Here is a 43,708-nt window from a genome sequence, read left to right as displayed (position 1 = left end):
TTTTTTTTGGTTAATAATGTTTTACTCGTCGATGTCGCCTCCTGTAAATTCGTCAATATCTCCGCCTGTATCGTTTACTTCCGTTTGGTCTCCTGCTAATAAGCTGTCATCGTTTAAATCTTGCTCTGTGCATGATGTGAATACTGCTACTAATAATGCTAATAAGAATGTGATTTTTAATGCTTTCATTTTATATATGTTTTTAATGTGATTTTTTTATTTGTTAATAATGTTTTACTCGTCGATGTCGCCTCCAGTGAATTCATCAATATCTCCGCCTGTATCGTTTACTTCCGTTTGGTCTCCTGCTAATAAGCTGTCATCGTTTAAATCTTGCTCTGTGCATGATGTGAATACTGTTACTAATAATGCTAATAAGAATGTAATTTTTAATGCTTTCATTTTATATATGTTTTTAAGGTGAATTTTTATTGTTAATAACGTTCTACTCGTCGATGTCGCCTCCTGTAAATTCATCAATATCTCCGCCTGTATCGTTTACTTCCGTTTGGTCTCCTGCTAATAAGCTGTCATCGTTTAAATCTTGCTCTGTGCATGATGTGAATACGGTTACTAATAATGCTAATAAGAATGTGATTTTTAATGCTTTCATTTTCTTCGTGTTTTTGAGGTTATTTTAAATTTTGGCAAATGGAATTCTGGCCCTATAATTTGTACGAATTAAAGGGTAAAAAACTGGTAATTATCTTAAGATCAGTGAAACAAAAGTACAGAAGAAAACTTTTAAATTTTTAGTAAAAAAAGGATTTCCCGTAAAAAACACGCAAAAAAAGGCTTAACCTTACTGAAAAAATAAGGTTATTCTTGCGCAAAATGCATTACATCGATAATCGGCCGCGACGAAGACCTAAAAAAAATTGAAATTGAAAGTAAAACTCTACAGAAAAAGCTAAAATTAGCTATAAAGTTGATTTATTTTTAACAATACTCGTCTTTACAATCTTAGTTTTTACATCTGCACTGGCAGGTAAATTTTGCATTCGAGCAATTAACATTTGCGCAGCACTTACTCCAATCTCTTTTGCGTGCTGACGAATAGTTGTTAATTTGGGGATGGTGTGGTTAGAATCCGATTTACTTGCAAAAGCAATTACCGAAAATTCTTTTGGTACTTTTAAACCTAGATTTATTGCTGTATTTAGTGCAATAACTCCAGACGAACTATCGGCTGCTATAACAGCATCAACCGTTCTATTCTTTTTTAGGAAAGATTTTATTTTTTTCTGATGATCGTCTTTTTTCCTTTTTATCTTTAAAACTAATGGCTCTTGTACGCCATGTTCTAAAATAGCCTTATTGTAGCCACGCTCACGTAACTTACCCACACTAAGGTCGTTAATATTACTAATAAAGACAATGTTTTTTCTTTTTTCTTTTAATAAACTCTTAGTTGCATTGTACATCGCATCAAAGTCATCAACTATAACCTTGTCGCACATGACATCGTGAGCAACGCGATCGAACATAACAATTGGTAAGCCCTGACTAATGGTTTTTTTAAAGTGTTCAATTTCATTATTAATTTGTGTTTCTTCAGCAACCGATAAAATAAAACCATCTACACTCCCATTGGCAAGTAATTGTAAACTTTGTTTTTCTTTCTCTAGCGATTCATTTGATATACACGTAATGATATTGTAACCATGTTTTGCGGCTTCAGTTTCGATACCAAAAAGGACTTTGGCCAAAATTCTGTTTAAAATGTTTGGGATAATAACACCTATAGTTTTGGTTTTATTATTTTTTAAACTTAATGCTACTTTGTTCGGTTTGTAATTGTACAGTTCTGCAAGTTCTTTTACACGTCTCACAGTATCCTCTCCAATTTCTTCGCTATTATTTAAAGCTTTTGAAACTGTAGAAATTGAAACGCCTAATTCTTTCGCTAATTGTTTTAATGTAACCATACAAGTTTTGAGATATAAAGAAGTGCAATTTACAAAAATACTATTTTCAAATTACCTTACTAAAAATAAGTTATAATTATTTTATACCAGCAGTTCTTATTGTTTAAATTATATTTTTTCAATTTACCGATATTCTGAGTAATTATTAAAAATAGAGATCCTTTTGTAATTTTTTCTTAAACAGCATTTACTTTTATTAAATAAGTATAATTTTGTTGCAAACAATATAGCCAACTCAAACTAATCCAATTAAAATGAAAACAAAAATTTCAATTGTATTTTCTTTTCTATTTTTCTCAACCCAACTCATTTTCAGTCAAATAAACGGAAAAATCATTGACAAAGATATTAACGCACCTTTAGAGTATGCTACAGCGGCACTTTACAAAATAAACACAGAACTTGTGACAGGTGTTGTAACTAACACAGAAGGTGAGTTTTCATTAGAAAACATAAAACCCGGAAACTATTATTTAGAAGCTTCTTTTATGGGATACACATCTTATAAATCGGCAACTATTTCGGTTAACAAAAAGGGACAAGCTATTAACTTAGGTGTTATAAAATTAACTTTAGGCAGTCAGCTAAACGAAGTATTGCTTAAAGCAGAACGCTCTGCCGTAGTACACAAAATTGACCGCCAAGTATTCGACACAAAAAAATATCAAAATGCCGAAGGTGGAAATGCTGTAGATGTTATAAAAAACTTACCATCGGTAACTGTAGATGGCCAAGGAGAAATTAGTGTTCGTGGCAGCAAAGGTTTTACAGTTTTAGTAAACGGAAAACCAACACAAGGCGACGCCGCTTCTATTTTAGCTCAATTACCTGCAAATGCTTTAGAAACCGTGGAACTAATTACAGCGCCATCTGCAAAGTACGATCCAGAAGGTAAAGGTGGGATTTTAAATATTAAAACAAAAAAAGGAGCTACTAACGGTACCTTTGCTCAAATAAATGCTCGAGGTGGCTTTCCGTCAATCGAACCTTACGATACTAAAGTTCCTGCAAAACGTTACGGCCTTGATGCTACTGTAAATAAACGTAGCGACAAATGGAACCTCTCTCTTGGTGCCAGTTACCAACGTAATGATAAAACAGGCCGAAGAGAAGGCGATATGTTTATTGTAAACCAAGCTGAAGATAAAACAACCGTTTTACCTTCGGATGGTGAACGTAGTTTTGACGACATTAGCTATAACGGACGTTTTAACGTCGATTTCACACCAAACCCGAACGATGAGTTCTCACTAGGTTTTTTCGCCGGAAAACATACTAAAGAAAGGTTAGCAGATATTGTTTATTACGATAATCATGCGGTATCTCCAATTGGAACAGAAAATAGATTGTACTCCTTTGAATATTACAACCACAATTTAAGAATTAGAAAAGGAGATTTTGCCTTAGGAAGTTTTGATTACGCGCATAAGTTTAACGATAAATCTAAACTTTCGACTTCTTTTTTATATGAATACACTTTTTTAGGAGGTCCAACAGTTAATGATAATTTAGGCCACCCGGATAACTCGATTATCTATCAACAAGAATACAACACCAATGATAATCCGCTTTACGGAACCCGTTTTAACTTAGATTATACTTGGAAACCGTTTTCTTTCGGAACTATAGAAACGGGCTATCAATACAGAGACATCGATCACAAAGGAGAATTTGTTTATGAGCGTGATGGTAATTTAGTACCAGAATTCTCTAGTGATATTCAATTAAAACGTGCCATCCATTCGGGTTATGCGCAATTAACAGGTAAAAAAGATAAATGGGATTATGCTGCTGGTGTTCGCTTAGAGTCTATGGATAGAACCTATACTGAAGCTTTAAAAAGCGAAACCACAACCAATTTATACGAGTATGATTTTGTGAAATTATTCCCTTCAGCTTCTGTACAATTTGCTGCAAACGATAAAACAAATATTAAAGCCGCCTACAGTAAACGTGTTGAACGCACCACCACTTTAAAAATGAATAGTTTTGCCGAGCGCGAACATTCTGAAGTTTTTGAGCAAGGTGATAATACACTATTACCAGAATTTATAGATTTAGTTGAATTGGGTATTACTAAAAAATTAAAAGGCGGAAACTCGGTATACGCAACGGCTTATTTTAGACATACCGACAATGTAATAAACCGAGTAAACACACTAGCATACGAAACAAATGGCGCCGTAATCGACAGTGTTATAAACCGTGTATATTCTAACGTTGGAAAAAGTAACGCAATCGGTTTAGAGTTTGGAGCAACCATTAAACCAACTAAAAACTGGAGTAATGTTTTTGGTGCCAATGTGTACAATTATGCTATTGATGGCGTTTTAAATTTTAACCATAGAGATGGTGTTTCTCGTAGTTATGATATCGATACAGAATCTACAATATATTCTTTCAACCTAAATTCTACTTACTCGTTTTGGGAAAACGCATCACTTCAATTTACATTCAATTATCTATCTGCTAGAAACACAGCTATGGGAGAAGATTCTCGTTTTTACTCACCTAATTTAGCCTTTAGAAAAACGTTTCTCGATAATCGTTTAACTGCAACGCTACAGTGGCAAAACATAGATATGGGTCTATTAAATACAAACGAGCAACGTATTACAACCTCTAGACCAAACCAATTTTACACCACAACTAATTATGTTTACGAAGTAGATATGATATCTCTAAACCTATCATACACATTTAATACGGTAAAAAATAAATCTAAATTTATTGATAGTGAGTTTGGTAAAAAAGAGTTTTAATACCCTTTAATAAATTACATATGAGATCCTGTAAGACCATTAAGTTTTGCAGGATTTTTTATTTTAATATTTAACTAACATCGCTCTCAGTTCTAGTTTGTATTTTTGTTTTTTTTAAAAAAATTATATGAATTTATCTGAAGTTAAACTTGTTGTCACTGATATGGATGGCACTCTATTAAACAACAATAGTGAAGTAAGCGATCGTTTTTTTAATCAATTTGAAGAATTAAAGAAACGAAACATTCATTTTGTTGCTGCAAGCGGAAGGCAATATCAAAGTATTACACAAAAACTTGACACCATTAAAAGTGATATTTCGATAATTGCTGAAAATGGCGGATTAATGCAACATAACAACGAAACTAATGTTTTATTGAAATTAACTCCAGAAGATGTTTTAAAATCTATTGAAATTCTTCGAGAAGTTCCGGGGTGCTATATTGTTTTATGCGGAAGAAAAGCGGCTTATATTGAAACGAACGATTCTAAATTTATTTCAAAATTCAATGAGTATTACGCAGCTTATAAAATTGTTGACGACCTAACTAAAGTAACCAACGATGATTTTATGAAAATAGCTGTTTATCATTTTGAATCTTCCGAAGCTAATATTCTGCCTCATATTTCAAACATTGAAAAAGACTATCAAGTCACGGTTTCTGGTTTAAACTGGCTAGATATTTCTCATAAAGACGCGAACAAAGGCTACGCATTAAGCATGCTTCAAAAGGAAATGGGAATTCATAAAAATGAAACTATGGTTTTTGGAGATTATAACAACGATTTACAAATGCTAGAATTAGCTCATTTTAGCTACGCCATGAAAAATGCCCACCCAAACGTAAAAAAAGTAGCCAATTTTGAAACTAAAAGCAATATGGAACAAGGTGTAGAAAGTGTTTTAGAAACCTTAATACAGAGCGTTAAAATAGATTAGATATTACGAAACTCAAACATCTTAACTTATGCTGAGGTTTTCACTATGAGGCATAAAAAAAAGCCTTTGATTTTTCATCTAAGAAAAAGAAAGGCTTTTTAATTTTTAAAGCGGTATTCCGCTTATTTTCTAACAGCTTCAATAATAGCTAATGCATTTTTTACATCTTGCTCTAATTTAGCGTAATCTTTATTCGCTATAATATCTTTAGAAATTAATTGAGATCCCATTCCAACGCAAGTTACACCTGCATCGAACCATCCCGATAAATTTTCTTTAGTTGGCGAAACACCACCAGTTGGCATAATGCTTGTCCAAGGTTGTGGTCCTTTAATTCCTTTTACAAATTTTGGCCCGTATAAATCACCAGGGAAAAGTTTCACGATTTCGCAACCTAACTCTTCAGCTCTTGCAATTTCAGTTAAACTTCCGCATCCAGGAGACCATAAAACTTTTTTACGGTTACATGCAATTGCAATATCTTCTCTTAAAACAGGAGTTACAATAAAGTTTGCTCCTAAAGCCATATAAAGAGATGCTGCAGCACCATCGGTAACAGAGCCTACACCCATAATCATACCTGGTAATTCTGCAATAGCATACTTAGTTAATTCTCCAAAAACTTCGTGAGCGAAATCGCCACGAGCTGTAAATTCCATTAACCTTGCACCACCATCGTAACACGCTTTTAGTACTTTTTTACTTAGTTCAATATCGTTATTGAAAAATAAAGGAATCATTCCTGTATCTTTCATGGCTTGAGCCACTTCTAATCTTGAAAATTGTGCCATTTTTTTATATTTATTCGTTAAGTTAAATAAGCTGTTAAGCTGTTGACTCGCAAATAACAACTCAACAGCTTAACAAATAAACTTATATATTATCTTGCAACACGTCCTGAAGCATCTCCACCCATAAGTTTTTCAACTTCGGCAACAGTTACTAAGTTCGCATCACCTTTAATAGTGTGTTTTAAACAAGATGCAGCAACTGCAAAGTCTAATGCATTTTGATCATCTTCTGGGTATTTTAATAATCCGTAGATTAAACCTCCCATGAACGAATCTCCACCACCTACTCTATCTACGATATCAGTTATTTGGTATTGACGTGTTTGTAACATTTGTTTTCCATCATATAAAACACCTGCCCATGTGTTATGAGATGCAGAGATAGAACCTCTTAATGTTGTAATTACTTTTTTAGCTCTTGGGAATTTCTCCGTCATTTGCTTACAAACTGATAAAAAAGCTTCAGCTTTAACATCATGTCCTGCTGTTTGAACAGCTGCTCCATCTGGTTTAATACCAAAATGCATTTCTGCATCTTCTTCGTTTCCTAAAACGATATCACAGTAAGATGTTAACTCAGTCATTACAGCTTCTCTATGAGCATCATCACAGTAGTTCCATAATTTAGCACGGTAGTTTAAATCTGTAGAAATAGTAATTCCTTTTGCACTAGCAGCTTTTACAGCTTCTAAACATACATCTGCAGAACCTTGAGAAATTGCAGGTGTAATTCCTGTCCAATGGAACCATTCGCATCCTTCAAAAACATCATCCCAGTTAATCATTCCCGATTCAATTTCAGCAATTGCAGAGTGTGCACGATCATAAACCACTTTAGATCCTCTTGATACAGCACCAGTTTCTAAAAAGTAAATACCTAAACGATCTCCACCGTAAACAATTTTGTCTACACCAACACCTCTTTTACGCATTTCCATCATAGCACATTCGCCAATATCATTCTTTGGTAAACGTGTTACAAAATCAACATCTACACCGTAGTTTGCTAAAGAAACTGCTACGTTAGATTCTCCTCCACCATAAACAGCGTCGAAATTATTTGCTTGTGAAAATCTTAAAAATCCTTGAGGAGCTAATCTTAACATGATTTCTCCGAATGTTACTACTTTACCCATTTTTTTAAATACTTATTTGTTTTTATTAAAGCTGCTTAAACGTTTAACCAAAAAAATTAAAAATAAATCAAAACCTTATATTTTAAATACCGTGCTTTGATTCTAAATACTAACTCTGTATATTTGCTTAAACGTTTAAGCAAATATATAAAAAATTTCATTGTGAAAAAGAAAACAACCATAAAAGATATTGCAAACGTTTTAAATATATCTGCTGCCGCAGTTTCAAAAGCACTTCACGACGACTCTAGAATTAGTGATAAAACAAAAAAAGCGGTAAAACAAGTTGCGAAAAACTTAAACTACCAGCCTAACCATTTAGCGAGTGCTTTAAGAAGCGGCAAAAGTAATCTGGTTGGTGTTATTGTACCGCGTACAAATAGCAACTTTTTTTCTTCGGTAATCCAGAATATGGAAGAGGTTTTAAACAAAGCGGGCTACAACATTATTATAACACAATCTAATGAGTCTTACAAAAAAGAATGCGCTAATATTGACACCTTATTGTTTACACAAGTAGACGGCATTATAGCCTCGATGGCCAATGAAACTGTAGACTTAAGTTATTATGAGAAAGTTAAATCTAAAGGTATTCCTTTAATTCTATTTGATCGTGGTGAAAACGATTTAAATGTAGATTATATAGGAATTAACGATTACAATAGCAGCCACATGATTGTAGAACATTTAGTAAAACAAGGCTGTAAACGCATTGCCCATATTGGAGGTTTTAAGAGAACCCGGATTTTTAACAATAGAATTCGCGGTTATGTTGATGCTTTAGAAAAATACAATTTACCACAAGATCCAGAACTATTAATTGAGAGTAGCTTAACTACTGAAGATGGTAGAGAAAAGATGATCGAACTATTGGCCTTAAAAAATAGACCAGATGCTGTGTATGTGGCTGGAGATTATGCTGCCTTAGGTGCTTTTCAAGTTTTAAATGAACAAAACATTAGAATGCCTGAAGATATTGCCTTAGTTGGTTTTGGAAATGAAGCTTTTACAGCTATGGTTTCTCCAACAATTACTAGTATTGAACAACACAGCTCCGAAATAGGTCAGCAAGCCGCTAAAACGTTTTTAAAGCACGTTAAAAAAGAATCATTTACTCAAACACTAAACAAGATTATTTTAAACGCGGAACTGATTATTAGAGACTCTTCTAAAAAACAATAAAGCGCCTTTGTAGTTAAACAAAGACGCTTTATAATTTTGACTAAATCTGTAATTACTTAGATACCTAAAGCTTGTCCTCCACCAATTTGGATAGTTTCAGCTGTAATGAAAGAAGCATCTTTACTAGCTAAGAAAGAAACAACACCAGCAACTTCTTCTGGCTCACCTAATCTACCTAATAAAACACTGTTTGCCCAAGAAGCAAAAACTTCTGGTTTAGTAGCTTTAATTTGTGCATGGAAAGGCGTATCGATAGTACCAGGAGATACTGCATTTACTCTAATTCCATATTCAGCTAAATCTTTAGCTAAAGCTCTAGTGATAGATTGTACTCCACCTTTAGATACTGAATAGATTCCAGCTCCAGGTCCTGCACCATTCCATGCTGCATTAGAAGTATAGTTAATTATGCTAGGGTTTTCACTTTTCTTAAGGAAAGGAATTGCTGCTCTTGATGCAAAGAATACTGAATCTAGGTTTAAAGCCATAACAAATCTGTATTGTTCAGTTGTCATTTCTTCAAATCTAGCTCTAACACCAATACCACCCGTGTTGTTTACAAGAACATCAATTTTCCCGTATTTTTCACCAATTTTAGTAATGTTTTCAGTTACTGCTTCGTCTTTTGTCATATCAAATCCGAAATATTCAGCAGTAATTCCTTCAGCAGTAAGTTCTTCTATACGTTTTGCACCTACTTCATCTTCAATACCGTTTAATACTACAGTATATCCGTCTTTCCCTAACCTTTTTGCTACTTCGAAACCAATACCACCTGTAGCTCCTGTTATTACTGCTACTTTTACTTTTGAATTACTCATATCGTTTAATTTTAATATTTAATATACTTGTTTGATGTTAATTTATTTTTTCTACTTGTTCTATCTTTCTTATTAAGATAAATATGGACAATACTGCCATTGGAGCTAAAACCGCAATTACAACGAAGGCTGGTGTATATGAAACCTCGGCTATCAATGGAATTAAAGTATTCATGATAATTACTGAAAATGCGGCTACCGTACCTGCTAAACCAGCTAATGTACCAACCGATGGTCCTCTTAATAAATCACTAGATATTGTTTGGATATTCCCGATTGCAAATTGGAATCCGAAAAGCACAACACTAACGATATAAATAAAAGTCATTGGGTTTTTCTCGGTTACTAAGAAAATAATACCTAATAAGCCTAAGAAAATTAATGAACATCCAATTGTAATTGTAATTTTTCTAGCGGCATCAACGGTTTTAGTTTCCATTAATTTACCAGAGTACCAACCACCAATTAGACTACCTGCCATTCCACCTAAGTAAGAAATCCATATTGTTGATCCAATTTCAGCAATACTAAATCCAAATTTAGAGTGTAAGTATAAAGGCATCCAGCCGACAAACAACCACCAAATTGGTTCTATAAAAAATCGAGATGCTAGTACACCCCAAGATTCTTTGTAACTTAATATTTGAAGAACACTTAATCCTTTTTCTTTCTCTTTTTTCACTTCTACAGAAGCAATAGCTTCTGTTCTACTATTCATAATCAAGTTTCTCTCTTCATCTGTAATCCAAGGATGCGTTTCTGGAGTTGTTTTATTAATAAACAACCATGGAATTACCCATAATAAACCAATTGCACCAATGATGATAAATGTTGTTCTCCAACCAAAATGACCATATAAATAAGCAATTAACACTGGAGCAATAACACTCCCTAAAGAGGCTCCTGCATTAAAAATACCCTGCGCAATAGCGCGCTGTTTCACAGGAAACCACTCCCCATTACTCTTTACGGCTCCTGGCCAGTTACCTGCTTCACCTAAGCCTAAAAGAGCTCTAAACAATGTTAAAGACACCAAACCTCTTGCAAATGCATGAAATATAGAAGCTACAGACCATACTACTATAGATACTGTAAACCCCATTCGTGTACCAATGATATCATATAACTTACCCGATAAAAACTTACCTAAAGCATAAGTTATCATGAACACATTAAGCATAATAGCATAATCTGATTCGTCCATGCCCAAATCCTTTCCCATTTCTGGCCACATTACACCAAAAGCGGTTCTATCAATATAATTAATAACTGTAGCAAGACAGATTAATGATATTATCCACCAACGTAAACCTTTTACTTTCATAAGTTTATTATAATTAAGTTTAATTTAAATATTCGCTTATCCACGAACACGTTATTTTTCAAATGAGATTCAATTTATTCAACCTTATAACAATATTGATATAGAATTTTAAAATGATCTTTCATTTTTTGCTTGGCTAATACAGGATCTTGCTTTTTTATGGCATCGTAAATATCATTATGCTCTTGAATTCCAACAACTGCCTGATCGATATTACAAACATGATATTTACCGAAATCGATAATTATTTGCGGCGTAATAGTTAACATAAACATGTTTATGGTACTATTTCCGCTTGCCTTTGCGATTGCTAAATGAAAAAGTAAATCTTCTTGCACAGCATCTTCACCAGACAAGGCTTTTTCTTTATAAGCATCTAAAGCCTCCTTTATATTTTCTAAATCTTCTTCTGTTCTTCTTAAAGACGCTAGCCTTACTGTTTTTAACTCCAACAAAATTCTTGTTTCTACTAACGATTTAAAATCTGAAGATTCTAATCTTAAAATATCATCAATCATTCCATTCATTGCAATTACACCAATGTTTGCCACAAAAGTTCCGCTTTGAGGAATAGATTTTAATAAGCCATAGAATTCTAATTTCTGAATAGCATCACGAACATTAGAGCGTGTTACTTCAAACTTTTCAGATAAGGTTCGCTCTGCAGGTAATTTATCTCCAGGCTCCAAATTTTTATAATTGATAAGATCTCGAATTTTACCAATTATATCGTTTTGCACTCTCTGACTCTCGCTTATTGTAACTACTTCTAACTTCATATGTTTTTCAATTTAATGACTACCAACTGGTTAACACTTGTTTATAATTAACCAAATAAAGGTGCTAAACTTAAACAAAACAGTTAAGTTATTAATCCTGTTTTATCTAGTATCTTTTTTCTAATCTCATCAAAATAGATTCCTTCTTCTTATTTTTTAATGAGTTACTTCTAACTCGTAATATTTAATTTTAGAATAAGAGCCTTCATCTCTTGATTGAAAATAATTTCCGGCCTTAAAATAGTTTTCGAAAACACCCCATTTTCTCATATGAATACCTTCGTAAACCTTATACTCATTATTGTTTAGCACAATAACCATTTTACCTTCGGATACTTTAACCTCTAAAGTGAACTTTCTAAAACCGACTTCTTGTTCAAAATTGAATCCATCATCATCATCCCAAGCGTCTTCATGCAATAAAGCTTCACCAGTTGCACTTAAATCTTTAAGTACTTTAGTTTTTACTCTAATTTTACCTTTATCCCAATATATTTTCAAAATTGGAGGTGCATTATTATCTTTTTGGCCAATTAAATCTCTTTGTTCATTTGTTAAACGTCCATGGATTTGCATGATAATAGTTCTATGATATTTCCCTTCTGAATCTTTGGTGGTTTCTCCCATGGCAAGTTTCCCTTTCATGTTAGCTCCGTCTGCAAAGGTCCAGTTTGTGTTATTATCACCAGGAACCATTTGCTCTCTTAATTCAGACCTTGTGTACTTTGTATTTGCCGTTGTGGCATTACTAGGAAAAGAATAAAACACTAATGCTCCACTGGTAGAATCGTTGTACATATAAGGTATTAATCTCTCATCTGTAGCGTAATTCAAAATTTCAGGTGGCTCAATATTCATTGCTCTTCCTTTTTTATTTAGCTCTGGGGTAGTAACACTCCAATGACTTAAATCAATATTTGGAAGCTTTATCTTTTTCTTTTTTTTCTTCTTCTTCTTTTTATTTTCAACTTTAATATCCGAATCTGAAACGTTGCTTTTCTGTGCATGACAAGCAACGTTTCCAGATAGAATTATTGATAATAATAGTACTAATAGTTCTTTTCGGATGTTTTTCATTTTATACTGAATTATTCTGCTGGATAAACTTTAACGTTATCAATATATAATTCGTCATTTGTAATACCGTACATTAATATTGCAATTTCACCAGATGCGTTTGAAGAAAACACTTGTTTCACAACTTCAAAGTTACCTTTACCATTAGCTTTACTTCCTTCAAGAGTTACTAATGGCGTACTAGAAGCCGCATCTGCCGCGTCATCATACCAACCGTCTACAATTGAAATAACAGCTCTATCTCCACCTTCAATGTCATCTTTATCAGTTTTGATAGCATATTCATATTCTAAAATATAATTAGTATTAGGCGTTACCACTATTGCTTGGTAACCATATCGTGTGCTACTGCTTAATGAAGGTCCTGCAGATGTAGAACCGGTATATTTCGCTCCAGGTGTTTTACTTGATCCTGAATCAGACCCATCATAATTAAGAGGTGACCCATCAGAACTTGCGTTGAACGCATTTGTTGAACAATCTGTACAACCTGAAGGTTTCCATCCACTTGTTCCACTTTCAAAATCACCATTAACAATCTCTGGATTAATAGCCGGAGGCGTTTCTGGTTCAACAACCTCAACATCTAATGAAAACGTACTTGATTTACCAAGCTTATCTGTAGCTGTTAACGTTACAGTATAGGTTCCTTCATCTGGAAAAGTATTAAGACCATCTACATCTGTAGATGAGTTTCCATCTCCATAATCCCACACATATGTTGTAGCACTTGATGATGTATTCGAAAAATCATATGTCAAAAAATCTGACGATACTGTAGCTGAGAAACTTGCCGATGGTGGTGTCTCATCCTCCTTAGAATTAGCTTCTGGTAAATCAAATTCCAAAGCACTAATAGAAGGGTCGCACGATGTAAATGAAACACATACCATAAGTATTAATGCACTTATAGACCTTCCAAATACCTGTTTTTTTAAATTAATAATTGTTTTCATATCTTTTAATTTTAAATAATTAATTTATCCTAATTGTAACCTGGGTTTTGATTCATAACACCTTGACTTAAGTTTATTTCATTCTGAGGAATCGGCAATAACAAATCCGTAGAAGTAAAGGTAAAGCCATTAGCAGTAGCAAACGCAGAAAGTATAGATTGCGCTTCATTGAAACGAATTAAGTCGAATAATCTTTGATTCTCAAAAGCTAACTCCACACGTCTTTCAGCCAATAATTCTAGCTTAGTTAATGTTGAAGGTCTATCTGTAAATCCAGCTCTTTCTCTTACTTCCATATAAGAATCTATAGCGTTACCATTTGTTGTTTCTGTACCTCCGGCTAAAATAGCCTCTGTATGCATTAACAAAACATCAGCATAACGCAAAACAATCCAATCATTACCTGCAAGTTGTGGTAAACCTGTAAAAGTTTGCCCATCACTACCTCCCGATTCTCCGTCAGGAAAGTATTTTGCTACTTGATATCTAATTGTTCCTCCAAAAAGTGTAAGAGGATCTTCTCTATAAGAGTTTTGTGTTCTTGTACCTCCTCGAGCATCTATTGCCGCTACAACATCTGTAGTAGCATAATTAACACCACTTGTATGTCCTTGAGCATTCATCCATTCTGCAGAAAATATTTGACTATTATCTTGTATACCACTATTGTACCCTATTGCAAAAATAACCTCGTCATTCAATTCAGAATAAAATACATCTGCAAAATCTTCTAACTTGTAATTACCACTATTAATAATTTCTTCACAAAGCAATTGTGCTTTTGTGTACGATTCTGATGTTCCTATAGTTAAGTGTACTTTCGCCAGTAACGCTTTTGCAGCATCTTTTGATGCTCTTGTTTTATAACCATGATCTGCAATACTAGCTGCTGCTGCTTCTAAATCAGAAACTATTAAATCATATATTAAATCAGTATCTACTCGAGTAAATTGTGTTTCAACTTCTGAAGGCGTAACAACACGATCAATTAAAGGTAAATCTCCAAATAATCGTACCAAATTAAAATAAGAATATGCTCTTAAAAACTTAGCCTCTCCTTCTATAGCTGCAGCTGCTTCAGCATCTTCAACAACATCTAAATTACTTAAGATAACATTAGCTCTATAAATAACCTCAAATGAACTTGTATAGTAATTTAATACAAAGTTATTTGTTGGAAGTACAGCAAAACTTTCCATTTGACCTGCATCTGATGCATCTTCTGAATCTGGACTTTTAGTACTTGTGTTATCCGAACGCATTTCTGTAACGTAAAACTCCCACTGCACACCATGGCTATCATCTTTACTGCTACTATTAACACCTTTTATTCCTGCGTAAACACCAATTAAACCATTCTCCAACTCATCTACATTTTTATAATAACTATCGGTAGTTATAGCAGAGTTTAATTCGGCATCTAAAAAATCACTACAAGAAACAGTGATACTCACCATCAATATTAAAGCGATATATTTAAAATATTTCATAATATTATTTATTAAACGTTAAAAATTTTATTAAAAATCTAAATTCAAACCAAGAGATATAGTCCTGTAAATTGGTGACCCACCTCTTTGGTAACCATATTGTGTAGGACTTGTTTTATCTACAGCCTCTGGATTCCATCCTGTGTAATTATCAGCGGTTTTATAAATTAGATTTTGACCAGTTGCATAAACCCTTAATCCTGAAATTTTAAGTCTTTCTAAAGCCGCGCTTGGGAAGTTATATCCAATATTCACGTTTCTTAAAGCGATGTAAGATGCATCTTGAACAATACTATTTGTAAAATATTTATCTACCAAGAACTCTTGATCTGGAGTATCAGCTAATATTGTTCTGTTGTTATTATTACTAAATAAGTAATGATCAGCAATGTTTCTTACTTCCGCTCCATGAGATCCTTGGAACATAAAAGAGAAGTCAAAATCTCCAATATTAAATTCATTCGTAAAACTCCAGATTAACTCTGGGTAAGGGTTTCCTAATTCTGTTTTGTCTTCTTCATCTAAAACACCGTCACCATTTAAATCTTTAACATATACTAAACCAGATTCAGCACCTACGTGTCTATATGGCCTATCTCTATATTCAACAGGAATTTCTTTATCTACAACATATCCGTAATATTGAGATATCGGTTGGCCTTCTAAGTTAATCCATTCAGCAGGTCTGCTTGGATCTAAACTTGTAATTTGACCATCTGAATCTGCAAAATCTACTAATTCATTTTTATTTGTAGTTGCTATAAGTGTAGAACTCCAACGGAACTTCTCTGAAGTAATATTTTTTGTTCTTAACTCTAGTTCCCATCCTTCATTCTTAACTTCTCCTAAGTTAACTAAAGCGCCTTCAAAACCTGTTGTTACAGAAATTGGGTTGTTAAGTAGTAATTGATCACTTGTTCTTTGGTACCAATCTACAGAACCCGTTATTCTATTATTTAAAAATCCAAAATCAATACCTGGATTAACCTCAACTAAACGTTCCCATTTTAATTCTGGATTTGCAATATTTACAGGAGAAAAACCTGCAGTAATAGTACCGTCCACAGAATAACTATTTCCTGATGCTCCTAATAGAGCTAAATGTGGATAATAATCAACTAGAATATTATCTGTATTTAATGTTGTAGAACTTCCGTTTGAATCTTGATCTACAGCTCCTGTATTTAACCTATCGTTTCCAGTAACACCATAACTTAATCTAAACTTAAGGTTACTTACCACATTACTCTCTAATAAGAAATCTTCTTTAGCAATATTCCAACCTACAGATGCAGCAGGGAAATTACCGTATTGAAAATCAGAACCAAAAATAGAACTACCATCACGTCTCATACTAACTGATGCTAAATATTTATTATCATAAGCATAAGTTAACCTTGACACATAAGAAATACCACGCTTTTGCCATTCAAAACCGTCAAATTCTGATATAGCTGTTGCATTAGTAATTTGTTGTACCTCATCATTAGTAAAACCTGTACCTTTAAATCCTGAATAGAAAAAGTTTCTACTCTCAATAGATACACCAGCAACAAGACCTAAATCATGCTTACCAAATGATTTATCATAATTGAAAAAGTTATCAAAAATAATGTAGTTTTCTTTTTGAGAAATCTCCTCCATATAAGCATCAGTAATATTTTCTCTAGCCTGAGTTCCCATATAATCTATACGTTTAGTATCATTATACGAAGCAGATAGTGAAGACTTGAAGTTCAAATCATCTGTTACCTTATATTGCCCATATAAGTTACCATACATTTGAAACTTTTTATCCGTTCTATTACGCTCAATAATTCTTGCATAAGGGTTCGCATTATTACTATTACCGATATTAGTAAGAATATCATTTATTTCACCATCTCCATCTAAATCAAATATGGTAAAATGATCTTGTCTGGCATAATCACCTACCTTTAAATCTGGATAAGCCCCATTTGGATCTACATATTGCAGTGATTGTTCTGTATGATAAATAGGTAACCAAGGTTGATGCCTTGCTACGTTATGAATGTTTTCTGAAAACCTTCTTCTGTTTGTAAAAGATGGACTTATAGTAGCTCCAACACTAAACTTATCATTTAATTTACTATCAACTTTTATTCTAGTACCAATTTTCTTGTAATTATCAACTAACATTACACCTTCATCTTCAGAGTAATTCATACTCACAGTAAATTTGGTGTTATCATTTCCTCCTCTTAACGATAAAGAGTGGTTTTTAATAACTCCAGATTCAAAGAACACATCTTGCCAAGAACGATCTGTTCCTATTTGCAATTGCGCTTGAGTATATTGAGATAACACACCATTTTCTTGCAACTGCATATCTGCCCATCCTTGTGTTGTAAAGCCGTAAGCATCACTTTTTCTAGCCGTTTTCATACCTGTAAACGTGCTATAATTAACTCTTGTTTTCCCTGCAACACCAGATTTCATGGTAATCATAATAATACCATTAGACCCCTTAGAACCATAAATAGAAGAAGAAGCCGCATCTTTTAATATTTCAAAAGACTCTACATCATTCATATTTAGCGACCCTAAAAAACTTGAGCTCACTATAATCCCATCAACAACTATTAACGGAGTAGAGTCACCAGCCATAGAACCAACACCTCTAATTGTGATAGTTGGCGCAGCACCGGCTTCACCATCCGTAGCTTGAATATTTACACCTGAAACCTGCCCGATTAAAGCATCATCAACCCTTGACACAGCAATTTGATCAAGACTTTCATTTACTACCTTAGATACAGCACCAGTTACGTGTGATTTTTTTTGAGTTCCATACCCAATAACTACAACCTCATCTAATTTCGCTAAATCTTCTTCTAGAGCTATATTTAGTATTGTTTGGTTTGTTATAATAATTGTTTGAGAAACAAATCCTACGTATGATACTTGAAGAACATCATTTTCTTTTACTTCTATTTGAAAAGCACCATCAAAATCGGTTGAAGCACCTTTTGATGTATTTTTAACAATAACATTTACTCCAGGAATTGGAATATTATCTGCTGCTGAGACGATGACACCTTTTAGCTGTCTGCTGCCTTGGGCAAATAAAGTAATATTGAATACCAACATTACTACTAAAATTAGTTTAGACTTTAAATTCATAATCAATTTAGTTTAATTTTTATTTGGTTTGGAATTTTTGCTCCAAAATTAATTGAACCCTATAATGCTCAAAAAACTCGATTATTTTAAGAGACATTTAACTCTTAAAGCAATCCTAAAAACAATATGAACTAACTATAATCTTAGTAATTTTGTAGAACACATGTTTTTATTACTGTAATGGCATGTTTTAATTTACTTCCCTCCTAAAAAAAGTAAATCAATTAAAAAAGGATGGGCGTGGACCCTTCCTTTTTTTTTGTTTGCTATATTATTAGAAAGCTATCATTTTAATATTTAGTATGAGATTTAACTTATTTTACTAAGCTCAAACAACTGGTTGACCAGATTGGTTTACCAAATATATACAAAATTTTGTTAATTCTAGCCTTTTGATATATTTTAACTAAAAAAAAGTTAAAATTATATCGAAGTAATTCTATAAAACCTAAAAAGATAAATTTAAAAGACTTTTGTTTTCAAACTTTTTAAACTTACCCTAATGGTTTTAAATTACCTAATTATGCTTTATCTCCAAAATAAGACACCTCGCCACCACTTAAGAAATCTTCTCTCACAGGACTAAATGTATCAATTAGCTCACCTGCTTCCAAACAAACAGCACTATGCATTAAATTAGGCTCAATATATACACCATCTCCAGCTTCTACAATTTGCTTTACTCCATCAATTTCAAATTCAAATTTACCCGAAGCACAAAAAGTAGCTTGCGTATGAAAATGTTGATGTGGAGAACCTAATGCCCCCTTCTCAAATTTCACTCTTACCATCATAATTTGATTATCGTAACCTAAGAATTTTCTTGATACTCCTCCACCAAGTTCTTCCCATTGCATGTCTTTTGTAATGACGTACTTTTCACTAAATCGCTTCATTTTTTTTTGTTTTTTATAATTTATTTAATCGCACTAAAACAAGAACATATCAAAATATAATTCTTGTTGTTTATTATTATTTTAATTCTTTCAAGGTAAAAGCTCCTGTCCATGAAACAACTTCACCTTCAATAGTTACTTTATGGTCCGAACCTGCTTTATTATCCAAGTTAGAGATTACAAATAGCTTTGTTTTATTATTATCTGTTTCAACCTTTACAGCCGTGTATTCCGCAACATCATGAACAACTTCAACATGCTTTACATGGCTATATGCATTTTCGGCAAACTCAGACCTAGCAGTATATGTTCCATGAGATTCTACAACCGATGCAAAAACAGTATTTTTAGTGTTTGTTTTACGAAGAATAAAAGCAGGTTCATTACGTAAATTATAATCTGGATCGTTAGCACCTATTTTTGCTAATATCATTTTATCACCTTTAGCAGTTGCAGATGTTATAGAATAAAATTTACCATTCGATAACCAGGTTAATTTAGCATTATCCCCAAAAGAAACACCTTCAGCCTCTTTATACAAATGTTGGTAACCGTTATCCTTACCAAAAACCGTTGGGGTATTTAACTTATTATATTCAAAATTGGTTTGCATTAATTGTCCTAAATAGTAAAATGGAAAATCGTATTTATTAGATGTATTAGATACTACTTTCATGAAGTCTAAAAGGTACGGCTTAGCATAACTTTCATCATTTATAAACACCACTGTACGTTGCATTTCTGTACCAGGGTATGCATTGCTTTCTTTAGCACTTGCAACTTGTAGGTTTTTATTAGAAACATCAAACACATACTTATTTGAATGATGTATACTTCCAATTTCATATTTACCCATAAAATGAGACGTTTCATTTTGAACCAACGTATTATGAGCTATGGACTGCTTAGCCCATGTTTTATTTTCTTTTAAGTAGTTTCCGCCACCTTTTTGTTCAATATTTACATAACGCGCTAAACCATAATCCTGAAGCACCTCATCACCATCTTCATAAAGCGAGTATGATAATTTATCGTAATGCCCATGGCTTAACCCTTGTGCTGCATATTTAAAAACAAGTTCTAAATCTTCGCTTCTTAATATACCAACAGCACCCTCATCTCCGTTTTGCCCATCACTTAGTTCAATAGATTTTTTATCAAAAGACTTACCTAAACCTTCTTTAATACCTAAAGCAATACTTAAACCCGTATCATCTAAAACAACACGATCTTGCTTTTCAGCAATACTTAACAATTCTGGATTTTTACCTCCAAAATGATAAGCGATATCCACAGCAGTTACCACAGCACTCGTATAATAACTCATTCCTTTTTGCCCATCGTTTAGTGGAAAAAAGTCACCATCTGCATCACTCAAATTAATAAGCGCATCGACTGCTTTAATTAGTACACCATTTTTATATTCAAAAATATTTAACTCAGGTTTTACATTCTGAAGCGCTTCAGCAAATATTAAAAAAGGGTACATAGCATAACGTTGGTAGTATGGTCCTTCGGTATAATATCCATCTGGAGAAAATGGCTCATCTAAATTACCATAGAATCCTAATTTCTGTCCTTCTACTTTTATAAATCCACCATCATTATCTTTCATTCCAACTTTTAAATTGTCGGTTTTTAAACCATTTAAAGCATCTTCTAATAAAGCATCATTATCCATAACCAAGGCTATCATCCCAACAGCAACATTACCCCATGTACTATGGTTGTGCACACGATTAAAAAACTGTGGATTTCCTTCGGAAATAAACTTTGCGAAAGGAATAAACAAATTATTTTCTAAAACATCACGATCTTCTGGGCTCAACCAATCATAAACACAGTCGTAAGCTTGCGCCGAATAGACCAACCAGTTAGCATCGTTTAAGCATTGCCAAAACAACTTCCCTCTTGCATAAGACCGAGTTTGTGGATGCACTGGCAATGTTGGATACAGCTTAGCATAAGCCATTAACATATCTTTTACGTACGTAGCATATTTTTCATCGTCTAAAATTTGATACAAAACCCCTGCCTTTTGCATCATATAGAAGTTCTGCTTATGACGTTGGTGCGTATATCCTCCAGAAAAATCTTTAGGAACTGGAACTAGGATTCCAACCTCAATTTCTGCGTCGACCTCAGCTTTCGTTTCAGCCAAACTCTTATCAAAAATTGGAATATTCCCTAAATTTGCACGTATATCCCTTACTCCTTTTTTGGTTAAAACCAAACTTGGATGTCCACTTTCCGCTTCAGTAGTAGCGACTTCTACACTAGTATCCGAGACTTGCTCTTTACAAGAAAAAACTAACATTAAAACAAGCATGATACTGAGCAAATTGACTCCTAAATTCTTCATATTTTTTTGGAAATAGTTTAATTGGTTTACCAAATTGGTTTACCAAATATAAGTATAATTATCACTTGCACAAAAGATTGCCTAACAAAATCTAGATTTTAACAAACCCCAAAGACCCATTTGCTCAAAAAAAGCACACACATATAAAACTAAGGAACAATAAGTTAAACAAAAAAAACACTCAACAAAAACACATAAACCCCTATCCTAATTAAACCTAAATTATATAATCTCTATTTCAAGCAATAAAATCACAACATACAATCTAAAAACAACTTATTCGATAATAATTTTTTATATATATTTTCTTACCTTAGTTGCATATCATTTTCAATATGCAAAACAACAACTCCAGCTAACTACTAAACTCTTAAAACTAAGAACTATCTAAAACAAGTAACGTTTTATTAAAAACCAACATCTACCTCAATGAGACAATAAACTAACCAACAAAACCAATAAACTAAACACGCAAATCAAGATAACGACAAAGGCTTTTATTTAATCAAAAAACCAAAAAAGACTACGTAATTATTTCAATTTCATAAAAAATTAACACATATTTTATCATGTACACAAAACCTTCAAATCCCACGAGTAATCTAGCTTTCTTAACAATTTCGTAACATTCGACATGTAAAACAAAACCAACCACTCTTGTTTTTATGAAATATTTAACTATATTTGGTAAACCAAAGTGGTAAACCAAAGTGGTTTGGCAGTTTAAATTCAGGTTTTTTTGACCAAAAAAAAGATTTCAAACTAATCCTTAAAATCTACGAGAGATAAAAATGAAAAACTAAAAAAGAAACTACAAAAAGAAAACGAAAAAGCAATCCGAGATATAGCCTGAATCACCACTAGAAACAGTTCATATCTGGAAAATTATTCCAAACTAATCTAATTTATTAAACTAATGAAAAAACACAAAAGATTTAAAAAGGTTTACCTTTTATTATTATCCTTTTGTTTTGCATTTACCTTAAGTGCACAACAAAAAACAATAACAGGTACAGTAACCTCAGCAACGGATAACCAACCTCTACCGGGCGTTAACGTTATTGCAAAAGGCACAAACACTGGTGCTTCTACCGATTTTGATGGTAATTACTCTATAACAGTTGAAGGTAGCAACACCATTCTTAGCTTTAGCTATGTAGGTTTTGTACAAAAAACAGTTACTGTTGGAAACCAATCGAAAATTAACGTAGCTCTAGATGAAGATGTTAGTGCTTTAGAAGAAGTTGTCGTTGTTGGATATGGCGCTCGAAAAAAGAGTGATGTAACAGGCTCTGTCTCTTCAGTGAAAACTGCAGAGTTAACAGCATTTCCAGTTCTAGATGCAACACAAGCGTTACAAGGTCGTGCTGCCGGTGTAAACGTTCAATCTAACAATGGTGGAGAGCCAGGAGCACCTATTAGCATCTCTATTAGGGGTAATACTTCAATTAATGCGAGTAGTAACCCACTAATTGTTGTAGATGGCTTCGTTGGCGCCAATATGCCACAAGCAGGAGATATTGAATCTATGCAAATATTAAAAGATGCTTCTGCAACCGCTATTTACGGTTCACAAGGTTCAAATGGTGTTGTTTTAGTAACAACTAAAAAAGGTAGATCTGGCAGATTAAATATTGAATTAAATTCTACTTACTCCGTACAGTCTACAGCAAATGAACTAAACTTATTAAACGCTAATGATTTTACCGATTACCAAAACCAAGTTAGACAAAATGTTGCTATTACAAACTCTACAACAGCAAGTCCATACATACAAGGTGACTTCGATACAGACTGGCAAGATTTAATTTACAGATCAGGAAGTGTTCAAAACCACCAACTATCTGTTTCTGGAGGCTCAGACAAAGTAAACTATTATGCATCGGGTACTTATTTTAACCAAGACGGTGTATTAGTTAATTCTGGTTACGAAAGAGCTTCTTTCTTATCTAATTTAGATGCCCAAGTAACTGATAAATTAAAACTTGGAGTTAACTTAACAGGAGGTATAAGCACTAAAAATGGTGTTTCTACTCAATCTGATGGTTCTGTTACTGTTGGTGGAGATGATGTTGTTTCATTAGCAATGCGTTTTGCTCCAGATAAAGGTATATACAATGCAGACGGTTCGTTCACTACAAACGATCAAGTAGGTGACGAAGTTGATAACCCATGGGCTGTTGCAACTCAAAGAGATGACGATACTGAAATAGAAGATTTTAGAGCAAATTTTTATGCTAATTACGATATCGTAGAAGGGCTAGCTTTTAAAACAACTTTCGGTATAAGCACAAAAAATACATTTAGAGGTATTTATATGCCAAGAACATTAGAAGTTACTGCAGGTGGTAGCACTCAAGGTAGAGCTATTATGTCTGAAGATAAAACTAAAAATGTATTAACTGAGAACTACTTAACCTATAATAAAGAAATAGGAAAAGGAAATTTAACTTTATTAGCTGGTCTTTCTTACCAAAAAACTACGAGTAAAGGTTTTTCTAATGAAGGTACAGGAACAATTTCAGATTCTTTCTCATACTACGGTTTATGGACCGCTACAAACTTAATCCAACAAGGATCAGGAGATATATATGTTACAGAAAAAGAAATCCAGTCTCAATTTGGAAGGATAAACTTTGATTATGACGATAAATATTTAATTACAGCTACTATAAGACGTGATGGAGCTTCAAATTTTGCTACCAACGAAAAGTATGCTATTTTCCCTTCTGGTGCATTAGGATGGAAAGTATCTAATGAAGATTTCTTAAAAGATAACGAAACTATTTCTAACTTAAAATTAAGAGCTAGTTACGGTGTAACTGGAAACCCTTCTATTGGTGCTTATGAATCTTTAGCTAGTTTAGAAAATATTTACGCATCTAGTAATGGAACAACAGTACAAGCTGTTACACCTTACCAACCAGCAAATCCTGATTTAAAATGGGAGTCTTCTTACCAATTTAATGCTGGTGTAGATTTAGCTTTATTAAACAATAAAATCTCACTTTCTGTAGATTATTACAACATCGACACGAAAGATTTAATTATGAGAGATAATGGATTACCTTGGTATTTAGGTTTCTATAACGACCAGATTTTAAAGAATGTTGGTGAAATTAATAACACTGGTATTGAAGTCTTTTTAAGTACTAAAAACATTACTAATGATAACTTTAGCTGGAGTACAGACTTTGTATTCTCTAAAAACAAAAACACAGTTACTACGTTAATTAACGGAGATGATTGGTTTGGAAATGGGGCACCAAGTTACTTTAGCGTTAACAATACTTACATCCTTAGAGAAGGTGAAGAAGTAGGCTTATTCTACGGGTTAGATTACGCAGGAGTATACCAAGGAGGTACTGCACCAGCAGGAACAGCTACATTACCTGGAGGCGTAGAAGGAGATCCTTTATTTTATGATATAGCTGATGAAGACGGTGTTTCTGACGGTGTTATTGATGACGGTGACAGAACAGTAATTGGTAACCCTAATCCAGATTTTACTTGGGGTATTACAAATGATTTCAGGTATAAAAACTGGGATTTAAACTTATTTTTCCAAGGATCTCAAGGAGGTGAAATTTTTAACATGACGAACGTTCAGTTAAATAATGGTGATGCAAACACAACATATGCTTATTTCAATAACGCATGGACACCTTCAAATACAGATACCGACCAACCACGTGTTGGAAACAACAGTAACAGAGAAATTTCTTCACGATTTGTAGAAGACGGAAGCTATGTTAGATTAAAAAACCTTGCAGTAGGTTACAACTTACCTTCAGATGTTCTTAAAACTATAGGTGTAGAAAAATTAAGACTATCAGTTAGTGCACAAAACTTATTAACAATCACTAATTATTCTGGTCTAGATCCAGAGGTTAATTATGCTGGAGCTCAAGGTGGCCAAAATGGAAATAACACCGCAAGCAACACTGTTAGAGGATTCGACTTTGGAAATTACCCAACAGTACAGTCTTTTAGTTTCAGCCTTAATTTAACATTTTAAGAATTTTAAAAAGCATATAAAATGAAAAAAACTAAATATATATTTTTAATGATGATAGGACTAGGTTTAGGACTATCTGCAGTAGGGTGTTCCGATTTAGAGGAAGAACCTGTAGGATTGTTATCTCCAGATGGATTTTACCAAACAACAGATGATATACAATTAGCCGTAAACGCTTCTTTAACTCATGCAATTAATGAAGAGATTTGGGGTAGAAAATTATCAATTGCGTTATTATTACGTTCTGACATGGTCGATCTTGCATCAACTGAAACCCGAAGAGTAGAAATGAATACTCACACTATTTCTGGTAATAACGAAATGGTTTTTGACCCATGGACAAGAATTTACCTAGGTATTGCAGCAGCTAATGATGCAATTGCTGGCGGTGAAAAAGTTGAGGTTGCCGATGAGTTTAAAAATCCTGTTATCGCACAAGCTTACTTTGCAAGAGCTTTTTATTACTTTCATTTAGTAAGATTATTTGGAGATGTACCTTATATCACAGAACCTGTAACAGACATAAATGCATCTAGTTCTTTAAGTTCTACTCCAGAAGCCCAAGTTTATGAAAACATCATATCAGATTTACAGTACGCTGAACAATGGTTACCAAACACAGTTACTTCTAGAGCGACACCTTCTAAAGCCGCTGCAAAATCTTACCTAGCTTTAGTTTACTTAACTTTAGCAGGAACTAATGACAATGCATATTTTCAATTAGCTTACAACAAAGCGAAAGAGGTTATTACTAATAAAGCGACATATGATGTAGATTTAGACCCTGATTTTCAGACTCTATTTAACGCTAACAAAATTGATGCTTCTAAAGAACCAATATTTGCATTAGATTATAATAATGTTGAAGCTTCTGATAACTCTTATGATCAGACTGCTCCAATGACAGGAGTTAGAGGTGATGACGATGATCAAGGATGGTCTGTTGCTGTTCCAGCTATGGCTGTTTATGACTCTTTTGACGAGGACGACTACAGAAAACGTGTTAGCTTCCAAACAAGAGCAACTATTGGCGGTACAGATGTTGACTATACAAATTTCACTCTAAGTGGTCATAGTAACGCTAAAAACAGACCTTACATTGCGAAATACACACGTTATCCTGGCCCATATGCTCGTGGTAATAAAAGAGCAACAAGCCATAACTATTCGATGATACGCTATGCTGAAGTATTATTAATTGCTGCTGAAGCAGGAGTTGAAATTGGAGCTGCTGATGCTGTTGATCTTCTTAATGAAGTAAGAAGCAGAGCAAGAAACGGTGGTGATTCTACAAACGGTGCATATGTAGAAGAAACAATTGCAGCGAGTACAGTTCCTGCAGATCTTACAAGTATAACAGTTGCTGATGTACTTGAAGAACGTAGAATAGAACTTGCTTTTGAAGGTAAAAGATGGTATGACATTAAGAGAAGACAATTAGGTGATCAAGTTTTTAGCGCGTCTGGATATGAAGGAGCAAAACCTGACTGGAACTCAGCAGAGGATTATGATACACCAATCCCTCAAGATGAATTAGATAGAAACCCAAATTTATAATAGAACTATTTATTTATAGATTTAATATTTGTAACCTTTTGAAGTTTTCTATATTGGTCTAAACCAAATAAGCAGAAAACTAAAGATTATAAATAACTAAAACAGATTCTAATAATATTCAACAACATCTTGAATATTATTTTGAATCTGTTTTTTTTTACTTTAATTTCTAGATTTACCTCACTCAATAACAAAAAAAAAGACAAGGTAATGATAAACAAATATCACAGACACCTACAAACAACCTTCTGTATAAACTAAACTTCTCTAAACTACCACTTGAAGACACCTACCCCAATTCCCTACTAAAATCTCTTCTTAATGAGCATAAACAGTTTTCATCTTCAAACAAACTTGCCACAGTAGCTCGAGTAAACTAAGAATAAAGATTATCCTTAAAGCTTTATATTCCCGTCTAACTAATATATTTTCTACACACAATAGAAAAGCGATAACTAAACAACACAGAAAGCGTTTAAAAGCGCATAGCCTATCGCCTAATGATTACCTGCAAAACTTTATATAACACTCTTAAAAGCGCCATTGGTACTAAAAAAACACCACAAAGATTTGCTGATTGATCGCTATCTATACAAAGCTATTGAACTAAAAATAAATTGTATAGTTAGAAATTACAAAACAAATACACCCAAACAATTATTATCATCATTCTTGTGATGCTTTATAATTTAGCAGGCATTCGAAATAAAACACTGCATTTAATGACTTTTAAAACCTCTAAAAAAATAACATATTTTTACAATGAGCTTAATAAGCAATACATCGCATTTTACATTATTTACTAAATATTTAAACGTAAATATTTACAGCTCATATTTTTTTTAACGACAAAAGAGTATCCGAGTTAAAACATTTTTATCTGATTATTTATTATTTCAATATGAAACTTTTCCGCGCAAGCGCATACAGTCCTAATTAGGAAAAACAATTAGAAGAAATAGAATCTGGAAGTTTTAATACTTATAACACTATAGTAAATCACGAAAACCAATCCCCCTAAACTTAATAAATACTACAGGCTCTAAATAAGAATCTCCTATATATCTTAACATCAATAGTAAACATTGGCTCAAGAAAAAAGGCATTGAAAATTAATTTTCAATGCCTTTTTTACTATTTCGATAATAAAATCAACGACTAATACATCAACTTCATTTTTAAATTTTCTTCGGTTTTAATTTCACCAGAATTACTAATATCATTATCAGATGCATAGTTCTCCTTTGCTCCCCACAGAATAGAAACATAATCAACCTTATTATCTTTAAAAGTGTTTTTAGCAATGTTTACATAAACAATACCTCTATGGTTTAACAACATTTTGTTTTGCTCGTTGGCGCCACAATTAGTAAAGGTACTATTAGTAACTAATAGATTTCCGCCAATAGTCGACTCATCATAACCACCACGATAATAATCTATAACGTTTTGTTTTACATTATCGAACGTACAGTTATTTACGGTTAAATACTCTGTGTTATAATCGCCTTTATCGTTTGTTTCTTCAGATAATTCTAAACCATTTTCACAGTTTGAAATAGATGTGTTTTCAAAAGTGATTTTTTCTGAAAAAGACTGCTTGTAAACCTTTAAAACATAATTGAAATCACTGATATCACAACCAGAAACCGCTAATCCAAAATGATTAGACATATTCTCTTTTAAACTAGCAAAAGCGTAGTTTGAATTATTTCCTTTTAAACTGACATATTTAAGCGTTAATATGCCTTTAGGGTTTAAAGAAAATAAAGGTGAACTACTTTCTCCAGAAAAAACAATTTGTGCTTTCGCTTTTTCTTGAGATTGTATTGTAATGCTTTTATTAATTTCTATCGATTTAGAAATTTGATAAACTCCCGCATTTAAAGCTATAATATCACCATTTTGCGCTTCGTTAATTTTAGCTTGAAGTTCCTCTGCGTTGGCAACAGTAAAGATGTTAGCTTCTTTTACTGCTATCTCGTTAGAATACCAACTTGCTCCATATTTAGATTTATCTAAAATATTAGGATCTGGCATATCAGCATTAACAAAAGCACCTATTTTATTTTGATTTAATCTTGAATTCCCTGCTAAATCTTTCGTTATTGTATTAAATTCAAAACCTACATAAGGTGTTACTTCACCTGGTACACCTACCGGAATTGATATGTTTTCAGAAACTTTTTTCAACTCTAATTTAGCATTCTGTAAACCACCGTTGTAATCTTTAAACTCTACATCGCTATTATTAATAATGTTACTTTTAAAAAGAACACCGTCTGCTTTATCATGCTCCACAACTGGTAATAAATCTCCTTCTGTATTGTAAATAACATTGTTTGCAACAACAGTTCTAATAGGTCGTGCAGAACGAATTTCCGACTTTGGCAACACATCAGATTGTGCAATATTAGTACCAACTCCAAACTGCCAAGGTGATTTACAATTTACGTAAGTATTATATGCAACCACAACATCTGTAACTTGATTGTATCTATTTAATGGTGATTTTGGTATACCATTCATAACAGCCAATGGACTTCTGAAGTTTTCACCAATAATATTATAGAAATAATTATTAATAACCCAATGCCCCGTGTTTACAAGTCTAATTCCTCCGTAGTTTTTATTAACACCATCTCCAATAAAATAATTACCATCAATAACAGCATAGTTACCGTGGCGCGTTACTACAGAACCTTCACTTTTATAGAACACATTATTTCTAATTTCGTTAAAATTTGTTTTACTCGAAATAACTTCAACCTCTCCATTACATTCTTCAAATAAATTATTTGCAATAGTTGTATTACTCGGAGACATAGACGTAAAACTACTACCTAATTGGATAGATTCTCCTCGAGCCCCTCCTTTTCTCGGTCTTGGACCAAAATGGTTATTTACAATTTGATGATAATTTCTAATACTTTGGTTTCCTTTTAAATCAACTCTAAGGGTTGGACCGCCATTAGTTTTACCTGCAATATAACAATGATCGACTTTATTATGTTTTCCGAAAAGTTGAATCCAAAGGTCATCTTTATCACGTTGTTTTTGGTTGTAATCTAAAATCACACAGTTGGTAACTCTAGAATAGTTGGCAACTTTCTCCTCGCTAGTTCTAAACGCGATAACATTACTTGTGGGTGTGTACCCATTTCTAAAAAACAAGCCTTCTACAACTAAGTAATTTCCGGCAATTTCTAAATTAGAAACACCTTCTATAAATACTTGGCCAGGCGTTTCTGCTTTTAATGTAATTGGAGCATTTTCAGTTCCTTCACCTACAAATTTTATTTCTACGTTTTCCCAAACACCGTTTGCCAAAACAATATTATCTCCGGCTTTAACATTTTTAATAGCCTCGTACAATTCCTTATTGGTGCTTACTAAAGTACCTGAATCTTCAACTTTTCCGTTACAAGAAAAACATAAAACAACTACCAATAAAAGGCTAAACAACTTATTCATAAAAAGGTTTTTGATAAATTTAAAATAACAAAAAAGAAGGCCAATTACAACAAAAGACCTTCTTTTTAAAAACAACTAACTACTCAACTATAATTTTTTTAACCAAGCTTCCTTCTAATGCGTTTATTTTTAAAAGATAAACACCACTATTTAAACTTGAAATATCTAATTTATTATTTACTAAATTCTTTTCTGAAATTAATCTTTTACCAACAATACTAAACATTTCTACAGAAGAAACATTTACATTATCGGCATCTATTTTAATATGATCTTGCGCTGGATTTGGATAAATCTTAAATTTTGATGCAAGTACATTTTTATCAACAGAAAGCACGTTTGTATTTGCTGCGCCAGGCGTTCCGTAATAACTCGTAGAACCATAAACACCTACGCTTGGGTCTGAAAACACCCAACTACCATTTACTAACTGTACACTTACATCATCATCCAAAGATGCATTTCCATTATAACAAGACGACCCTGACAACTGAGTAAAAGAGCCATCCCAACTAGGAAGCAATTGTAAGTTTGGAATACCATCTGGTTTTCCGCTTCCCGCTAAATTTGTAGCATTATATCCAAAATCATACTCAAATCTATCTATTTCAACAAAATCCGTTGTATCTACTTCAGGATCACTAATAATCGGCATTAATAACCTTAAACCATCTATCTCATCATCAATTCCACCTTCATCAACACTACTATTACATCCTCCTACTCCGTCATCAAAACTATTAGAATTATTAAACGTAGGAAAATTAGATCCTGTTCCTGAACCAGAAACCAATGGTGTTGGTGATATTACACCATACTGATAAGATGAGACTAAACCACCATTAACAGCAGCATCACTATTTGATGTCAATAACAAGTAGCCATTAGCCGGAACAATTAAAGACCCTATAATAAGATGCGATCTTTTACTTGAAGAACCATCTCTAATAGTCCATCCTTCAATATCAATATCAGCACTCGTAGTATTCATAATCTCAAACCATTCCCCTTGAGCTTCACTTGATGTGGAAGGATCTGGTAAAAACTCAGTAAATATTATATCTCCAGGAGAAGATGTGAATTGAGCGTGCGCAAAAGCTGCAAGCATAAAAGAAAAAAGAAAAAGTAGTTTTGTTTTCATATCTAGCCTGTTTTAGTTTGTGAATAGTACTCTGGAAAACCAAATTGGTTAACCAGATTGGTTTTCCAAATATATACATTATTTCGAGGTATGCAAATTATTTTAACAGAAAGTTTGGTAATTAAACATCTTTTATGGTTAAAATCCCACATATAAAAACTCGAAAATTATATTTTATATATTCAAACAGGAGGTTATTACTAAAAAACAAAGCACTGAAATTGTGTGATTTAAACATAAATCAGATTAAATTTTAACATAAAGCACAAAGCTTCCTCATAATAAAGATGCGAGAAAAGACTTCGAACCCCTAGATTATCGATAAAATGAAAAGAATACTACTTATTTTTAAGACGATTAATAATCGAAATACCAATTAAACAAATCGGTTCTAATTCCGAAATTCAACCAAACCGTATTATTCTTGAAAGTTGTGGCCGTAGTTGCCTCGGGATTAAAATTTCTAACTGTAATATCGGTAAATAACTTCATATTAGACGCAGGGTTAATAACATAACCAGCCTGTAAATTTCCGTTAAAAACATTAGTTTTAATGCCTTGCCCTACTTCTACTCCAGAATCGAATGGACGATCATTATAGTTTTTATAGATATCAGCGCCATAACTAAACCCATTTGTATCATCATTAAAATCTAAACCACGCACACCAAAAATTAACTTTGCATCGGCAAACCAGCGTTTATAATGATAACGACCAATAAATATAGCTTCACTAAAGTTCGCGCCCCACAAATGTGCCATAGACTGATTATTATGTCCGTAATTTGTGCCTATCGTGTTATGTGAATATGTGTAAGGACGAATGCGATTATATTCAAATTGAAGCAGTAAATTTTCAACCTTAAAAGCATTAAAATACTTAACGCCCAATTGATAGCCAAACTTGTTTTTCCAACTTCTCTCCCCCGCTTTTACATCAGCTAAAGAAAATTCGTCTAACACAAACTGACTATATAAGTTAATATTATCATTCCACTTATATTTTGCGGTAGCACCTATTACAGCATTTCCTGCATCTTGACCCGTTTCAAACTCTATAGCTCTATAAAAAATAATAGGGTTTAAATAATTAACATCAAAGCCACGATTATTAGTGTTACTCCAAATTACCGATTCAAATAAACCAAGATTAAATCGCTTCGAAACATTCCAGCTTAAATAATGGTTAGCCATATATTTAGTTAAAAACGCACCGTCTTCAGTAACTTCTGGGCGTACATCTTTTAACCACATCCAGGTATTGGTATATTTTATTTTCCAAAACTTAGTGTTTAATTTAAGGAATGGGTGCGGACTAGCAACATCACTCAATAATAACGAACGATAACCATCACCTATAAAATTTTTACCATGCCCAAATTGAATATTTATAAATTTTGCGGGTGCATAAGACATGTATGCCTCCGCAACAGGATAATCGTAAGAATCTGTTTTAAATCTTTTAGCAATACCACGCCCAGGAATAATAGCCGGATCTGGCCCGAAGGCTTTTAAACTTTCAGCATATCTATTTACATAATCTGCGAAACGCCCCTGACTTTCAAAAACAGAAGCATAAAAATTAAACTTTTCTCCCAAACCACCTTGAACCAAAAAACCTCGGGTATTATTATAAGTAGAACTGAACTCCGCATCAGTGTCTTTACCAACTTCTAAATCGAAAATAGGGTCTATTGTAAACCAATAATCGTCACTTTGTAGTTGCACTAAATGTTCATTCCAAAGTTTTTGTCCGGCCCAAGTTGCAGTTTCACGCTGTAGAGCTTCTCTTTCTGCCTGAAAATCATAATAACTCGCTACATCATCATAAACAAAGGGTTTTGATGCCGTATGGCTATTGCTACCCACAACATTCATTTGCCTATCAAACTTAGCATAATCACTATGCGTAAACAGAATATTTAATTGACTGTTATAAGCTTTATTTTCGAAGGTCTTTAAATCATTATTTACTCTATCAAACTCTTGCTTGGCTTGTTGTTCTAACTTAGAAATTGGATTAATTGCTTCGCTTTCATCGATATCTAAATTCGTATCTATCAAAGGAATTTTAATTTGAAGCGAATATTGTTTAAATGTAGGACGCCCATTATAAGTTGCCGGTTTAATTTTTGGCAAACTTGAAAACACACGCTTAGCCTCATCTTTTAATTCATTATAAACCGCATCAACATACATCACCTGAAACCGACCTATTGTATCCACTTCAAAAAGAACCACAACTTCTCCTTTATATTTTTCTTTTTCAACCCTTACAGGCACCTTAAAACTATTATAGATGTGTGCATGTACTTGGTTATCGAAACATTTTTGTTGTTTACTGAATGAAATACTGTCACACCCTGAAAACACAGGAGGCTTTTCCGAATACGGATTGCCTTGAGTATAACCAACACATTGAGCCAAAATGAAAACTAGGAAAAGAAATTGCTTCATCACTTAATTGAGGATTGATAAATAATATAAAATATATTTAAGCTCGAAAGATACTATATTTTTTATATTCTGCACGGCAACTGTATCAGTTCCTTCAAACAACAAAGCCGTTAACCTATATAGGCTAACGGCTTTTAGATAATTTTATTGAGTATTTTATTACTGCACACTAAACACTATTGGTAAGGTATAAATAACACCTACATTTTTGTCTCGTTGTTTTCCTGGCGTCATTTCCGGAATGTTATTAATAACACGCTCAGCTTCCTTCTCTAAATCAGGATGTGTTCCTCGAGTTTTAATATCGGTAACACGACCAGTTTTATCAATTTTAAACTGAGTTCTAATCACCTGTTTTCCAGACAAACCAAGCTCGCTACCTAAATTAGTATCAAATTTTCTCTGAACCAACTTTGTTATTTTCTCAGACATACATTTACGTTTATCTAAGTTTGTTTTTTTGTTTTCGCATCCCGGATAAACAGGCACTTCTTCAACGCTAACAAAATCTACTGGAGGCTCATCGGCTGGAGGGCCTTCAACAACAATATCACCAATAGCAATAGGCTTAGACGTTGTATTCTGATCGGCCGTTTTAATATTCATAGCCTCCTCAAGCGGCGCATCATTATCGACTTCTTCTACCTTATCAATTAACTTAGTTGATTTTTTAGGTTCTGGCTGAACCTCTTTTACTGGTTCAACATAAATTTTAAAGTTTTCAATTCGAATCTCCTCAGGGTCGGGTTCAAAATTGAAACTACTTTCCTTAGGGATTTCCGACTCAAACTTCATTTCAAAAAGACCATACACCATAAACAAACAGATGATTAAGCCCACCTGAAAGTAAAGCGTGGAGTTTTTTTGTAAATTTGCATCATGCTTTTGCGATTTTTTCACGATTTGCTCATTTTGCCGAATGAGTTCGTGAGTTTTCTTTGGATTACTCATAATTATTAAAATTTAAATGTTAATATTATGATAAAGTTGCAATAAGCATACCAAAAAAGAAATCCCGCTACAGAAATGTAACGGGATTTTATATTTATTGTGCTGTTGTTTAACAGCTGAAAAGAAATTTAATCTTGAACTTGGAATACAATAGGTAAAGAGTAAGGTACTGTTACTGCTTTTCCACGTTGCATACCTGGCTTCATTTTAGGCAACATGTTAATAACACGTGCTGCTTCTTTTTCTAAACCTGGGTGTGGTGCTCTTGAACGAACTCCAACAACATTTCCTGTTTTGTCGATTTTAAAGATAACGTTAATACGTTGTCTTCCTGATAAACCTAATTCACTAGCTAATTCAGTATTAAACTTTTTAGTAACGAATTTTTGAATTTTTTCAGACATACAAGCTTTCTTAGCTGCGTTGTTACCTTTTTCGCAACCTGGAAAAACAGGTACATTTTCAATAACAGCAAAAGGCACTTCGATATCTTCTTCAACCTCTACAACTTCTACTTCTTCAACCTCAACAATTTCTGTTTCTTGATCAACTTCAGTAGACTCTATAATAGTTTCCTCGATTTCCACTTCATCCTCAACAATCTCAATAACATCTGGAGCTGCTGGTGGCGGTGGCGGTGGTGGAGGCGTTTGCATTAGATTAGTAATTGGAATTTCTTCCTCTTCTATTTCGTCCATACTTACCACTCCTATATCGGTAATTACGTCATCATAAGTTTTGAAATTAATAGCATAGTTCGTTAAGAATAACATTAACGCTAAGCCGATTGCAAAATACAGTGAACTGTTACGTCCAACATTTGCTTTAGGATTTTTTTTAGGTTCCATAAATTTAATTAGTTTATCAAGATTGCTAAAATAACTATTTATTTGTCAAAAAAACAAGTCTTTATTGCTTTTTAACTTGTAATTTGTTTATTCGCCACAATATCAAAGCTGTGAGTAATGCTCCCAAGGAGTTTGCTACTACATCATAAATATCCATGGCGCGATAGTCCGTCATAGTATCTTGTAACACCTCAATAACTATACCAAAAACAACAGCAAATACAGTTGCATATAATAAAGCTTTCATTTGTTCCAACTTAAAGTTGAAAATAAACGCAGCATACCATAAAACAGTAAAAGCAGCATAGGCTCCAAAATGGAAAATTTTATCTCCATTAGAAACATCTACTTTTGGCATATCTTTAAGAGACATTAAACAAGCTGCTGTTAAAGCAACAGTATATAATACCGCTAAGACTATTGCCGATTTTTTAAGCACCAATTAATGCTTTATAATCGTCTGCAGACATTAACCCATCGATTTGAGAAACATCAGAACATTTTACTTTAATCATCCATCCAGCTCCGTAAGGATCTGTATTTACATTTTCTGGTTCATCTTCTAAAGCTTCATTAAACTCTATAATTTCACCTGAAACTGGTAAAAATAAATCTGAAACCGTTTTTACAGCTTCTACCGTTCCAAAAACTTCTTCAGCTTCTAAAGTTTCATCAAGAGTTTCTACCTCAACATAAACAATATCGCCTAACTCGCTTTGTGCAAAATCGGTAATACCAATAGTTACAACATCGCCGTCAACCTTTACCCACTCGTGGTCTTTTGTGTACTTTAATTCTGATGGAATATTCATTTTATTTTTATTTATTAAATACGATTAATATGTAAAACTAATTTTTATAAGTTTTCACAAATGTATTTATTCAATATTGATTTTCAAATAGATTAGTTGTTAATTCCCAAAATTATATCTGATGGTAAAACCAGAACGAATAGTTGTTAATGGAAACGCCGTAGAAATAGCATATTCAGAGAAAGAATAGTCGAAATAAAAGATACCTGTTAGGTTTTTACTGAAGGCATAATCGGCCGAATATTTTAATCCCCAAATGGTTTGACCAGAAGTAACTTGATTGTTTTCTAAATCTAAATAACGAATAATAGTTTTATTATCACGAATCGAGATATCTGCCTTCATATTTAAATCGCTAACAATGCGTTTTTGCGGACCAGCAAGATTCGATCTAATTCTTAAATCTTTTATTCTATATCCTAAACCTAAAATGAATTCGTTACCGATAATCTCAGTCATTAAATTATTATCGAAACTTAATGATAGTAAACGGTCCTTTTTAATTTCAGCTAGAATTTTTACAGAATTTTTCATTTCCATATCTATTCGTACTAACGGACTAAACATTTCTGTTAAGTTTATATTACTAAACAAACGCTCGTTTTTATAATTCCCAGATTGATCTTTAGTATCGTCTGGTTGATCATCATAAGGCTGAGAAAAATCAACTTCGTTGTAATCTAAATTAGTTTGAAACTGATTAATAGTATAAGTAGAACGGTAACCATGCGTTAATGAAAAACGCTTAAAACGCTTTTTAAACCACGCCATTTTCATGAAACCAGAATATTTTAAATCCCAGTTAGGAATTGGAACATCTCTAAAAGCACTAGTATTTACTTTATTTGCATCTGTACCTGTATATGCCGCTAAGAACGCTGGCAGCAATACATTTTGACTGTTTTTACCAAAACCTTTTGGATAGCCATCATCATCTAAATCGTTTACATCGGCTCCATTTTGAGTTGCTAAACGGCGCGCAATAATAAGTCGGTTACTTCTAAAATCATTAAACGCATCAGACACGGTTTCATCACTTTTACTAAAAGCTGTTTTAATTAAAAGTGTAGATATATTAAAATTCCCGAATGTATTTGGTGTTAAGCCAACATACTGATTATCGTTATTAACATCTACTCTATAATTTTCAGTGAAGTTTTTATAATAAGTTCTATTACCAACAATATCAATTTTTAAATCTTTTACAGGCTCTAAACTTGCAGAAACATCTAACTGTTTTGTATTAGTAGATGTAAATTGCTGATTAAAATCTTGATACAAAGTAAGCCAACCGTTTCTTGCCGCTAAACTTCTAATATCAGCCTGACTACCAAAAGTGTAACCAAAAGTAGGTTTAAGTGTCCCTAAAAAACCAGGTGTTTGTGTGTAACCTGGTAAGTATGTTCCGTTATTTTCAGAGTAATTAAACTGCACTCTTTTAACTGATGTTAATATATCTATACCCGCATTTAATAGCTTAGTAGTCGATTGGCTTTTAACTTTAGGTTGCTTTTTATCTTTTGCAGACGATTTACTAGTTGGAGGTCCCGTTGTTCTTGTTCGCACACGTCTAATTGGCTTTTTAACCAACCCAATATATTTATACAACTTATTCATATCTAAAGATGTATTAATATTATGTGTGTTGGCATTTTGAATGGTGTTACCCAAATCGTAAGTTTCGCCATCTAGTTCAAGACTACCATATAAATCAGATCCTTTTTGCCATTGAAAGTTACCCGTATATTGGTAAGTAGCATTAACAAAACTAAATGTTGGAATTTTATTAATTGGTAATTGATATGTTAACCCAAGGTTTTGCATTTGCCTGTTTGGATCTCCAAAATCCAAAAAGCCATCCCAAACATCAAGCGTTGGATCTTGTTCCCCATTAATAATATTGTCTTGAAAATAATTACGAACAATGTTATTGTTAGAAGCTGTAAAGTTAAACTGAAGTGACTCGGTTAAATTGTAATTTACAGTATATTGAAAATCGAAAGTATAATTTCGCCTAAACAATTCTTCAATTTCAATATTTGATCCACCAGATAAATCGGCATCTCTAAATTTTTGTCTATTAAACTGACGGTTTAAATCCGTATTAATTGTAAAGCTTGAAGGCAACAGGTTTAAGTTGAAATCTTTTAAAATCTTCCAATATTTTCCAGTAAATAAAGAATCGTTCTTTTTAAAAGGCTGAATCGTTACAGGGTTGAAGTTATGCGCATAATTTGCACCAACACGAACTGTTTTACTAACTGAGTTTTCTATTTCGAAATCGCGATGTTCTACTTTATTATAAGAATAGTTTAAAGTAACATTCTCTACATCGTAAAAACGCGGTTTTGCATCTCCCGTTCTATTTTTTCGAACTCCAATTAAATTGATACTTTGGCGCTTGGTATAATCTTCAGATTGTTTTTTAATTTTATCCTTATCCACTTCAGTTTCGGCAGCATCTAATCGAGAATCTAAAGTTAAATCTTCGTAGAATTGATCGTATTTTGGCGTAATTAATTCTTCACTTTGCCCGTAATTAAATGGTATTTGAATACCCCATTTTTTCGGTAACAACTGTCCCACGTTAACATTGGTAACCACATCGTATTGTTTAACATCTTCTAAACTACGTTGACTTGGTCCTTGCTCTATCGCTCCAAAACCAGAAGTACTTTGACTTCCAGTTGCGCTAATACTAGCAAAATCGGCTAAGTTGGTATCCATACTTACTACAGCAGCCCAACCACCTTCGTTATCCATATCAGATAAGCGCATTTCGTTAAACCAAACAGCTCCACAAACATCACCTTTATCTCTAGAAATATTTTTAACACCAACCATAAGGGTTCTAATGTCTCCAAAATTTGGATTTCCTTTAATACCTACACGATGTTGCCCTAGTGTATAACCACTAAATTCATCGGACACTATTCGAATATCATCTCCTATAACATCATAAAATGTTGGATCTTCGTTAGCCAAAGAACTATCTGAAATTCCCTGAGCTTTAACTTTACCTAAAATTTCAATAGGAATATTAATTTCATTAGCTGTTGGCCACAACCCTTCTCTTGTTGTAGATTGAGAAACTTGTAATGGTATTTCTATTTGATAGTAATTCTCTGTTAAATCATTACCCATTCTAATAAACCCGACTAGCTCTTCATCATCTAAATTACCAGAATCATCATCATCGGCATGCATAAACATTCTTAAACGTTTATACTGACGCATATCGAAACTAACATTTTTATAAACTGCTCTAGAGTCTTCGGCTTCTAAATCACAAGCCTTAAGTACCAACGACTGTTCATTTTGCTCAACTACCGTATTGTTATTATAAAGTTCTTCAGGTTCGATTCCCGGAGGTCTCTCATAACTTCCATCGTTTTCAATAGTACCAATAATTTCAACAGAAAAATCAACACTCGAATCATAAGGTATATCATCGTTCAAAGTCTGTGCGTATCGACGCCAATCACTTCTCACTAAATCTAAAGTTCCAAAACGAAAAATAGTAGGTTGAACAAAATCTTTTAGATATATTCTTGAAAAACGTACCGAACGTAAATCACTAATACCTCCAACAGCAACTCTATCATTCCCTTCAACAGGAATTCTAATTTGGTACCATCTTACGTTAACACTTTCTCCGTTTGGTAAGGCTCTAGGTTGTTCTTTAAAATCTCTTAAATATTCTTTTAAAGGATTGGCATCTGAAATATTATCGAATTCCGTACTTGATTTTGGTAAATATTGTGGCTGAATATCTAATTCATATTCATAATAACTATCAATCGTGTTCATGGTGTTATCACGATTAATATCTTCTACATCAGGCTGTGTATTAGCACCACGATCGGTATCACTAAATGTATCTGGGGTATTACCTTCAACCCCATTATATTTTTTATAACGATCAAAAATATCTCCTTCAGCATTTAAAAAATACTCGTAATTATCATTTGCAGGATCATCTAAACCACTGTAGTTACTATAGATTGCGGTAAGCTCTGGATCGTCGGCAATTACTGGTGTTTCTCCAGAATCAGGATATCCGTCGTAACCAACATCTTGATTAGTGCGCTCATCTCCTGTAGAATCGAATGCATAAATTAAAGATTGGTTTTGAGGTACAACCGTTCCCCAAGCTGTTTTTTGAAGCAAATCGATATTACCATCATCAGGCAATCCGTTTTCGTATAACTTTCTACCATCTTTTATAATATCTTCTGAGATATTTCCTAAGTTAAAAACTAGTTTACCACCGGGATTGGTTTGATTTTCTTGAAAAGGATCTTGTAACCAAAACTCTATATACTCTACGTTTTGTTGTTCAAAATCTGTTGAAGTTAGCTGGCGCGTAATACCCGCCCAACTATCTCTAGCTTCTACACTATCTATACCATCGGCAGCAGCAGGATCATAATTGTAAGGCCCACGCTCTTGTGGATAATATGCTAAGTCTAACGTGTAAATTACAGAATTTTGCCCTTGTACTAAATCACGATCTGGAAACAACTCGTTTATAAAAACACGACTTGTGTAAAGGCTAGACATATCTTCATCTGTAATGTCATCTGGCCTTTGGCTTGTATAAAAAATAGGATCTATAGAATACCAGTTTAACATGGCACGTTGGTAACCATTTTGAATACCATTATCATCCTCATTTCCATTAGTAGGTGTATTTAAGCCAACAGGTCTACTAGATAAAAACCAAGATTGTTGCGAACGTAAATCTATTGAATTTTGCGATCCTTCAAAATCGTCTATGTAAGATGTAGCCTCTCCATTTAAGTTAGTTCCGCTTGGAGAACCCGGCAGTAAATAAGCCACCTCACCTCGTACAGAAAAATTAGATTCGGCATCGGTATCTATATTTGGCAACTTATTAACCAAGCGTGTTAAAAATGGAACTTGGGTTGCGTAATTTCCATTAAACCCTACAATAGTATTATTTATAGGCTCGGTACCATAATTAGCTTTTTGAGTAATTGGCCGTTCATTTAAATTTAAAAACGTTCCGCCTAAAACAAAATTCTCATTAAACTTGTGTTCTACATTTATACCTGTAAAACGTTTAGTTTGCTGACCAAAAACAGCATTGTTTTCTGTTGAAACTTCAATTGGTGTATTCGAAGCTTTTAAAGATTCATCTAAAATTTGAACCTGCCCTAACTGATAATTTACAGTATAATCTATACCTTCAACTAACACTCGTCCGCCAGCCGTAACTCTCACAGATCCTGGTGAAAGATTAAAACCACCAATAGAAATACCATCGCCACCAGATGATTTATAACGTCCTTTTAGTTTGAATTTATTCTTTTCGTTTTCGTCTAAAGCTTTTGTTTTTGTACTTTTATACAGTACATCGTAAACATATTTTTCTTGATTTTCGTTGTATGATGCATCATTTTCATAATCACCACCACCTAAAACATCAAATAAATATTCTCCAAAAGGTTCTGCATTCGGGAAAATAATTTGCCCATTTTGCGAAAGTACTGTTATACCTTCTACAAAGTCGAAAAAACCATCACCACTTGTTTGCGGATCATTGTTATAGTTTAATTTATCTAAATTAAACACACGCAAAAGCGGTTGTTCATTTAATGGTTTCTCTCCTGGTAATGGATTAGGAAAATCTGTTGTTCCAACCGGTGTAATGTAGTTTAAAGGAGAGGCTTCATTATAAAAGATATTCAATTTAAAATCTTCCGAACTTAAATTATAAGCACCCGTGTCGTAGATGTTTTTCATCATTAAATCCCAGATAGGAAGATCGACATTTGTAATACTACTTTTTAATAATTTCACCACTAAATTACTATTTACAACCTGAGTAACATCCCCACTTGTATTTGTAGTAACATCGGTAGCAGAAACACCATCGTTAGCAAATTCACCAACCTGATACACCTCACCACCTATAGTATATTGAAAGGCAACAGCCAATACTTCATCACTATTTAAACGTTGATTTAAGGAGATATAACCTAACTCTGTATTTAAACTATATTCCGAACCTTCGGTTAATTTTCTTGCGTTTTCTAGAGTCGAATAATCAAAACCTTCATTAGTTCCCGATACTTCAATACCAGATTTAATAGTTGCCACATCTCTAATACTTGCATTTAATTGAGATGTTGGTGCCGACTGAGTTATTTTTGTTGGATCAAATGCATTATTACTATTTCTAGGAAGAGCGCCTGGCCCGCCAAAAACATTAACTCCAGAATATACTTTATCACTTTCACCTAAATCCTGAAGTGCAACAATATTTCTAACATTATCTGTTCTATTACTTCTGTTAGTAATCCAAACTTCAATTCTAGTAATTTGTAAACCTCTAGTATCTAAATACGGGTAAGTTTTTAATGCCTTATCGTAATTATCTCTAAAATACTGCGCTAAGAAAAAGTGTCTATTCTCATCGTAATCTCTAATGAACAACTCGAAATCTTCTAGCGTTCCACCACTTTGAGCTACAACGGTATTAGACTCAGAACGCTGCTCGGAAAACACACCCGTAATGGTAGTTTTACCAAATTGCAATTGTGCTTTTACACCAAATAAACTTTGCGCTCCCGTTATTAAAGAACTGTTTAACGGCATACTTACATTACCAACTTCTATTTTTTGAAGGATATCATCCTCGGTTGGTGTGTACTCTAATTTTATAAGATTTTGAAAATCGAAAGTAGATTGTGTATCATAATTTGCATTTATTTGAAGACGTGTTCCCACTTTTCCTAATAAACTTAAACTGATACGTTGATCAAAATCGAACGTAAAATTACTTCTATTTCTTGGTGAAAACGATGGGTTATCTTGTTTTGAGAATAAAACACCC

Annotated in this window: 28 protein-coding genes (1 of these 28 cut by a window edge); 5 read left to right on the top strand and 23 right to left on the bottom strand. The window is 33.3% G+C overall.

What is annotated here, in order from left to right; genetic code table 11:
- Window positions 1–21: 21 nt before the first annotated feature.
- The 4 genes from DFQ06_RS19440 to DFQ06_RS12600 form a co-directional block, all read right to left on the bottom strand.
- The gene (locus tag DFQ06_RS19440; RefSeq protein ID WP_159019091.1) at window positions 22–189 is read right to left on the bottom strand and encodes a hypothetical protein; all 168 of its coding nucleotides are present in this window, start codon (window positions 187–189) and stop codon (window positions 22–24) included.
- Window positions 190–234: 45 nt separating this feature from the next.
- Window positions 235–402 (bottom strand): hypothetical protein, encoded by a 168-nt coding sequence (locus tag DFQ06_RS19435; protein WP_159019090.1) that lies wholly within the window; start codon window positions 400–402, stop codon window positions 235–237.
- A gap of 43 nt (window positions 403–445) precedes the next feature.
- On the bottom strand, window positions 446–613 hold the full coding sequence (locus DFQ06_RS19430; protein WP_159019090.1) for a hypothetical protein: 168 nt from the start codon (window positions 611–613) through the stop codon (window positions 446–448).
- A gap of 307 nt (window positions 614–920) precedes the next feature.
- On the bottom strand, window positions 921–1,928 hold the full coding sequence (locus tag DFQ06_RS12600; protein ID WP_042504740.1) for a LacI family DNA-binding transcriptional regulator: 1,008 nt from the start codon (window positions 1,926–1,928) through the stop codon (window positions 921–923).
- A gap of 254 nt (window positions 1,929–2,182) precedes the next feature.
- On the opposite strand from DFQ06_RS12600, the gene DFQ06_RS12595 reads away from it, so the two are divergent.
- Window positions 2,183–4,690, top strand: coding sequence for a TonB-dependent receptor (locus DFQ06_RS12595; RefSeq protein WP_133967979.1), 2,508 nt, complete (start codon window positions 2,183–2,185; stop codon window positions 4,688–4,690).
- Window positions 4,691–4,817: 127 nt separating this feature from the next.
- The gene (locus tag DFQ06_RS12590) at window positions 4,818–5,630 is read left to right on the top strand and encodes an HAD family hydrolase (protein ID WP_042504738.1); all 813 of its coding nucleotides are present in this window, start codon (window positions 4,818–4,820) and stop codon (window positions 5,628–5,630) included.
- A gap of 122 nt (window positions 5,631–5,752) precedes the next feature.
- On the opposite strand, the gene DFQ06_RS12585 is transcribed toward DFQ06_RS12590, so the two are convergent.
- A complete protein-coding gene (locus tag DFQ06_RS12585; RefSeq protein ID WP_074937202.1) occupies window positions 5,753–6,421 on the bottom strand; it encodes a bifunctional 4-hydroxy-2-oxoglutarate aldolase/2-dehydro-3-deoxy-phosphogluconate aldolase in 669 nt (222 codons plus the stop codon).
- A gap of 89 nt (window positions 6,422–6,510) precedes the next feature.
- Window positions 6,511–7,557 carry a sugar kinase gene (locus tag DFQ06_RS12580; protein WP_042504737.1) on the bottom strand — a complete coding sequence of 349 codons (1,047 nt, stop codon included), beginning with the start codon at window positions 7,555–7,557 and terminating at the stop codon, window positions 6,511–6,513.
- A gap of 159 nt (window positions 7,558–7,716) precedes the next feature.
- On the opposite strand from DFQ06_RS12580, the gene DFQ06_RS12575 reads away from it, so the two are divergent.
- Window positions 7,717–8,739 (top strand): LacI family DNA-binding transcriptional regulator, encoded by a 1,023-nt coding sequence (locus DFQ06_RS12575; RefSeq protein ID WP_133968050.1) that lies wholly within the window; start codon window positions 7,717–7,719, stop codon window positions 8,737–8,739.
- A 56-nt stretch (window positions 8,740–8,795) separates the two neighbouring features.
- Here DFQ06_RS12575 and DFQ06_RS12570 read toward each other — a convergent pair whose 3' ends face one another.
- The 9 genes from DFQ06_RS12570 to DFQ06_RS12530 form a co-directional block, all read right to left on the bottom strand.
- Window positions 8,796–9,560: an SDR family NAD(P)-dependent oxidoreductase gene (locus tag DFQ06_RS12570; protein WP_042497532.1), complete on the bottom strand. Its 765-nt coding sequence runs from the start codon at window positions 9,558–9,560 to the stop codon at window positions 8,796–8,798.
- Window positions 9,561–9,597: 37 nt separating this feature from the next.
- The gene (locus DFQ06_RS12565) at window positions 9,598–10,884 is read right to left on the bottom strand and encodes an MFS transporter (RefSeq protein ID WP_074937205.1); all 1,287 of its coding nucleotides are present in this window, start codon (window positions 10,882–10,884) and stop codon (window positions 9,598–9,600) included.
- 74 nt (window positions 10,885–10,958) lie between these two features.
- Window positions 10,959–11,663, bottom strand: a complete 705-nt coding sequence (locus tag DFQ06_RS12560) for a FadR/GntR family transcriptional regulator (RefSeq protein WP_042497536.1) — start codon at window positions 11,661–11,663, stop codon at window positions 10,959–10,961.
- Window positions 11,664–11,819: 156 nt separating this feature from the next.
- Window positions 11,820–12,740, bottom strand: coding sequence for a polysaccharide lyase family 7 protein (locus DFQ06_RS12555; protein WP_042504736.1), 921 nt, complete (start codon window positions 12,738–12,740; stop codon window positions 11,820–11,822).
- Between the two features lie 11 nt (window positions 12,741–12,751).
- Window positions 12,752–13,696, bottom strand: coding sequence for a PKD domain-containing protein (locus tag DFQ06_RS12550; protein ID WP_235833531.1), 945 nt, complete (start codon window positions 13,694–13,696; stop codon window positions 12,752–12,754).
- Window positions 13,697–13,725: 29 nt separating this feature from the next.
- Window positions 13,726–15,186, bottom strand: coding sequence for a RagB/SusD family nutrient uptake outer membrane protein (locus DFQ06_RS12545; RefSeq protein ID WP_133967977.1), 1,461 nt, complete (start codon window positions 15,184–15,186; stop codon window positions 13,726–13,728).
- Between the two features lie 30 nt (window positions 15,187–15,216).
- Window positions 15,217–18,330 carry a SusC/RagA family TonB-linked outer membrane protein gene (locus DFQ06_RS12540; RefSeq protein ID WP_133967975.1) on the bottom strand — a complete coding sequence of 1,038 codons (3,114 nt, stop codon included), beginning with the start codon at window positions 18,328–18,330 and terminating at the stop codon, window positions 15,217–15,219.
- Window positions 18,331–18,851: 521 nt separating this feature from the next.
- Window positions 18,852–19,226: a cupin domain-containing protein gene (locus tag DFQ06_RS12535; protein ID WP_042497547.1), complete on the bottom strand. Its 375-nt coding sequence runs from the start codon at window positions 19,224–19,226 to the stop codon at window positions 18,852–18,854.
- A gap of 76 nt (window positions 19,227–19,302) precedes the next feature.
- Window positions 19,303–21,588: an alginate lyase family protein gene (locus tag DFQ06_RS12530; protein WP_083415743.1), complete on the bottom strand. Its 2,286-nt coding sequence runs from the start codon at window positions 21,586–21,588 to the stop codon at window positions 19,303–19,305.
- A 916-nt stretch (window positions 21,589–22,504) separates the two neighbouring features.
- On the opposite strand from DFQ06_RS12530, the gene DFQ06_RS12525 reads away from it, so the two are divergent.
- Window positions 22,505–25,606 (top strand): SusC/RagA family TonB-linked outer membrane protein, encoded by a 3,102-nt coding sequence (locus DFQ06_RS12525; RefSeq protein ID WP_074937216.1) that lies wholly within the window; start codon window positions 22,505–22,507, stop codon window positions 25,604–25,606.
- Window positions 25,607–25,627: 21 nt separating this feature from the next.
- Window positions 25,628–27,163, top strand: a complete 1,536-nt coding sequence (locus DFQ06_RS12520; protein ID WP_052415348.1) for a RagB/SusD family nutrient uptake outer membrane protein — start codon at window positions 25,628–25,630, stop codon at window positions 27,161–27,163.
- A gap of 1,158 nt (window positions 27,164–28,321) precedes the next feature.
- On the opposite strand, the gene DFQ06_RS12515 is transcribed toward DFQ06_RS12520, so the two are convergent.
- The 8 genes from DFQ06_RS12515 to sov form a co-directional block, all read right to left on the bottom strand.
- On the bottom strand, window positions 28,322–30,637 hold the full coding sequence (locus DFQ06_RS12515; RefSeq protein WP_133967973.1) for a chondroitinase-B domain-containing protein: 2,316 nt from the start codon (window positions 30,635–30,637) through the stop codon (window positions 28,322–28,324).
- A gap of 79 nt (window positions 30,638–30,716) precedes the next feature.
- Window positions 30,717–31,778 carry a T9SS type A sorting domain-containing protein gene (locus DFQ06_RS12510; RefSeq protein WP_133967971.1) on the bottom strand — a complete coding sequence of 354 codons (1,062 nt, stop codon included), beginning with the start codon at window positions 31,776–31,778 and terminating at the stop codon, window positions 30,717–30,719.
- 357 nt (window positions 31,779–32,135) lie between these two features.
- Window positions 32,136–34,235: a gliding motility protein RemB gene (locus DFQ06_RS12505; RefSeq protein WP_133967969.1), complete on the bottom strand. Its 2,100-nt coding sequence runs from the start codon at window positions 34,233–34,235 to the stop codon at window positions 32,136–32,138.
- Window positions 34,236–34,394: 159 nt separating this feature from the next.
- Window positions 34,395–35,186 (bottom strand): energy transducer TonB, encoded by a 792-nt coding sequence (locus DFQ06_RS12500; protein ID WP_042504723.1) that lies wholly within the window; start codon window positions 35,184–35,186, stop codon window positions 34,395–34,397.
- A 128-nt stretch (window positions 35,187–35,314) separates the two neighbouring features.
- Window positions 35,315–36,034 carry an energy transducer TonB gene (locus DFQ06_RS12495; RefSeq protein WP_042497553.1) on the bottom strand — a complete coding sequence of 240 codons (720 nt, stop codon included), beginning with the start codon at window positions 36,032–36,034 and terminating at the stop codon, window positions 35,315–35,317.
- 61 nt (window positions 36,035–36,095) lie between these two features.
- Entirely contained in the window at window positions 36,096–36,473 is a 378-nt protein-coding gene (locus DFQ06_RS12490; RefSeq protein ID WP_133967967.1) for a VanZ family protein, read from the bottom strand.
- Window positions 36,466–36,846: a glycine cleavage system protein GcvH gene (gene gcvH, locus DFQ06_RS12485; protein ID WP_042497555.1), complete on the bottom strand. Its 381-nt coding sequence runs from the start codon at window positions 36,844–36,846 to the stop codon at window positions 36,466–36,468. The genes DFQ06_RS12490 and gcvH overlap by 8 nt, the downstream gene beginning before the upstream one ends.
- A gap of 99 nt (window positions 36,847–36,945) precedes the next feature.
- On the bottom strand, window positions 36,946–43,708 hold the 3' portion of the coding sequence (sov, locus tag DFQ06_RS12480; RefSeq protein ID WP_394345342.1) for a T9SS outer membrane translocon Sov/SprA. 467 nt of this gene lie beyond the right edge of the window; the window shows 6,763 of its 7,230 coding nt (coding positions 468–7,230); its start codon lies beyond the right edge, outside the window; its stop codon occupies window positions 36,946–36,948.

The sequence above is a fragment of the Algibacter lectus genome, assembly GCF_004368925.1.
Classification (GTDB): Bacteria; Bacteroidota; Bacteroidia; order Flavobacteriales; family Flavobacteriaceae; genus Algibacter; species Algibacter lectus.
The sequence above is the reverse complement of the archived record's forward strand: the minus strand, read 5'-3'. Positions and strand labels throughout refer to the sequence as shown.

Coding starts and splice junctions, on each gene's coding strand:
- DFQ06_RS19440 (WP_159019091.1), bottom strand. CDS start 189: ATGAAAGCATTAAAAATCACATTCTTATTAGCATTATTAGTAGCAGTA.
- DFQ06_RS19435 (WP_159019090.1), bottom strand. CDS start 402: ATGAAAGCATTAAAAATTACATTCTTATTAGCATTATTAGTAACAGTA.
- DFQ06_RS19430 (WP_159019090.1), bottom strand. CDS start 613: ATGAAAGCATTAAAAATCACATTCTTATTAGCATTATTAGTAACCGTA.
- DFQ06_RS12600 (WP_042504740.1), bottom strand. CDS start 1,928: ATGGTTACATTAAAACAATTAGCGAAAGAATTAGGCGTTTCAATTTCT.
- DFQ06_RS12595 (WP_133967979.1), top strand. CDS start 2,183: ATGAAAACAAAAATTTCAATTGTATTTTCTTTTCTATTTTTCTCAACC.
- DFQ06_RS12590 (WP_042504738.1), top strand. CDS start 4,818: ATGAATTTATCTGAAGTTAAACTTGTTGTCACTGATATGGATGGCACT.
- DFQ06_RS12585 (WP_074937202.1), bottom strand. CDS start 6,421: ATGGCACAATTTTCAAGATTAGAAGTGGCTCAAGCCATGAAAGATACA.
- DFQ06_RS12580 (WP_042504737.1), bottom strand. CDS start 7,557: ATGGGTAAAGTAGTAACATTCGGAGAAATCATGTTAAGATTAGCTCCT.
- DFQ06_RS12570 (WP_042497532.1), bottom strand. CDS start 9,560: ATGAGTAATTCAAAAGTAAAAGTAGCAGTAATAACAGGAGCTACAGGT.
- DFQ06_RS12565 (WP_074937205.1), bottom strand. CDS start 10,884: ATGAAAGTAAAAGGTTTACGTTGGTGGATAATATCATTAATCTGTCTT.
- DFQ06_RS12560 (WP_042497536.1), bottom strand. CDS start 11,663: ATGAAGTTAGAAGTAGTTACAATAAGCGAGAGTCAGAGAGTGCAAAAC.
- DFQ06_RS12555 (WP_042504736.1), bottom strand. CDS start 12,740: ATGAAAAACATCCGAAAAGAACTATTAGTACTATTATTATCAATAATT.
- DFQ06_RS12550 (WP_235833531.1), bottom strand. CDS start 13,696: ATGAAAACAATTATTAATTTAAAAAAACAGGTATTTGGAAGGTCTATA.
- DFQ06_RS12545 (WP_133967977.1), bottom strand. CDS start 15,186: ATGAAATATTTTAAATATATCGCTTTAATATTGATGGTGAGTATCACT.
- DFQ06_RS12540 (WP_133967975.1), bottom strand. CDS start 18,330: ATGAATTTAAAGTCTAAACTAATTTTAGTAGTAATGTTGGTATTCAAT.
- DFQ06_RS12535 (WP_042497547.1), bottom strand. CDS start 19,226: ATGAAGCGATTTAGTGAAAAGTACGTCATTACAAAAGACATGCAATGG.
- DFQ06_RS12530 (WP_083415743.1), bottom strand. CDS start 21,588: ATGAAGAATTTAGGAGTCAATTTGCTCAGTATCATGCTTGTTTTAATG.
- DFQ06_RS12525 (WP_074937216.1), top strand. CDS start 22,505: ATGAAAAAACACAAAAGATTTAAAAAGGTTTACCTTTTATTATTATCC.
- DFQ06_RS12520 (WP_052415348.1), top strand. CDS start 25,628: ATGAAAAAAACTAAATATATATTTTTAATGATGATAGGACTAGGTTTA.
- DFQ06_RS12515 (WP_133967973.1), bottom strand. CDS start 30,637: ATGAATAAGTTGTTTAGCCTTTTATTGGTAGTTGTTTTATGTTTTTCT.
- DFQ06_RS12510 (WP_133967971.1), bottom strand. CDS start 31,778: ATGAAAACAAAACTACTTTTTCTTTTTTCTTTTATGCTTGCAGCTTTT.
- DFQ06_RS12505 (WP_133967969.1), bottom strand. CDS start 34,235: ATGAAGCAATTTCTTTTCCTAGTTTTCATTTTGGCTCAATGTGTTGGT.
- DFQ06_RS12500 (WP_042504723.1), bottom strand. CDS start 35,186: ATGAGTAATCCAAAGAAAACTCACGAACTCATTCGGCAAAATGAGCAA.
- DFQ06_RS12495 (WP_042497553.1), bottom strand. CDS start 36,034: ATGGAACCTAAAAAAAATCCTAAAGCAAATGTTGGACGTAACAGTTCA.
- gcvH (WP_042497555.1), bottom strand. CDS start 36,846: ATGAATATTCCATCAGAATTAAAGTACACAAAAGACCACGAGTGGGTA.